Genomic DNA, 56,367 nt, shown 5'->3' with positions numbered 1-56,367 from the left:
TCCGGCAGCCACCCCGGCAAATCATCGGCCTATTTGTCTTCAGAAAAGTAAGGCGCGCCCTGCAGGGCCGTCAGCGGCAGATAGAAAGTTTTCACCGGCACCAGCGGCGGCTGTTTCACGGACGTCGCGCGTCCGGCCGCTATCTCCGCGGCTTCTTCTTCGCTGGGGCGCTTGGGCTCAGCCAGCGCGGGCCGTATGCAGGCCGAGCGTATTCTTTCCAGGGCTTTTTCCGGCAGCTCCTTGCGCGGGCCAAAGCGGCTGCCGTCGACATGCAGCACTTCACCATCTTTCAGCGTGGCAAGCTGGTTCAGCGGCGGGTTGCCAAACGCCGGGTTGTAGCCTACGCGCAGCGTGTTCGCGTCGCCGCGCCGGTACTGCACCACGCGCAGCTGTTTGGGCTGGCCGTTGGCATCCACTTCCGCGTCGGCGATATAAAAGTAGCGCACCTGCGCCGCCGGCATGGGCGGCAGCTTGTAGCTGGAAGACCAGCCGTTGTGGCCGTCCTTGAAGAGCCGGCGCAGGCTGGTGGGCAAGGCCTCATCGGTGCCCGTGGCAAACGCGACCGACACCGCGCGCGAGAGCGAATGGCCATGAAAGTCAAACTCCACGGGCCCTTTCTCAGGCAGCACCGCCCTGCCAAAGACGGGGAAGACGGAGCCGTTTTGCCGTACTTCCTGCAGGCGCACGCCGTTGCCTTCGGCCTTCCAGCGCCCGCCGGCCAGCATGTCGAGCGAGCCGCCCATGAAACTAAAACAAAACGTGTTGTCGTCCAGCAGCATCAGCTGCGCACGCGAATCGACCGAGCCTTGGGTGTAGCCACCGACATACGGCTGTTCAGCCGGGGTAACAGCCTGCGCGCCGGCCAGCGGCAGCAGGGTGAGGGCGAAGGTGGCAAGCATGGTGCCAAAAAGGGGCCGGGAGCTAGGGCGCATGGGTATCCAGAAGGTGAAGAAGGAAGTGACTGTATTGCAGCGGCAGCATGGTTGCGCCGGGCTCAATGCAAGCAGATGTCAGCACGCGGACCAAGGCACTAAGGCACAAAGCGCGAAGCCACAAACGCCAGCCCCGCCAGCCCGCCCCACAGCAGCGCCGTTACCAGCCGGTTGCGTTCGTTTTCATGGTGCGTCATGAAGAGGTGGCCCAGCAGCCAGGTGATGCCGTTAAAGCCAAACAGCAAACCCACCAGCGCGGCCGTGCCGGCGTACACGCCATGCATCCACAAGGGGATGGCCATGAAAAGGTAGCTCAGGCTGCGCGGCGAAAGAATCAGGTACAGGCCCAGGTAAAGCGAGATCTCAAAAATCGGAATCGCCACCAGCGCAGCCACCAGCCGCCACAGCAAGCCTTCGCTTTCGTCAGACGGGGAAGGCCTTTTGCGCAGGTAGCCAGGTTGGTTCATGGGGAGTGCCGGTAATGCTGTGCTGGTTTGACAGTGTGGACTATATGGCGGATCACGGTGCAGAGCCCCGCCTCAAACCTGCACCCGCCGGAACAGCTCAGGGTAGTCCAGCACGATGCCGTCTTCATCCACCGGCAGTTCCGCCTTGAAACCGCTGCCATCGAGGTTCTCGAAAAGGTACAGCCGGTCTTTCATGCGCGTGTAGGCCTGTGCTTGCGGCCGGACGGTAAGGTCTGGTCCGCAAACCCAGGCCATGCGAAACGTGCGTCGCTCTCCAATACCCATTGGTTCACGGCGAACCGGAAAGCTGTTGGTGAAGGGCGTCGGCCAGATGTCGATATCCATGCATCCGTCCAGATCGGCAAGGCTGCGGCCTTCGCCGTCTTGCCAGTTGCCCTTGCCGTCCGTGCGCAAACTCAAGGACCGGCTGGCGCCCCCTTTTGCCAAAGAGAAGTCGGCACTGCGAAGCTGCCAGTCGTCGCCCCAGTGGAGCCTGTACACCAGGCGAAAAGGCTCACTGTCTTCATCGATGGCAAGCACCACGCTGTCGGCCGTGTCGTGCGTCAAAAGCAGGTGCTCCAGCCCCACGCTGTCACAGGCGCTGTTCCACGTGGGCAGCCAGAAAATCGTTCGGGAGGTTTCGTTCCGCATCGCATGACTCCTTTCGAAGGAGATGCATTTTGCGCCAGCAGGCACAGAAATAACAGGGCTTCGGTGTGCGGCAGTTGCCTGGCGACGAGAGCAGTCAGTTTGATGCATTTCAGGCATTAAATATGCCCGCAGACCAATGAGGAACTGCGCAAGCAGCTATTGATTTAGTAGCAATCCGACGACGACAGCGAAGTACGGTTTTCACCAGCGGGGCCGCGGTCCGGCTTTGCCGGCCGCAAGGCGCCCGTCCCCTGCAAGGGGAGAGGGGGCTACACGCAGTGAGCCCCAACAGGGGTGTGCCATTTATTCAACAGGGGTGTGCCAGCTTGCGCAATTGCGCATGCGCCGCATCTTCCAGATCCAGCGGCTGCTGCTGCTTGGCTTTCAAATAGCGGTTGGTAAACACATCCAGGTAAGCCTCCAGCGTTTGCGCCGCATGCGTTTCACCGGCCAGCTCCAGGCACAGGGCCGCCACTTCAGACGTGCAGAAGTGCGTGTCGCGTTGCGAGCGGCGCAGCTTGTAGCGGGAGAGCTGTTCGCTCTGCAAACTCAGCACCGGCAGGTGGTTGAGGTAGGGGCTCTTGCGAAACATCTTGCGTGCCTCGGGCCAGGTCGCGTCCAGCAATACAAACAGCGGGCGCTTCGTATTCCTGTCACCCGATGAGTCGGCAGGCAACACATCAGCCACCACTCGCTCAGCCGCCACAAACTCGCCCGGAAACACCAGGTAGGGCTGCCACTGCGGGTCGGCCAGCAGCGCCAGCAGTGCAGGGTCTACTTCGGTGCGCGCCCATTCAAACGCAAACGTGTCCGCCACCACATCGGCAATCAGCCAGCCCGTGTTGCTGGGTTTCAGCGCCTCGATGTCGGCCATGATGAGGCACACACCCGCGCGCGTGGGCACAACAGGGCGCAGGGCGCACATGCAGTGGCTGGGCATCAGGCGGCAACCGGCGCAGCGCACATTGCGCGGGCCGCCGCGGGCCAGGAATGGTTTGGAGGCGCGCGCCAGCCGCGCGGTGCGCAGGCGGGAAACTGCGTGAGCGGCTGGGGAAGTGGAAGTCATAGGCAGAGTATCGCCAAATCGCGCCAGGCTACTCCAGCCTGCTTCAAGTAGCTTCAGGCCTTCTCAAGCTCTTGTTTCGCATGGGCTGCGCCCGGCCCGTTCGGTGCCAGCTCCAGGTAATTGCGAAAGGCCTTCTTCGCCTTGTCGCCGTCGCCTGCCCGCGCATGGGCATCGCCCAGGTTCAGGTAGGCAATCGCACGTGATGGGTCCATCTTCACGGTGTTCTCAAACCAGCGCGCCGCTTCCTTGAACTTGTCTTGCTTGAAATACACAAACCCCAGGTTGTTGGCAGCCAGTGCAAAGTCGGGGCGCAGCTTCAGTGCTTCGGTGAACTGGGCCTCGGCCTCGGCATACAGCTTTTCTTTATAGAGCTGCAGGCCGCGGTCATTGGCGCGCTGGGCCAGTTGCCGTGCCGAGCTGGGCACGGCCAGCGGTGTGGTGATTTTTTGCTCACCGCCCTGCAGGTCTTTGACCACCACGGTTGCCGTGGGCGGTGCCGTCACCGGTGTATCGCTGCCGGCTGTAGGTGCTGCAGCGGGTGGGCGCGTGGCGTCGAGTTTGCTGTTCAGTGCAATCGCGTCGCCAGACAGCTGGCTTGTCTGCGCGCTCAAAAACTCGGCCTCTACCGGCAGCGCAAATACAAAGTCGCCGCCTTCAGAGCCCGGCAGGCTGCCAAAGGCCGGCGTCTGCCGCGACACCGACGCCACGGCCGGCGCCACATACGCGGCCAGCTCCGTCGCGGTGATCAGGCCGTCACCGTTCAGGTCGGCCTTGCCGCCCATGGCTTGCAGCAGCGTCCAGGTAAAGACCGAATGCCCGTTCGGCCCGCCGTCGGCCACCAGCTGGTCGGCGCCACCGGCCGTCAGCATCTGCCGGCCCAGGCGCTTGGCGTTGTCACGCAAGAAGTTGCCGGAGCCCGCGCCGCGCGTCAGGCCCAGCCCGCTGTAGCAGGCGTCCATTACAAACAGCACATGCTTGGCCGTCAGGCTTTCGGCAATGTTCTGCAGCTCCGTCATCGGCACCGCGTCCGTCGCGATCTTGTTCGGGTCCGAATCTGCCGGAATGATGTAGCCCAGGTCGCGGCCCGAGCTCAGCTGCCGTGTGGCGCCGTGCCCGGCAAAGAACACGAACAGCCGGTCGTTTTTCTTCATGCCGCTGTGAGCCAGCTTGTCGTTAAAGGCGGCCAATATGCCGGTGCGTGTGGCCTCACGGTTTTCCAAAGAAATCACATGGTCGGCAGCAAAGGCAAAACGCTGAATCAATGTTTCGCGAATGGCACGTGCGTCACGCACCGCGTACTGCAGCTTGGGCCAGCTGGCGTAGTCGTCAATGCCAATCACAATGGCCCACGAGTCGCTGTAGCCCGGGTTGGCCGCCTGCGGGGCGGGCGCCACGCCAGAGCCCTTGGCCACGGTAAAGCCGCTGCCGTCCCAGCTCGCAAACTGGTAGCCGTCGGCCACCAGGCGCTCCAGAATGGCCGGCAGTGCCTTCACCGTGCGTTCATGAATGTCATGAAACAGCACAATGCCGCGGCCCTCTTTTTCGACCGACTTCAGCACGCGTTCCACAATCGAGCTGGGCACTGGGTCGGCCCAGTCGAGCGAGTCAATATTCCACATGACAGAGCGCAGGTGCGCGGCCGACAGCACGTCCAGCCCTTCGTCATTGCGCGCGCCATACGGAAAGCGAAAGAGCGGCGAACGCCGTGCATCCACCGCTTTCAGCAATTCATCGGTGCCCAGCATTTCTGATCTGAGGCCCGCGCCATTGAGCTTGGAAAGCTGCGCATGCGTCATGCTGTGGTTGGCCAGCGTGTGGCCGGCTTCCAGCAGCTTGCGGCTGATGTCTGCGCGCGGCCCCAGTTTGGTTTTGCCGTCGGCGGCCACCGTGCCCAGGTTGCTGCCCACCTGAAAGAAGATGCCCGGCACGCTGTACTGCTTCAGGATGGCCGCGATCTCGTTCGTGTAAACGCCGTGCGGGCCGTCGTCAAACGTCAGCACGATGGTCTTGGGCGGCAGGCTGTAGCCAAACACCTCGCCCTCTTCTTCGTCTTTGCTTTTGCGCGTGGTGGGCTTGGGCAGCGCGTAAGGCATCACCACGCCAAAGTCTTTCAAAATCTGCTCGCGTGTGTAGCGCTTCTTCAGGCTGGCCACATAGTCTTCCCAGCGCTCGCGCTTCAAGTCAATCGCCCGCGGCTCAAAGCGGCCGAACACCAGGCGAATCTCTTTTTCGTAGTTGCGCTCAATTTCAACCAGCGCGTCCAGGTCTTCACCAATGCGCTTGTGCAGCTTGATGGCCGGCAATGACGAGTCTGCCGCCACACTGGCCTGCAGGCTGCGCAGCAGCTCCCGAAAAGCCAGCCGGTCAGCGTCAAAGAGGCCTTTGTCGCTTTCCACATAGTCCAGAATGCCCGCAATCGCATCAAAGCGCTGCGCACTGCCAGAAGCCACCAGCGCCGCCAGCTGCGCTTCAATCTCGGCTACCCGCGCACGGTTGTCATGAAACAGCCCTTGACCCACCTGGTTGGCCATGGCCCGCTCACCCGCACCCAGTTTCTTCTCATCAGCAAACAGCACGATGATTTTTCGGTAGCTGGCCAGCAGGTCCTGCATGCCTGTCAGGATTTTGCTGGTGTCGAGCGGAGCGGCAGCCAGAGCCGTCGCCGGCGGTGGTGCGTCTTTCTTGCTACGGTCAGAGTCAAGGGTAATGACGATGGCGGTGGCCACCACCAGTAACAGGGTTCCTCCGGCTGCGGCGAGGGCGATCTTGGTTTTATTGTTCATGGGTTGTTTTTATTCAGCCCGGGGCTGGGCATTTTCTGAATCTACCATTTGGTGCGCCCAACTAGCCCTTGCGGAACCCCGATGGCTGAGCCAGGTAGACCACATGCGTGGGCTGCCACGCATTGGAGGCTTGGGAGCACGCGTCGAGCGTGCGACGCGCTGGGTTTGCTTTTTAAGGTCTAAGAAAGTCAGCTTAAATCGCTTACTTCTCTACCCCGCAAACAGGTCATTGAATAAATTCTCGATATCCTCATCAGTGGTCGCGATGACACCGTCGTATCCGACGTCACCGTCCTCAAACTCAAGATATGTGCTCAGATCTTCATCGCGATTAAATAGATCGTCTTCTTTTGCTAGTCCCAGTGCCGCGATGACATCAGCTTTGAGTGTGAATAAGAGGCCGGATTTTGCTTTGCAGTTATAAAAAGAGATGCCTCTACTGCTAAGGGATTTGAAATATGGATCGGTCGTCACATAAGTATCTGAAGATTGAAGCCATTTTTTAATTCCGCCTTCATAAGCCAAAAGCCATAGGTCTTCTTTTAACGCATCGCTATTTGCGTACTGGCGCCAAGTGATCTTCCTGATGGTTTTCTTTATTCCGCTATTTGCCTCCCAATCCAGCAGAATGAGTGCACAAATAGAGCTTTTTATTTCTGAGACTGCGGATAGTGCCTTAGAGCCGATAGCGAGTCCCAACTCTCTACACATCCACAAACTCCACGCGACTTCGCTGTGATGACCTAAGGCTGCGTGGTCTTCAATACTTCTATTGAGTACGCGAGATAGTCGCTCCTTATTAAGGGGGTAACCGTAATGCGAATAGGTTGCCAAAATGCCAGAAATGGTTTGAAGTGTATTCGGAGAGGCAAGTGCAATCCGGCAGATATGAGCTTCAAAGGACTCCCAATTTGCCTTCGTGATAATCACTGATGAAATACGCTTCAATGCATACTTCATGACATTCTCGTCGGAGTTTTTTCTTCCTAATTCGCTTGCAAAATCGAAGAAATAATGAATGTCAGATTTCTGCTTTTTCCCTTGTGTGGAAATTTCACAATTGCGAAGTTGATGGGTCCAAAAATCCTCTGCGATTGTTTCAACAGCGGCGATCTGTGTTTTTTCAAAATTTATCTGCAACCCAAATTGCCCTAGGGCTCGGGAAATCGACGAGAGTGCTTCGTCTGCTTCGGCGTGAGTATTGAAGAACAGATAGTAGTCATCTACATATCTAAACCCACTTGGCCACCGCTTAAGAGTCTTCTTTATCTCTGCATCAATAGTTGCTGCAATGGCCTCTGCGATTATGTGTGAGGTATCTGGACCGATAGGTAGTCCAATGGTCTGTTGTGATTGTCCCTGGCGAACAGCTCGATCAAGAATATTTCCAAAGTAAGCTGGCGTGTAGTTCGATTTATTTTTCTTGGCTAGCGGCTTCGTGTGCAGTGCCCATGGAATTGAGTGCGTGTAGATGGTTGGAAAAAATCTGGAAATATCCGTACGCAGCATGAACTTATATCCGGCAGACATCAGGATCTTGCGTTCGTATAAGTCATGCATTGACGGCACGCTTACTGCTCGATTGAATCTAGCGTCAAACTTTGGTTGCGTGACACTGAGTTTGCTCTTTTTATAGTGCCTATTCAAGGTTGTCCAATGTACGGATATGTCCGCGCATAGGAAACTTTGAGAGATTGGATTTGGTAGAGCGGTGAGTCTTCGCGAATGCCCTGATCTAGCGACACTAAATACTTCGGCTTGGCAGATTGGAGATATGGGGCTTAATGCACGCCACTCAGTCAATATGTTTTTGTAATTCTTAGCAAGAAGAAGCGTTTGGAAGGGGGGTGGTAGCTGGGAAGGAAAATAACCCTTCGCTAGAAGTTGCTCGATTTTATTCATGATGGATATCGATGCAGTGCTGATTCCTAAGTGCCGTTAAGGTTGGGCGAACGTCGGACGCCCCAACAGACGATCTATTTCTGCAACACCGGGCGCGCCAAGCCATGTCATAAATTCAGTCGGTGTCAGAGTTCCCGAGTGCACTCGCAACAAGCCCTCCATGAAAGCACTATGTTCCACCAGTGAGATGTCATACGATGCGCTCGCTTTTTTCCTAGAAGTTTCGTCGAATGCAGGTTTTCCAAGCGTTACTCGATGCATTTTGGGATCAAAGTCAGCAGCCTTTTGCAAGACTGCCCAAGCTTCTTCTTTTCTAATTAAGGGGGGCACCTTGCTGCAGGTTTTGCATTCGAGGAGTATCTGTTGCTCACCCAACTGAATAAGTATGTCGGGCACATTCTGTCTATTGCCATCATCCAACATCGTTACGATCCAACTAGTTTCCACTCGAAGAAATTCGACGATCGCTGTCTCATAGTCAACCCCCAGCTTGTGGTTGCATGCCTCCGTTATTTGATCAATTCTTAATTCCTTTGCGACACGGGCATGTGTCGTAGCGAGTCGACTAGGCCCGTGACCTGCGGCACTTGATGCAGCATCAAGTAGCGATTGCGCTCTAGGTTCACTCCGAAGTATTTGGGCGAGTAGGTCTTTCGCGGTTGCTAGAACATCGTGAAGTGTTGTGATTCCTTGTGCGACAAGGGCCATTGCTCGGTGGCGGCCAAAACCAGGCACCCCATGGCGCTCGGCAATACGTATTACGTCCAATAGCTCCGCAGGGGCGCCCCATCTCACACGACGGCCGAGCATTGCAATCTGGTTTCCTACCGCTTGGGGGCAGTTCAGGTCTGGAACGCTAGCCAGTTTGTGTAAGCCGTCTAATACCCAGGCAACATCAACTGCCAAGCGTCGGATGGAGCCCGATGGCAGCTTTGTTGCGTGGGCAATCTTTCGTTCGGCTAAGCCTTCAACATAGAGCACCACGGCATGTGCGCACTGCGATAGTTGCGTGTCTGCTCTTTCATAGGGGATCAGGATACTATTTGCGCCCCAAAAACCCGCAGAGTCATGGCTGGGTTTGCAGTACGGAAAGAACCGGCTAGGGCGCTCTGCGCGAAATTCGTCACTCGCGCAGGCTGCGTAGATCAATCCGGGAATCCATTTTTGAAAGTCGCTCTTGAGATCTGAACTCCGCTCTCGCAGCAAAGAAGCAAATTGAACCGCTGTGCTGGGTAAAAGGCCGGATAGCGCAGCACCACGACCGAGCGGCGTGATTAGCAAGGTATCGCCAACACTAGACAGAAGTTGATTGCCGACTAACCAATCTGCGGCGACCTTAGTGCTGGCTTCGAGTGCTGCTAGCTTGGTTGGATTTCGATCCAGTATCTGGTACCAATACAGCGTATTCTGAAAAAAAGCCATTACCGTCGAAAAATCGTTGGCCAAGCCAGATGCAATCAATGTCAGTACGGTTTTACGAAGACTTAGATCTACTAGTTGTGAATTTAGCGAGGAATTCTCTGGTCTTACAAGCAAATTTGCATAAGTGAGTTCCAATAAATTCTGCGGAAGAAGAACTGCAAACCCATCTTCGTGCATGCCGAGTCTTCCAGCTCGTCCTGACATATTTCGATAGTCAGACTTTGGAAGGTTTGATCCAGCTCTGTCGCCCCATTTAAACGTCAATTTTGGAAAAACAATCGACCTGAATGGGAAGTTGACACCAGCCGCTAATGTGGTTGTTGCAAAGCAAACCTCAAACTTCGAGGTCGAAAATCCAGTTTCTATTACCTGCCTTTCTTGCGGAGAAAGATCCGCAGTGTGAAAAGTGACGCCGCGCTCTGCGTTGCTCTTCAGTTGATCGGAGAACTCAGTAGGCTCAGAAAAGAAGTCCAGTTGTTCTGCAATCGCAATTCCTTCAACAACTCGAGGGCGGTCTTGTTCGAAGGCCGATGCGTAATTGGATGCCTCGTTCCTACTCTCGGTAAAAACAAGAACAGGGCCACGGTTAATCTTGAGTAATTGCTTTACAACATCAGTAACTTCATTCGAGGTTGAGGCGATTCCCGAGATTTCTTGCCCTTCCGAATGACCGAAAGTGGTGCGAAACGCTCTGCCGCCGTACCATATTTCTTGGTGGAGCGGTACGTCGCGATGGCTACTTTGGACTAGGCTACATTTCATCCAACCAGCAAGATCCTCCGGGTTTTCTACGGTTGCCGTGAGAGCAATAAATTGCTTAATACCTCGTTGACGAAGTGCGGAACACAGGGCTTCGATCTCAGGTCCGCGCCCGGGCTCCGCCAAAATTTGCAACTCGTCTGCAACTACCAGTGCGTTTCTTGGCTTTAACTGTCCCGCCAGAAAAAGTCCGAGAGCTTTCTCATAGGTTGCAATCATCAACTGAGCGTCAAGGTCGCCCTCGGCTCGATCACYGGTATTGAGACTTACCGAAGTTAGAGGCTCGTCGGAACCTTCACCAAATCGAGCGACAAAATCAAGATACTTTTGATCCGCCAATGCTTTGTGAGATACAAGGTATATCGTTCTCATGCCGCTTCTTAGCGCCGCCAACATTGCTATTTCACCCACCAGTGTTTTTCCGGATGAGGTTGGGGAGCTTACGACCAGACTGTGGCCGTCTGCTACCCCAGCTTCGATAGCTCGCTGTTGAATATCAGTGAGCTCGCTGATATTCCAGCCTCTAAGTTTTTCTCGTAGCCAAGGTGTTACACCCGGACCTTTCAGATCGAGGACTTTCATATCGGGGTTGGCGATTGGCGCATATTGGGACAGGGCTTCATACGTAAATGCGTAGTCGAAGTTTCAAATCTGCAACTTTGCCGAGCATGGGATGCTGGTGAGGCGCAGGTAGAAGCAAGAGAGGCCATGCAAAGCTTGATCAAGAAAAACATTTTGTGACAACCATCATGAACCCGAAGTCGCGACGCAGCTAGGGTGGTTTTGCGGGCAAGGTAGCGAGAAGGCACGTATTCAGGTGAATTTCATAGGTGAATATTCCCCAAAACTCCGCTTCGATGCGATTTCTCCGCTTTCCCCCTCATCCCTTGTCCTACGCGGCCGCCCGGGCGGCGGGCTTAGCTTGTCCTTTTAAGGAGAGACAAGATGAGCAAACAGCAGCAGGACTTCAAAACCTTGATGAAAGAGCGGCAGCACGTCGCGGCTGCGTATGTCAGCGGTGACGCAGCACCGCTGGGGCGTGTTGTGGCGCAGGAATCACCGGCCACCTTTATGAGCCCGGGCGGCGGGGTGGTGCGGGGCACGCAGGAAGTGTGGTCGCGCTACCAGCAGGATGCCGGCCGGTTTGAGCCAGGCAGCACGACCCAGCTGGAGATTCTTGACATGGCGGCGGGCGATACCGTTGCCTTCTGGACGGGCATTCAAAAAGCGCAGGCCCGTATGAAGGGTGAGCCTGAGCCCGTGGCGAACAAGCTGCGGGTGACGGAAGTGTTCAGGCGCGAAGGCGATGCCTGGAAGCTGGTGCACAGGCATGCGGACCCATTGGTTGAAGCTGCCAAGCGCCCAAGTTAGCGCTGAGATTTCTTTCTTCTCTCTCTGAAATTGGAGTGATCCTGGCCCGTGGTCGGGATGGTCGTTGCTGTCTGCAGCAAATGGCGCGGCATGCAACACTTGCGCTTTGCCGTTGAACTGTGGCTGCCGTGAAGCGGCCATGAGACCAATGCGTATCAACAGCCATCGATCAAACAAGCCAAGGAGACCGCATGCCCACGCCTGAAACCGTAGACCGCTTTGTTGCCCGCGTTGAACAAAACGCGCACACCGAAGCGATTGAAGAGTTCTACACGCCTGACGCCACCATGCAGGAGAACCAGCAGCCGCCGCGCCGTGGGCGCGACAAGCTGGTGGAAGGTGAAGCCAAAGTCATGGCGCGGGTGAAATCGGTCACGTCAACCTGCGTACGGCCGGTGTTTATCAGCGGTGACAAGGTCGTCATTCGCTGGGTGTTCAATTTTGTGTGGGCCGACGGCAGCACCATGCGCATGGAAGAGCTGGCTTACCAGCGCTGGGAAGGCGAGCGCATTGCCGAAGAAACATTCTTCTACGACCCGGCGCAGCGCACGCCGGTGCCGGCCAGGTAAGCAGGCCGGCCCGGCCGTGCGGGGTGCGATCAAGCTGTCTTGATTTCGATGCGCCGGGGCTGTGCGTGCTGCGCCTTGGGTATGCGCAGCTTCAGCACGCCGTTCGCCAGCTCGGCGCTGACTTTCTCGGTGTCTAGCTCCTTGCTGAGCGTGAACACGCGGTGAAAGCGGCCCAGCCCCACTTCGGTGTGGGTTGACTGCAAACCTTCGGGTGCAGACAGGGCCGACTCGGCGTCAATCGTCAGCGTGTCGGCCTCTACCTGCAGGTGCAGCTTGTCGCGCGGCACGCCGGGCAGGTCGGCATACAGCGTGATGCCGGTGCTGTCTTCCAGCACGTCGACGGGCGGCGTCAGCGCGCCATTGGCGTAGCGCGAGCTGTCTTTCTGCGCCACTTCGCCAGTCTGGCTGGTTTGCATGCTGCGGCCGGAGGCGCTGCCGTTGTTGGCGCTTCCATTACCGCTGCTGCGTGCGGCGCCGCTGTTGCCGCCGGTTTGTTGGGTGTTTGCGTAGTTCATGGCTTGCCTCCTTTCACTGGATGGTGATGCGGCGCGGCTGGGCCGATGCGCGCCGCTGGATGGTGATATGCACCAGGCCGTCCTTGAAGCTGGCGTTCACGGCGTCGGGGTCGGCGTCGTCGGGCAGGGTGAGCACGCGGCGGAAGCTGCCGGCAAAGCGCTCATTGATGTGCAGCGTCGATTGCGCGCCCGCTTCGGGTAGCCCGGTTTTGCGCTCGCCGGCAATGGTGAGCAGGCCGCGCTCCAGGCTGACGTCGAGCGACTTCGGGTCAATGCCCGGCGCAAAGGCATACACCTCTACGGTTTGCGGGGTGCCGCCAATGTTCAGGGCGGGAAAGCTGCTGCGGCCAAAGCCGCGAATACTGGGAGACAGATCGAAGGCCTGCTGCACGTCGCGCTGCAGGCGATCGAGTTCGGCGAACATGTCGCGCGGAAATAACGATCGGTACATGGCGAAAACCTCCATTCGGGTTGAACAACAGTGCGCCGGTAAACCGCCAAAAAAAGCGGCTTCCGGCGCCCGGGAAGAGGAAGTAGGAATTGCCCAAAAAATTTCAAGAGGGAATTTGCGCGCGTCAACTGCAGGCGCAGCGGGCCTGCAAAAGGGCGGCTCAGGCGGCAGCATTGCGGTCAGGCTTAAAACTTTTTTCGCAAGTCACCCACGCGTGAGCCGCACAGCACAACGCCCCGGTGCACGTGAATGCACCGGGGCGTCTGGCTGGCGTTTTTACGGCCTGCTCAGCGCTTGGCAATCAGGCGGTAACCCAGCAGCAGCACGATGGAGCCGAGCACGGCGGCGATGAAGCCGGCCGTTTCGCCTTGCTGGTACCAGCCCATGGCCGCGCCCAGGTAGGTGGCGAGGAATGAGCCCGCAATACCGATGAGCACGGTGATGATGAAGCCGCCAGGGTCGCGGCCGGGCATCAGGAACTTGGCAACAAAGCCGATGATGAAGCCGATGATGATGGTCCAGATAATTGACATAGCGTCTTCCTAAAAAAAAGGGGAAACCCAGGGCGCGGGCAAGAGCCTGCGATGAGTAGCTTACTTGGCGGCTTACTTGGTCGGTACTACGGCCTTGGCCATTTCCAGGTGGGCTTCCACCTTGGGCAGCATCTTGCCGGCCAGCGCCTTCAGGTCGGCGTCTTTGGCGTCCTTCTGGATCTTGGTCAGCAGCTTGATGGTGGCTTCATGGTCGCCCACGCCCGCGCGCTTGGCGTATTCCGTGTCAAACAGGTTGCCCGACAAGGCCTTGAGTGCGGTGGCCTTGGTTTTGGCCATCACGCCGGGGCCGTCGGGCAGGGTCACACCTTTGGCGCGGGCCAGTGCCTGCACTTCGGCCAGCGCGCTGTTGTGGTCGTCAATCATTTGCTGCGCAAATTTTTTGATCTCGGCGTTCTGTGATTTCTCTAGCGCCATCTTGCCGCTTTCGATCTCGGCGATGTTGGCCTGGGCCAGGTCGTCCAGCATGCCCTTGTCGGCACGGGCCAGCTTGCCGGCGTCGGCCGCTGTTGGGGTGCCTGCGGCGGTGCTGGTCTGGGCCGTGGCGGGCAGGGCCGCCAGTGCCAGGGCAGAAGCGGCCACAGCGGCCAGCGCCACGCTGCTGAGCTTGAATTTCGATCGGTTCAATCGGTTCAACATGAGGGCCTCCTTTGAAGGGGTGGTTGTTGATGGTTGATTCGGTATGGGGGAACAGACGCCGCGAAGATAGGAATTAGCAAACCAGCAAGCCGCGGCAGATAGCGTTGTACTTTCGCTGCTGTGGCGGCCATGCGTTGCAGGAGGCTGGGCAGGCTCTGTGTAGGAATTTGCTTGCGAGTGGTGTCCGGTTGCCGCGCACGGGCGCCGCCCTTTTGTTCAACAAATGCCGCGTGGTGCGATACGATGGCCGTCTGGACAATTTGTCTGAAATTCGAATCGCCTGACTCGCCGGAGGCCGCGCACCATGAAAAAACCCAGCAACACGCCCAGCAACAAACATCTGCTCGCCGAGCTGAAAAACATTGCCGAAGGGCTGGGCAAAACGTTTGCGCCGTTTTGCGAAGTGGTGGTGCATGACCTGACGCATCCGAAGAACGCCATCCTGGCGATTGAAAACAACCTGAGCGGCCGCCGCCTGGGCCAGCCCGCCACCGAGTTGGGCCTGGCGCGCATCCAGGACCCGGACTACCCCGCGGTGATCGCCAACTACGCCAACCAGTTTGCCGACGGCCGCAAGGTCAAGAGCACGTCGGTGGGCATTCGCAATGAAGAAGGCGAATACGTGGCGGCGATCTGCCTGAACGTGGACCTGACACTGTTCAACGGCTTCCAGGCGGCGATGTCGCAGTTCACCGCCATTGAAAGCAGCGCCGTCACCGAAACACTGGACGCCGCCAATGCTGACCGCATACAGCAATGCATTGACGAATTTGCCGCAGCCCGCGCCACGACCTCACGCTCGCTCAAGCCCGCAGACCGCAAGCAGCTGGTGCAAGACCTCAAGAAAGCCGGCTACCTGGAAATCCGCCGCGGCGCCGAGATTGCCGCCGCGCACATGGGCGTTTCGCGCGCCACGGTGTACAGCGACGCAAAGTAAGTAAAAAGTAAAGCAGGGAAGGTGGGCGGGGTGTCTGGGAAATCAGACATTGTGTCCGGCTGAAAGGGCTCGTACCCTTGGTTTTTGGGGAAGAAACCAGGTGCTGCTATATAGTCATCAACGACTATATGGCCGCGAGACGCGCCTGCGCCTGGAAAACAGCCGCAGTGAGCCGAAAAAATTGTTACCGAGGAGTGAGGGAACCATGACAGACAACACCACGCCACCCGAGGGCGGATCCGGTTTTTTTGGAAAACTCCGGGACGTCTTGTTTGAGCCTGAACCCACGCCCGGCGCGCCTGTCTCTGCGGACAAATCGGCCATCAAGGCGCCGGCCCCCGTGCCATCGGCCGCTGCCAATGTGGTGGCTGCCAAAGCCAAAAATCCGATGGTGGACCGCATGATGGAAGTCGTGATGGAAAAAACCACGGCCTATACGGCGCTGGTAGAGGCCGTCACGCCGCTGGAGGCCTTCATTCCTGACGAGGCGTCGCGCTACAAGGCCGCATTCGGCATTGTGGGCAAGACGCGGACGGTGGACCAGATCGTCCAGTCCATCGACATGCAGCATCTTCCCGCGCTTGAAGCGGAATCCCAGCGCTTTCATGGCCAGGCCAAAAGCCAGCAGGACCTGCAGATCAATGCGCGAATCCGGGAGATAGATTCCCTGCGTGCTTCGGTCGCCAAGGTAGACGAAGAGCGCGCACGCCTGCAGGAAAGGCTGGGGCAGATCCAGCAGGAAGTGGAGACCGCCCACAAAAAAATCGCCGGGTTCGAAAGAGAAATCGCGGCCAAGCGCGCGGAGATCGTTGAAGTCAACATCCGGTTTGAAAGCGCGCTGGCCGTGGTCAAGGCCCAGCTGGTGGAAGCCAGGGCAAAAGTCGTGCGCTACCTCGGCGCCTGAAGCGCTGAACATTCCCGATCCGTATACGCAGAATCAAAGGACAGAACTGTGAACCTCATTCCACAGAATTTCAAACCCAAATCGTTCTGGGAGCGCCCGGAAGGCGTGACCGGCCAGATCGTGGGTGTCAGCCTGATCGCCGGCGCCGGTTTCCTGCTTTACCAGGCGCTGCCCTACATCATCACGCTGCTGCAAAACACCATCTATGCCGCATTGCTCGGCGTTGTGGCGGTGGTGCTCGGCTTCATCATCACCGACAAGCGTTTCTGGCGCCTCGGCAAGTACATGTACATGAGCCTGATGCGCAAGATCACGCAAGTGTTCGTGGAGATCGATCCCATCGGCATCATGAAAAATTATGTGGAAGAGCTGCAGGACAAGCTCGCCAACATGAACACCCGTATCGCCAAGCTTTCCGGGATGATTCGCCAGTGCAAGGAAGAGATCGCCAACAACAACAAGTCGCGCGATGGGTCCCTGCGGCTGATGAGCGAGGCAAAAAAGCAGAACAAGACGATGGACGCAGCGCTGGCTTCGCGTGAAGTGGGTCGCATGAACGACGCCAACCTGACCTATCAGGACCTGCTGGCCAAACTGGAGCTGCTGTACCGCGTGCTCGCCAAGTACCAGGAGGTGTCGAACTTCCTCATCAAGGACATGCAAAGCGAGATCAAGGTCAAGGAGCGCAAGAAGGAAATGATGGACAACGCCCATTCGGCCATCAAGTCCGCGCAAGCCATCATCAACGGCGACCCTGACACGCGCGCCATGTTCGACATGGCCAACGAATACCTGGCGGCCGACTATGCGATGAAGATCGGCGAGATCGAGGATTTCGCCCGCATGTCCGATAGTTTCATGCGCTCCGTCGACCTGCAAAATGGTGTGTACGAAGGCGATGCGATGCAGATGCTGGCCGAATGGGAAAAGAATGCCGAGTCGCTGGTGCTGGGTGACTCCAAGCGCCTCCTGATCGAGAACAACCCGTCGCCCGGCCTGCCGGTGAACATTGCCAACAGCCCGCAGGGTGTACCCGTTGAGGCGCGCGCCGACGGGGTGGACTGGTTCCAGAAAAATTCAACCAACAAATAACAAGCTTCAACCAGAAACCGGACTAAAGCCATGGCCCTCAAACCTATTCCCCGATTGATCCTGATTGTTGCCGTCGTCGGCGGCGCCGTGTATGGCGGCATGAAATACCTCGAGTCGCGCGCCCCTGCAAACCTGGTCAGCAATCCCAACGTCCGGCTTAATGACCCCCCGGCTGAAGCGCCACGGCCCAAAGCAGCGACTGTTGCACCTGCCGCTGCCGCTGCGAGCGGCGGGACGACCTTCCAGAGCATCGTGGACAAGGGCACAGTGCGCGTCAGCGTGCAGTCGCCGGCCAAGCCCTTTTATTACGTTGAAAACGGCAAGCCGCAGGGGTTTAACTACGAATTCCTGAAGGTGCTGTTCGCCCAAAGCGAATTCACACCCAAGGGCGGACAAATCAACATCGACACCGACCACATCGTGGACACCTACCCCGACGTGCCGGCTGCGCTGCTCAAGAACGACAACCGGGGCAATTCAACGGTGGACATTGCCATCGACGGCCTCACCTTTACCGACGAAGACCTGCCGGGCGTGGTGTATTCCATTCCGTATGTCGAAGACTTCGGCTACGCCCTCATTACACCCAAGGTGTCCTCTATCCGGAGCGTTGAAGACCTCAACGGCCTGACCGTCGGCATCCTCAAGGGTGACCCGGACGTCAAGGCGTATGCCTCGCGCCAGTTCCCGAAGGCGCGTCTGATCGAGCTGAGCGACGAATCTGTCAATGGCGAGCGCAACTGGATCAACAACTTCATCAAAAAGGGCCAGGTAGATGCGGTGATTTACGACTACCCCTTCGGAGTGGCCGAAATCCGTGGGACGGACCTGCAGTTCGCGGTGTCCAAGCTCCCGGGTTCCAACATCAAGTACAAGATAGGTGTGCGCAAGGCAGACAGCCAGCTGCTTGAAAACATCAACATCGCCATTCGCAAGGCCAAAGTGCTGCCCGAGTACGGCGAACTGGTGAAGAAATATTTCACGAGCACCAATCTGGCCAAGGTCAAGAACGCCGACAAGACTGAAACCGTCTATGTGGTGAAAGCGGGCGACACACTCTCGAAAATCGCCGCCGCCACGTTGGGAAGCAACATGCGCTTTGGCGAGATTGAATCGCGCAACAACCTGCCCAACCCGAACCTGATTCACGTCGGCCAGAAGCTGGTGATTCCCAAGGGCTGAAGCACACGTTGAATCCCAATGCTGCAACCGGTATGGCTTGTGGCTGAATCGCGGCGCATGGCGCCGCTTTTTTTTGGCCGTACGCTTTTCGCTGCGTCGATACGCTGTGGCAGCAGAGGCGATCAAGCCTTTGAGGCGGTCCAGGGCCAACGCGAGCTTGAGGCAAAACCCTTACAAAAGAACTCTTACAAATCCCACAGCCCCCAACGCCCACGCGGACGCTATTGGGATGATGATGTTGTACGAGTAACCCGAGGAGGACGACATGAAATTCACCCTGATCAAAACCACCGTGGCCCTGGCGGCAATGGCCGCGCTGGGCGGCTGCGCAAGCGGTGTGGGCGTGCAGCCCAACATCAAACCAGCCTGGCTGGGCGGCATCACCACCGGCGTGTACGACGGCGGCAACGACGACTTGCTGACCGCCGGCCTGGGCAAGAGCGGCCTCGCCGCAACGGCGCCGCTGCCCGTCGACCCGCTGAACCCGAGCGCGGCCGAGCTGCGCCGTATCGCCATCTACAACAACTACCGCGCCATCCTCGACATTTCCCCCGGCGGCGGCTACGGCACGCTGTACGGCCCCAATGTGGATGCCAAAGGCAACATCACCGCCAGTGAAGGCAAGATTGCCGGTACCGAATACATCGCCTATTCAGACGACGGCAGCGGCCGGCAGAACGTCACGATGATGGTGCAGGTGCCGGCCAGCTTCAACCCGGCGAGCCCATGCATCGTCACCGGCACCTCGAGCGGTTCGCGCGGCATTTACGGTGCGATTGGGTCGTCTGGCGAGTGGGGCCTGAAAAACGGCTGCGCCGTGGCCTACACCGACAAGGGCACCGGCAGCGGCATGCACGACCTGCAGAACAACACGGTGCATCTGCAAAACGGCCTGCGCGCCGATGCAGTGGCGGCCGGCGCGGCCTCCAACTTCACCGCCAACCTGACGCAGGCTGAGCGCACAGCCTTCAATGCGGCCACGCCCAACCGCTTTGCCGTCAAGCACGCGCATTCGCAGCAGAACTCTGAAAAAGACTGGGGCCGCTACACGCTGCAGGCGGTGGAGTTTGCCTACTTCGTGCTGAACGAGCGCTATGGCAAGCCCTCGTCCGACGGCGGTGGTCGCCTGAAGACGCTGAACCCGTCGAACACCATCGTGATCGCCTCCAGCGTGTCCAACGGCGCGGGTGCGGCGCTGGCCGCGGCCGAGCAGGACACGCAGGGGCTCATCAGCGGCGTGGCCGTGGGCGAGCCGCAGGTGCAGCTGGTGCCCGATGCGCGGCTGAGCGTGCGGCGCGGCAGCAGCACGCTGGCCGGCACCGGCAAGCCGCTGTATGACTACACCACGCTGGCCAACCTGCTGCAGCCTTGTGCTGCGCTGGCCTCGCCCGCCACCAACGTCTTCAACACCATCAACCCGGTCATTGCCGCGAGCCGCTGCAGTGCGCTCAAGGCCAACGGCATGGTCGCCGGCAACACGACGGCCGAGCAGGCGGGCAGCGCCATGGCCACGCTGGTGCAGGCGGGCTGGCAGCCCGAGGGCAACGACCTGCAGGCTTCGCACTATTCGTTTGCCACCCTGCCGGTGGCGCTGACGTACGCCAATGCTTACGGACGTGCCGGCGTGCAGGACAACCTCTGCGGCTATAGCTTTGCCGCCACGGCGCCTGCCGCTTCGCCCACACCCAACCTGCCGTTGCCTGCGCCGGCGGGCCCGCTGGCCACGTCATTCGGCACCGGCAACGGCATACCGCCCACGGTGGGCATCAACATCGTCAACAACGCCAGCCTGGGCGGCCCGATGCTGGATGCGGCTTCCATCTCTGCCGGCAACGTGCAGGACTACAACAGCGCCGGGGCCCTGTGCCTGCGCAACCTGGCCACGGGAAACACCCCCGACGCCCTGCGCGTGCGCGAAGGCATCCAGCAGGTGCTGCGCACCGCCAACCTGCAGGGCAAGCCCGCGCTGATCGTGCATGGCCGCTCTGACACGCTGGTGCCGGTGGCATTTACCTCGCGCCCCTACTTTGGCCTGAACAAGATGGTGGAGGGTTCGCGCAGCAAGCTCTCGTACATCGAAGTCACCAACGCCCAGCACTTTGATGCCTTCCTGGGGTTCCCGGGCTACGGCCAGCGGCTGGTGCCGCTGCACCGCTATTTCATCCAGGCCATGGACATGATGTATGCCCACCTCAAAACCGGCGTACCGCTGCCGGCCAGCCAGGTAGTGCGCACCGTGCCGCGCGGCCTGAGCGGCACCACGCCCAACCCGATCGCGCCCGCCAATGTGCCGCCCATCAAGCTGCAGGCGGACGCGCCCGACCGGATCACGTTCTCCAGCAGTGTGGTGACGGTGGCTGATTGAGTGATGAAGGCGTACAGGCAAACAGGGACCGACATGCGTTTGGGTGCTTGGCCTACGCTGCGTTCCCGGCAGCCCGGTATCTTGGTAACTGGCTGACGTGACACGACGAACGTTGGCCCGGGATCCCCCTCGCGATGACCTCGCAAGGGTCTCGCCAGGGTTTCCTGGACCTTCCCGTCGAATTCATCAGGAGTCATCATGAACAAGGATCAAGTCAAAGGCGCAGCCAAAGACGCAGCTGGCAAGGCACAGGAAGCTGCCGGCAAGCTCGTGGGAAGCAAGGACCAGCAAGCCAAGGGCCTGGCCAAGCAGGTGGAAGGCTCTGTGCAGAAAAATTATGGTGATGCCAAGGAAGTCGTGAAAGACGCGACCAAGGGCAACAAAGGCTTCTGAGGCTTCTGAGCCAGCATGCCCGGCTTGCCGGGCAGCCAGAACAGCGGCGCATTGGCGCCGCTTTTTTATGGGCGTTTGTTTTTAGCCCTGCCACGGCGGCGCAGGCAGACCCGGCCAGTCACCTAGCCGGGATGCCCGTCCGCACGCGCACGGGTCAGGATTGGCCAGTAGCCCACGGCATACAGCGCGAAGCCGGCGGACCACAGTGCGGCCGAAACCAGCACGGCGTGCAGCGTTTCGGCCGGCGCGATGACCGGCACGAACACGCGCACCAGCGCCGAAGCGAGGACGAGCACATAGCAGGTGACTTCCGTGCGGCCCGCCTGGAGCGGCCGGCCGGTATGGCCGAGCGCGGTGCGCGTCATCATGCCGATGATGAGCCCGCCGATGGCGCCCACCGTCAGTGCGTGAGTTGCCGCTGAGGGCGTGACCCAGCCAGCTGCGGCCAGGACGCGCAGCACCAGGTGCACCGGAATCCAGAAGTAGGCAGCATGCAGCACCCAGACCAGCGGCGTGTGCGTGGTCTTCCACGGTTGCCACAGTGCCCAGCGCGCAAGGTGTGTGGCCGTACAAACACCGGCAAGCGCCGCCAGCGGCGCGCCCTGCAGCTGCAGCGCATCGGCCAGCAGCAGCGCCAGCACCGAGCCCAGCGCGGCTTTCTCGAGCCAGGGGCGGCGGGTGGCGTTGGCGCCCGGCACACCGTTGTTGGTGAACATGGGGATCACGCGGCCACCCATCACGGCCATGATGAAGAGCATGACGTCAAGGGCGGCCTGAATGCCGACCCAGCCGGGCAACTGCATGAGCCCGAGCTGTGCAAGGTGCACCGCGAGCACGGCCACCGCCATCAGCAACAGCAAGCCGATGAAAAAGTAGTTGCGGCGATTGCGCGCGGCGATGAAGGGTATGGCCAGCGCGACGGCCGCGGCCAGCGGAAACGCGACGTTGACCGCCGCCGCAGCCCAGCCGAAGGGCGTGAGCACAAGCACCCGCCCGGCCACCCAGAGCGCCGCCAGCGCGGCCAGCGGCAGGCCGGTGGGCGTAGGGCGGTTGGACCAGTTGCGCCCGGCCGTGAACAGGAAGCCCACCACCACAGCCAGCGTGAAGCCGAACAGCATTTCGTGCGCATGCCACATCGGCCCCTTTAGGTAGGGCTGGCCCAGCCAGCCGGCGAACTGCAGCGCCCACAGGCCAATCGACAGCGCAGCGAACACGCTCGCCAGCAGGTAGAAGGGCCGAAAGCCGGTTTGCCAGAGCGCGATGCCTTGCGTTTCCGCCGATGGAACAGGAGCGCTTTTGGGCGGGGTTTTGAATTGGATGGACTGTGTCATGCGGGAATATTCCGTGGGTAGCGTGGTGTGCGGCGCGCTGTTGCTGATGCGCTCTGCGACAACGGGGATTGCGCTCATGAGGCGCGCCCGGCCAGCGAAGCGGAAGCCGTCTGGCCGGTGAAGAAGCTGGCGAGCGACTGCCGGTTGCGAACGAGATCTGCCAGCGTGTATCGGTCGAGCACGCCGTAAAAGGCATCGACCGCCTCGCCAAGCACGCCGCGCAGTCGGCAGATGCGGGTGATGGCGCAATGGCCGCCCGCCGCTTCAAAGCATTCGGCGGGCACGTCCGTTCCTTCGGTTGCGCGCACCACCTCGCCCACAACGATCTGCTCCGGCGCTTTCGCCAGTGCCAGCCCGCCGCCCTTGCCGCGCACGTTGGCCAGCCAGCCGCTCTTGCCGAGGAAGTGCACGACCTTGGTCAGGTGGTGTTCGGACACGTCAAACGCGTCCGCAATTCCGGCGATGGTGGCGCGCCGCTCTGGCTGCGCCGCCAGGTAGATCAACACACGCAGGCTGTAGTCGGTGAAAGCCGTGAGTTTCATGGCGGCTTGCCGGGTCAGGGCCCCACCGTTGCGGGCACTGGGGTGATGCCGTCGTACTGCACGGCCGGACGGCGCAGCAGGCGCGCGGCATACCAGGCCAGGAAGCACGCGCCGATGGCGAACAGGATGTCGCCGGGCACGCGCATCCAGACCAGGGTTTCCATCACGCCCGAGTGGATGATCTCGGGCGAGCGGGCGTACCACAGGCCCTTGGTGACGCTGGCCCAGGCCTGGTAGATGCCGGCAGGCAGCAGCGACAGGAAGACCATCATCGCCAGGCCGATGTTCAGGCTCCAGAAGGCGGGCTTGAGCAGGTTGTCGGCATGCAGGTGGCGCGCATACAGGCCGCGCAGGCAGAACAGCATGAGGCCGATGCCCAGCATGCCGTAGACACCGAACAGCGCGGCATGGCCGTGGGCCGCCGTCATGTTCAGCCCTTGCACGTAGTACAGCGAGGCCGGCGGATTGATGGCAAAGCCCAGCAGGCCGGCGCCTACGGTGTTCCAGAAACCGACGGCCACAAAACACATCACTGGCCATTGGTAGGTGGCGAGCCACGGCATGGCCCTGGAGCGCCGGTAAGTCTGCAGGGCTTCCAGGCCGATCAGGGTCAACGGCACCACTTCGAGCGCGGAGAACACCGCGCCGACGGCGATAACCGAGATCGGCGTGCCGGTGAAATACAGGTGGTGCAGGGTGCCCAGGATGCCGCCGAACAGGAAGATGATGGTCTCGGCGATGATGGCGCGGTTGGCGCTTTCGGCGCGCACCAGGCCCAGCTTGGTGAAGATCAGCGCGACGACGGCGGTGGCGAACACTTCAAAGAAGCCTTCGACCCAAAGGTGGACCAGCCACCAGCGCCAGTACTCGATCATCGAATAGTGGGTGTGCTGGCCCCATGTGAGTGACGAGGCGTAGAAGCCGCCTATGCACATGGCCGACAGGAACACCATGGCGATCATGCCGCGCGTCTCCGAAGGTTTGACCAGTGCCGGCCACAGCGCGCGGCCCAGCAGGAACACCCAGAACAGCAGGCCCACGAACAGCAGCAGCTGCCAGACACGGCCCATGCTGGTGAACTCCAGGCCCTGGTTGCCGATCCAGAAGCTGAAGTCGACACCGCGATGCTGCAGCGTGCCCAGCCAGCCGGTAGCGGTGGAGCCGACCACGATGGCGATCAAGGCCCAGAACAGCACGTCGACACCGAGCTTTTGCAGTTTGGGCTCGCGGCCCGACAGCAGCGGCGCGATGTAAAGGCCCGTGGCCAGCCAGGCGGTGGCGATCCAGAAGATGCCGACTTGCGTGTGCACCGTGCGGCTGACCACATAGGGCAGCACCTGCGCAAGCGGCAGGCCGAAGAAGGATGACCCTTCAACCGCGTAATGCGCGGTGACCACGCCCATGCCGATTTGCAGCAGCATCAGGCCGATCACGGCAAAGAAGTACTTGCGCGTGGCCTTCATCGAAGGTGTGGCAACGACGCCCAGCAAAGGGTCGGCCTGGGGCGGCTGCGCCTCGGGCCCATGCCGCTGGCTTCCGTGCAGCCACAGCATGGCGGCGATGCAGGCCAGCAACAGGACGATGCTGACCATCGACCAGATGGCGGCCGAGTTGGTCATGGTGTTGCCCACCAGCGGCTCGTGCGGCCAGTTGCTGGTGTACGAAAGGTTTTCTTCTCCCGGGCGGTCGGTGACGGCGGCCCAGGAGGTCCAGAAGAAGAATGCCGTGAGCGCCTGGCGGTCGGCCGCGTCGGGCAGCGCGCCTTCGCTCATGGCGTACTGCTCGCGCAAGGCGTCCAGGCTGGCGTCGTGGCCGAACAGGCCTTCATAGTGGCGCGCCACCTCGCGGATGGCTTGCGCCCGCGCGGGTGTCACGGTGACGGCGCCGCTGGCCGCGTCGTAGGTGTTGCGGCGCATTTCTTCTTTGAGCGCCGCTGCGACTGCGCCGCGGTCTGAGGCCGTGAGCGCGGCGGGCGCCTTGCGGAGCTCCTGCGTGCGCAGGGCCTGCAGGGCCAAAGCTTCCCGGTGCAGCCAGTCGGCAGACCAGTCCGGCGCCACATAGGCGCCGTGGCCCCAGACACTGCCTTGCTGCTGGCCGCCGCTGGCCAGCCAGGCGCGCTGCCCTCTTTGCACCTGCTCGCCCGTGAAAATCACGTCGCCTGTGGTGCTGACGACGGCGTTGGGGATGGGCGGCGCGGTCAGGTAGATCTGCCAGCCGAGGTAGCCGAGCGCCCCGAAGGACAGGACGAATACGAAGCCGAGCCAGCGCCACAGCATGTTGTTGTTTTTCATCGGGTTTCCTTGGGAGGTCATGAGTGGGAATGAGCGGGAGTTAGCCGCCGCCACAGGCGCCGCAGCATTGCTTGCTTCCCTGCGCGGGTGCAAGCCGGGTGATGGCGACGCGCCAGGTGTCGGGCCCCTGCTCCAGGTAGTCCCAGGAGAATCTGCCGGGCAGGTCCATCATGAACCGGGCATGCAAGGGTTTCGGGTTGTGGTCGTTGATCAACTCCATGGCCTGGCCGGTGCCGAGTTGGTCGAACGTCGAGAAGACCAGCGGATGGCGCTCGCTGGGCGCAAGCTCGCGGAGATCGACCCTGGTGTGGGAAGCGGTGTGTGTCATGGGGACTCTTTCAAAGGAATCGCGAATGGTCTTCATAAGATGCATTCGAGATACACCTATGGTTAGCCATCGGTCCCTGGGCACTGTTGATCCAGATCAAACGGAGCCGCGGTAGGCAGTACTTTTCTGGTTTTGGCGCGGAAGCCGGCGTGGAGTGCGGGCGCGGCGATGCAGCGCCTCCAGGCGGCCGCTTATAAGCGCCGCATGAAGGCGTTCACATCAGGGTTTGCCGGGCAGCGAGAGTCGCGGCATGGTGCCGCTTTTCGCTTTTGTGTGTGGGCTTGTTTTAGCGGGCGCCTGAGCAGAACGCCTGCCGCTTGAACGTGGGGATTACTGGGGCAGCAGCGGGGCCGTGCCGCCCAGGCTGGCCGCATGGGCCTGGCAATAGAGCACCAGCTTTTCCACGTCCTGCGATTTGTCGAACACCTCGTCGGCGCCGAGCTCGCGGCAGTAGTGCAGGATGTTTTCCTGGTTGTGGCTGGTCAGCACCACGACCTTCTGGCGGGAGCTGCGGTGCTGGCAGTCTTTCAGCACGCCAAAGCCGGAGCCTTCGGCGAGAAAGAGGTCGACGATTGCAAGGTCCCAGTCATCGTGGTGGGAACCCAGCCACTGGCGGGCGCTGGACTCGGAATCGGCGTGGCCGACGAAACGCAGGGGTGCGATTTCTTCCATGGCCTCAACCAGTGTTTTGCGTATGTCCGGCTTGTCTTCGACAAGAAACGCGTTGATGACCATGGGTACCTCTGAAGTTAATCCATGAAGTTAGCCATCATCCTGCGCCGGGGCTGTGGTCGTGCATCACCGGGGGATGTAGGCTCAATCCCACTGTAGTTCAGCGGGCCCCCCAGAGCGGTAACGGTACGTAACGCTAACGACTTAATCGCCGAACGGTCACGTTGCGCAGATTAGTGGTGGTGGCCGTGCTCGCCGTGCACATGGCGGTGGGCAATTTCTTCTTCCGAAGCGGCGCGCACGTCGGTCACTTTCAGGGTGAAACGCAGGGCCTTGCCGGCCAGCGGATGGTTGCCGTCCAGCAGGACGGTGTCGCCCTTGATCTTGGTGACGTTGAAGACATGCTCGCGGCCGTCGTCGCCTCGGCCTTCGAGCTGGCCGCCTACCTTGACCCCGGGCGGAAACTGCGTGCGGGGAATGGTGCGCACCAGGCTTTCGTCGCGCAGGCCGAAGGCGTCCGCCGGTTCCAGCGCCAGCACGGTCTGGAAGCCTTTTTCCTGGCCGTCCAGCGCTTCTTCGATCTTGGGCAGGGTGTTGCCGTAGCCGCCGTGCAGGTAAACCATGGGTGCGCTGCTTTGCTCGACCAGCTTGCCCTGGGCGTCCGCCACCTTGTAGCTAAGGGTAACGGCGGTGTCTTTTCCGATTTTCATGGTGTTTTTCCAGATCTCTGGTGCGTGAAAAACGCTGATTCTCGCCGACCCGGGCCAAAATTGCCCGGACGGCCGGAACAGGAGGCTGTTGTACGGGGCAGGACGGCTGATGTTGAAAGCTGCCGGGGAGGCCCCAGATGCGGTTTTCTCCGTCCTTTCCGCCAGCTTTTGCCTGTTTTTTTGATCACGACGCCCAGCCATGAACCCCATCGACACCGAAACCATTGAACTGCTTCCGGCCACCGCCGTGCCGCGGCAGCTGTTTGTGCTGCTGCATGACGCGGGCGGCATGGCCGCCGACATGCTGGAGCTGGGCAACCTGCTGGGCGGCGCGTTTCCCGAGGCGGCGGTGCTGATTCCGGAAGGCCTTTCCGGCCCGCATGCCGATGCGGCAGGCGCTACCGCTGCGGGCAAAGATGACGCCGCTGCGCTGGCCGCGCGCGTGGAGGTTCTGGCGGCCTTTGTGCGTGCGCAGCAGCAGCGCTTTGAGATCCTGCAGTCGGACACCGCGCTGGCCGGCTTTGGCGCCGGTGCGAGCCTGGCGCTGGCGCTGAGCGACGCGCACGACGGCTTGGCCGGCCGCCTGCTGGCTTTCGGCGGCGGCTACCAGATCTGGCCGGCAAAAGCGCCCGCCCTGACCACCCTGCACCTGCTGCACGGGCAAAACGACGACGTGGTGCCGTTGGCACGTACGCGCGGCGACTTTGACCACCTGATGGAACTCGGCGCCGACGCCACACTGGACGTCGCCGCCAGGCTGGGCCACGAGTTGCACCCCGCGCTGATGGACCAGGCCGTGACGCGTCTGCAGACCTGTGTGCCGCTGCGGCACTGGAAAGCAGTCTGAATAAGCCCACCCCCGTCCAGGCTCACTGCGTGTAGCCCGTTCCCCCTCAAGGGGGCGGTGAACCGGTACACCCCTATCGGGCTCACTGCGTGTAGCCCTTTTCCCCTTGCAGGGGACGGTGCCTGTGGCCCGGCAAAGCCGGTTCCGCGGCACCCGCTGGCTTGGAATCGGGTGCGGTGGCTCAGGGAGGTATTTCTTAAAGAGATAGTGCCTAGAGCCAAACAGAGTAAGCGCCAATAGCTCCTAAATTAATAGCATGTGGTGCCGGGAGCCGGACCTTCGGGAGGCTCGGGACGATTGGATAAGCGCTGTGCAACTGCAGTGTGCTCTTAAGCCAGTATGAGCCGCGGAACCGGCTTTGCCGGGCCGCAGGCGGGCGGCCCCCCCGGGGGGCAGGGAGCTACACGCAGTGAGCGACCGTGGGGGCCCTATACCACCGGGCAAGTGCCGTCCGCGGCCCAGTCGGAAAAGCTGAGGTAGTAGGCTGATACCTCAGGCAAGCCGGCGTGCACGGCGGCCAGCGCAGCCAGGGCCGCGCGTCCGCCGGCATCGCAATGGGTTACCAGTGGCTTGCCGGCTGATAGTCCGGCGTCGGCCAGTTGCGCTTTCAAGGCGTCAGCGGATTTCAAGGTCCCGTCCTCATTGAGCAGCTGCTTGTGAGCCAGATGGTGTGCCTCTGGAAGATGGCCGCCGCGGGCGTTGGCACGCAGGTCTTCGCCGCGGTACTCGGCTTCAGTGCGTGCGTCCAGAATCTGTAGCGAACCGTCCAGGTGCTGCTTCAGCTCATCGCGTGTGATGAGCCCGGCGGCGGGCTTGTGGCCGACGGGCCGTTGATACCGGGTGGGCACGGGCTGCCGCCGGGTGAGCGAAGGCTCAAAACCAGGAAGCCCCAGCGCTGCGGGCCAGCCGCCGTCCAGAACCTGGACGCCAACACCATGCCACTGCAGGATGAACCAGGCCCGCGCGGCTTCGGTCATGCGCCCGTCGTCGTAAACCACCACTGGTTGCGAACCGTCGATGCCCAACGCGCCAATCGCCCGCGCCCAAACTTCTGTGCGGTCCAGCGCTCCTTCGGGGGACTTTGCCAGTGTTTCCCACTGCTTGATGTCGAGCAGCAAGGCGCCCGGCCAATGCCCCGCGTCATAAGCAGCTTCGCCACGGACATCGAGCACGTAAAGATGGGGCGACGCGAGTGCGCGCTCTGCGGTGATGACGATAGACATGAACGGCCTTTAGAAAAGTCGACGGCAACCCGGCAGGAAGCAGATGCCGCAAAGCAAGATCAGCTGCGAAGTGTCGCCCCACTCCGTCACGCACGGAACGCCTTTTTTCTTATTTTCTTATGCGCAAGATATGGCCGCCGAAGCGCCAGCATTCGCTATACAGCCACTTGCACTTAGGTGATTTGGGCATGTGCTATCCAGAAAATTCTGGCTGCATAACATCAAGACTTCTTATTCGTTGTGTTGTGAAAGTGCGTCCGCTAATCTGCATCCACTGTTTGACAAGAGGATGTTTTCATGACCCGCCACCGGACCCCGCAACCTGCCGTTTCTGACAACGCATTCATCAGCGGCACCTGTTGCGACCGCCACAACGCAGCAGCCCTGTCTGCTGCCCGGGACTCCTTTCAATCAGCTCAGCTGCGCCTCGCAGCGCACCGGGCCTGAACCACTTTCAGGCGGGTACCGCCAGGCATTGCAACGCGAATTTCGGCTCCTGTGGGGTGGGGCAGTGCTGGTACCGGCCTTTTTTACAACGGAAAAATCATGACACTTGATCGCAGACATTTTCTTCATGGCCTGGGTGCCGGCGGGCTGGCCGCCGTGACGGGCGCTGTGGGCGCGCAAACGACAGCACCGCCTGCCGTGATCCGCTTTGGCGTGGCGCAACCCGCCATCGGCAACCCGCCCGGGTTTTACGGCAGCTCGGTTTCCATCGCGCATGCCAAAGGCTGGATCGAAGAAGAGTTCAAAAAAGACAACATCAAAATCGAGTGGTACTTTTTCAAAGGCGCGGGTCCGGCCGTCAATGAGGCATTGACGAACAACCAGCTGGACTTCGCCTTCCAGGGCGACCTGCCTTCCATCGTGGGCAAGGCCGCCGGGCTGAAGACGCGGCTGATTCTGGCCACCGGCGTGCGCTCCAATATTTACCTGGCGGCGCCGCCCGATTCATCCATCCGCTCCGTCAAGGATCTGCGTGGCAAACGTGTGGCGATCTTCAAGGGCACGAATGCGCAGCTGCCCATCAACCGGTTGCTCGAGGCCAATGGGCTCAATGAAAAAGACGTCAAGTTGATCAACCTCGACACGGCGACGTCCAAAGCGGCGCTGGTCACCAAGGACATCGATGCGGCCTTCGGCGGGCTGGACCTGATCCAGCTGCGCATCAACGGCACCGCAAAAATCGTGTATTCCAGCAAAGGCGATTCGCCCATCTTCACGCGCCAGGGCCATGTGCTGGTGACCGATGAATTTGCCGATAAATTTCCCGACCTCACCACACGTGTGACCAAAGCGGTCGTGCGTACGGCGCGCTGGGCCTCGGACGACCTCAATCGCGACGAGGTGTTTCGTATCTGGGCGCGCACGGGCTTTCCCTACGAGGTGTGGAAAGAGGACTACGACGGTGAACCACTGCGCATCCGTTTCAACCCGCAGTTCGACCCTTTCCTGACCGGCCGTTACCGCGATGCGGTGGAGCAGGCCTACAAATTCAAGCTGACCCGCACCCGGTTTGATTCAGACAAATGGATAGACCGCCGCTTCCTGAACGCTGCCCTGCGCGAACTGAAGCTTGAAAACTACTGGCCCGTATTTGAGGCGAATGGAAAGATCCTGGGGGCTTAAGACCATGAGCAATACCGACAATTCAAGCAATACCACCGCGACAAAGCGGCAGATCCGCCTCAACGCTTTCCTGATGGCCACCGGCCACCATGTCGCCGCGTGGCGGCACCCGGGCGTACCCGCCGATTCGGCGCTGAACTTTGAGCGCTACAAGCAGCTGGCGCAGACGGCGGAGGCCGCGAAGTTTGACGCGGTGTTCCTGGCCGACAGCGTGGGCATACGCGACGCGGCCACCTCGCGCACGCTGCACCGCACTGCGCGGGTGGCCGGCTTCGAGCCGCTCACGCTGCTGTCGGCATTGTCGGCCGTGACCAAAAACCTGGGCCTGATCGCGACGGTCTCCACCACTTACAACGAGCCCTACACGGTGGCGCGCAAGTTTGCTTCACTCGACCACCTGAGTGCCGGCCGCGCAGGCTGGAACGTGGTGACGTCTTCCAACGAGGCGGAGGCACTGAACTTCAACCTCGACAAGCACCCCGAGCATGCGCTGCGCTACGAACGCGCCGGCGAATTTGTTGACGTGGTGACGGGCCTGTGGGACAGCTGGGAGGACGATGCCTTCTTGCGCAACAAGGAAAGCGGAGAGTATTTCGACGCCGCCAAGCTGCATGTGCTGAACCACAAGGGCAAGCATTTCCAGGTGCGCGGCCCGCTCAATGTGGCGCGTTCACCGCAAGGTTATCCGGTGGTGGTGCAGGCGGGTTCTTCCGAGCCGGGCCAGGAACTGGCCGCGCAAACAGCCGAAGTCATCTTCACGGCGCAGCAGTCGCTGGCCGGCGCGCAGGCTTTTTACGCAGGCCTGAAAGCGCGGCTGGTCAAATACGGCCGCCAGCCGGATGACCTGAAAATTTTGCCAGGCGTGTTTGCGGTGGTTGGCGAAAGCGAAGCGCATGCGAAGGAAAAATTCGAACAGCTGCAGGAACTGATTCATCCCGACGTGGGGGTTTCGCTGCTGTCTACCGTGATTGGCGGCATAGACCTGTCAGGCTACCCGGTCGACGGCCCGCTGCCCGACAACCTGCCCGAGCCCAACGGCCCCAAGAGCCGCTTCAGGCTGGTGACCGAACTTGCGAGGACCGAAAAGCTCACGATCCGCCAGCTTTACCAGCGCATCGGCACGGCGCGCGGCCACTGGTCCATTTATGGCACGGCCTCGCAGATTGCCGACCAGCTGCAGGAGTGGTTTGAAAACGGCGCCGCTGATGGTTTCAATGTGATGCCACCTTACCTCCCGGGCGGCCTGGAGGATTTTGCGCACCATGTGGTGCCCGAATTGCAGCGGCGCGGCCTGTTCCGTACGGAGTACGAGGGCCGCACGCTGCGCGAAAACCTGGGCCTGCCGCGCCCGCCCAACCGCTACACGCAGGACGCGGCCACGCGGGCTGTGGCCTGAGTTTTCAAAGAAAAAGCGCAGGGCACACCATGAGTTCTACTTTTGTTCCGGCCAGGCGTCACTGGCTGCATGCCGCGGCGGGTGCCGCCCTTGCCGCAGCTTCGTTGGGTGTGCGCGCACAGAAGCTGGAAGTGATCCGCTTCGGCGTGTCGGCCGCACCGGTGGGTAACCCGCCGGTGTCTGCAGGCAATGCCGGCTCCATCGCCCACTGGAAAGGCTGGCTCGACGAGGAATTTAAGAAAGACGGTGTGCGCATTGAATGGTTTTTCTTTCGCGGTGCCGGCCCAGCCGTCAATGAAGCGCTGACCAACCACCAGCTCGACTTTGCTTTCCAGGGCGACCTGCCCGGGATCCTGGCACGCGCCAGCGGCTTGAAGACACGCCTGTTGATGTCCTCGGGCAGCCGCAACAACCTGTATGTGGCGGTGCCGCCTGACTCCCCTCTGGCGACGGTTGCACAGTTGCGCGGCAAGCGCGTGGCCTTGTTCAAGGGCACCAGCGGCCAGTTGCCGACCAATCGCCTGCTGGAGAAAAATGGCCTCAGCGAAAAAGACCTCAAGGCTTACAACCTTGACTACGCCAGCATGCAGACGGCGCTGGCCACGCGCGACATCGACGCAGCCTTCGGCGGCATTGAGCTGCTCAAGCTGCGTGAGCAGGGTGTGGCGAAAATCCTGTACACCAGCCGCGACGACTCGCCCGTTTTCACACGGCAAAACCACGTGCTGGTGACCGAAGACTTCGAGAAAGCCCGTCCGGAAGCGGTGCAGCGTGTGGTGAACGTGCTGGTGAAAAGCGCGCGCTGGGGTTCCGACGAAAGCAATCGCGAAGACGTGCTGCGCCAGTGGAGCAAGGCCGGCACGCCCTATGAAGCCTGGCGGGAAGACCTGCTGGGTCAGCCGCTGAAGGTGCGGCTGGCGCCGGAATTTGATCCGCTGCTGGTCTGGCTCTACAAGGACGCCTCGCGCCAGCTGGTCAAGTTCAGGCTCGCGCGCCGCGAGGTGGATGTCGACGGCTGGATAGAACGCAAGTACCTGAGCCGTGCGCTCAGGGAACAGAAGCTTGAAAACTTCTGGCCGCGCCTGGACCCCCGCGGCCAGCAGACCGTGTTGTGACGCCGCAAGCCATGCCCCATCACATCTCCCCCACATTGCGACTGGCTTCGGCCGGGAACGCGTCCGCAACCACAGCGACCGGACCCGCGCTGCCTGCATCCCCGCGCCAGCCTCCGGCCGGGAAGGGTTCTGGCGTTGCTCTGGCAAGGCGCGGCCACTGGCGGCGTGCCCTGCTGGCCTGGCCGGTGCCACTGGCCGTGCTGCTGCTATGGTGGCTGGCGGCCCGTTATGAATGGGTGGCGCCGCAGGTGTTGCCGGCGCCGGGCGTGGTCGCGGCCACCTTCGCCGACCTGTTCAACAGCGGCGAGCTGATGGACAACCTGCGCATCAGCCTGTGGCGCGTGCTGGCCGGCTTTGGCGTGGGGGCCGTGGGCGGCCTGATGCTGGGCGTGGGCATGGGTTTGTCGCCCACCTTCAAGGACTATGTGTACCCGCTGTTCAAGGCCTTCAGCCAGGTGCCGGTGCTGGGCTGGCTGCCGCTGCTCATGCTGCTGGTGGGCATTGACGAGGCGCTCAAGGTGATCCTGATCTCCAAAGCCGCGCTGGTGCCGATTGCGCTGAACACCTACAAGGGCATCCAGAACGTACCGGCCCAATATGTGGAGGTGGCGCAGGTCTTCAAGTTCAGCCGCCGGCAGATGCTCTTCAAGGTGGTGTTTCCGGCCGCGCTCGCGCCGATCTGGAACGGCATCCGCTACGGCCTCACGCACGCCTGGCTGGCGCTGGTGGTGGTTGAGCTGCTGGCCTCTTCCGAAGGCCTGGGTTTCATGATCGTCTATGGCCGTCAGCTGTTCCAGCTCGACGTGGTGATGGCTGCCGTGGTGGTGGTGGGCATCGTCGGTTTTGTGCTCGACAAGCTGCTGGTGCTGATTGAAGCGCGCCTGCTGCGCTGGCGGCGTGTGGGGCTTTAAACCAAGCGTAAAGACCGGTATGCCAGAAGCACTCTCCTCTTCCCCTCCTTCTTCCTCTTCTTCCTCTTCTTCCCGTCCTCCAGGCGTGGGGCCTGCGGTGCCGCGCCGTCGCGCCGTTCCTCGCTTCTCCGTGCCGCGCGGCTTGCGTGGCTGGGTATTGCCGCTGTCTCTGCTGGCCCTGTGGTGGGCGGCCGTGCGCTTCGGCTGGTCGCACTCACCGCTTCTGGTGCCGGTCGAAAAAGTCTGGGCCACGGCGGTGGACCAGGCCGTTACCGGCCAGCTGTGGGACGCACTGCGCGCAAGCCTCTGGCGCGACCTGGCCGGCTTCGCCATCGGCGCCAGCGCGGGGCTGGCGTTTGGTACGGCGCTGGGGTTGTCGCGGCTGTTTGAAAACATGGTGGGACCGAGTTTTCACACGCTCAAGCAGATATCGCTGTTCGCCTGGATACCGTTGATCTCGGTGTGGTTCGGGCTGGGCGATGCGGCCAAGGTCGCTTTTTTGTCGCTGGCGGCGTTCTTCCCGGTGGTCCTCAACACCTTTGAAGGCATACGCAGCGTGCCGCGTGACTTCATCGAGGTGGCGCGCGTGTTTGAGTTCTCGCGCTGGCAGCTGCTGCGGCGTGTGGTTCTGCCGTCGGCTTCGCCTTCGATTTTTGCCGGCATCCACCTGGGCCTGATTTACGCCTGGCTCGCCACGCTGGGCGCCGAGTACCTGCTGGTGGCCGGCAAGGGCATCGGCAACACCATGATCGACGGACGTGAGCATTTCTGGATGGACCTGGTGCTGTTCGGTGTGATTGTGGTCGGCCTGGTGGGCTTCACGCTCAACTGGATTGCCAGCCGCATTGAGGCGCGCCTGCTGGCGTGGCGCGGCCGGTCGGTGGCCCAGTTTCAGTAATGGATTAACGAGGATCAAGCATGGCCCACGCGGGAACCCTGGCTCTGAGAAATCTGAGCAAACACTATGAGGTCGAGGGCGAGAAGCTCGAAGTTCTCAACGACATCACGCTGACCATTGCGCCTGGTGAGTTCGTCAGCATCGTGGGCTCCAGCGGCTGCGGGAAGTCCACGCTGCTGCGCCTGGTGATTGGACTGGAAGACGACTACCAGGGTGAAATCCTGCTCGACGGTCAGCGCATCGTCGGCACCAGCCTGAACCGGGGCATCGTGTTTCAGGAGCACCGCCTCTTTCCCTGGCTCACCGTGGAGCAAAACATCGCCCTGGGGCTGCAGAACTCGGACCTGACTGAGGGCCAGAAGCGCATGACGGTGCGCGAACATGTGGAACTGGTGGGTCTGAAGGGGTTTGAGAAGGCCCACCCCTACCAGCTCTCGGGCGGCATGTCGCAGCGCGTGGCAATTGCACGCGCGCTGGTCAACCGGCCGGAAATCCTGCTGCTTGACGAACCCTTTGGCGCGCTCGATGCCCTGACGCGGGCGCATCTGCAGCAGGAGCTTCACCGCATCTGGCAGCGTGAGGGCATCACCATGGTGTTGGTCACGCACGATGTGGAAGAAGCCATCTATTTAGGCGACAAGGTTGTGGTGATGGAGCCGCGCCCAGGCCGCATCCGCCGCATCGTGCCGGTGCCGCTGGTGCATCCGCGCGACCGCGCCGGCTTCGGTTTCGCCACCGTCAAGGAGAGCGTGCTCAGGGAGTTTGCGGGTCACCCCGCAGCCGACCTGATTGAACGCCCCTTGCGCGAAGGCCCCGGCAGTTCCGGCGGCCTGCCGCCCGGCATTGCCTTCGCTTTCTGAGAGTCGCCTGTGCACTGCGCACCAACACTTTCCCTGAAACAACCGCCCGCTGCATTGATGCAGCGCGAGCGATGTTGATGGCCGCACCCGGCCGTTTCTTCTTCCTTTTTAACCATTCATAAAACTCATGAACACACCATTCTTCCCAGGTGTGCGGGGCGCACTGCGTGCGCTCGGGCACATCACCTTGTCTTTGTCATCCCTGATGCTGGTCTGCGGCGCGGCCCGCGCCGACGTGGTCACCGACTGGTATGCCACGGCCTCCGCCGTGACTGCCGCCAACAACCCGGGCGGCGTGTTTGTGCCGCGCAGTCTGGCCATCGTGCACCTGGCCATTCACGATGCCGTCAATGCCGTAGATCGGCGCTACGAGCCCTATGCGGTGGACACGCGTGCGCCGGCCGGCACCTCGATTGATGCCGCCGCTGCAGGCGCCGCGCATGGCGCGCTGGTCGCGTTGTACCCGGTGCAAAAGGCTTTTCTCGACAACGCGCTGAAAGCCTCGCTGGCCAAAGTTCCGGACGGGCCGGGCAAGGCAGAGGGCGCCGAATTCGGCCGCGGCATCGGTGAAAAACTGGTGGCACTGCGCAAGGACGACGGCTCGGCTACAGAGGCTGCTTACACGCCGCTGGGCACGCCCGGTGCATGGAAAGCCACGCCGCCGGTGCCCGGCGCGCTGACCATTGCACGCTGGCCCAAGGTGAAGCCGGTGTTCCTGAAGTCGGGCGACCAGTTCAAGGCGCCGCCGCCGCTGGATTACAAGAGCGCGGCCTATGCGCGGGAAGTCAACGAGGTCAAACGCCTGGGCGGCGTTAACAGCACCGCGCGCACCGCCGACCAGACGGCGCTGGCGATATTCTGGGTCGCACCGACCTGGCATCCCTACCTCTCGGTGGTCAAGCAGGAAGCCGAGCGCAAAAACTTCAGCGTGCACGACAACGCGCGGCTGTATGCGCTGATCAACGGCATCAGCCTGGACACCTACATCGTCGGCTACGGCGTCAAGCTGGTTTACCACCAGCAGCGCCCGATTACCGCGATCCGCGAGGCGGCCAGCCTCGGCAATCCGGGCATACAGGCCGCGCCCGACTGGCTGCCCCTGGTACAGACCCCGCAGCACCCCGACTATGTGTCGGGCCACGCGATCCAGGCCGGTGGTTATGAGCGGGTGCTGCAAAAGGTGTTCGGTGGCGACCAGCTATCGGCGCCCTCGTCGGCGGAATGGCCTGCAGGCACTGTGCGGCGCGTGTACACGCGCTGGTCACAGCTGACGCGCGAAGACAACGACGCGCGCATTTTCGGCGGCATCCATACCCGCTCGGCCACCAACGGCGGCGACGCATTGGGCTACCAGATCGGTGAGTACGTGGTTGCCAATGCGCTTCGGCCTGTGGCTCCCTGAGTTATCAAGAAACATCCCCAACGAAACGAGTACCTTCATGAAAACGACATTGCATACCGCAACGCTGATCCAGCTGGCGCTGGCTGTCCTGGCCGCGGCGGCTGCCTGGCCGTCGCGCGCCGACGTGGTGACCGACTGGAACCAGACCGCCATCAAGACCGTGCTGGAAAACCCGCCCGGTGGCCTCACCAGCATCCGCAACCTCGCGATTGTTCACCTGGCGGTGCACGACGCCGTGAATGCCGCGCAGCCCCGTTACCAGCCCTACCTGAAAGACCTGTCGGCGGTCCCGGGCGCATCGCCAGAGGCCGCCGCACTGGCTGCCGCGCATGGCGCGCTGGTGGGTTTGTACCCCGCGCAGAAGGCGACGCTGGATGCGGCTCTGGCCCGGGACCTCGGCAAAATTGCGGAAGGCACACCCAAGGCTCAAGGCGTGCAGCTCGGCCAGCAGTCGGCCCACTGGCACCTGGAGACCCGCAAAGCCGATGGTGTGGACGCCAAGGCCGAGTACGCGCCTGCGCAAGTCCCGCAGGCCTGGAAGCCGACCTTTCCGGCGTTCCTGCCGCCTTCGCTGCCGCATTTTGGCAAGGTGAAGACTTTCTTTGCCAAGGATGCGCTGCAGTTTGATCCGGGCGCACCGGTGCCGCCGTCAAGCCAGCAGTTTGTCGACGAGTTCAACGAGGTCAAGCGCCTGGGCGGCAAGAACAGCACGGAGCGCACGCCCGACCAGACCGCCGTGGCGGTTTTCTGGACGGCGCCCAGCTATGTGGTGTTCAGCGCGGTGGCGCGCCAGCTCAGCGAGGCGCGCAAGTTCGACCTGCACGACAACGCCAGGTTGTTTGCCCTGCTCAACGGCGCGACGGCCGATGCCTACATCTCGGGTTGGGCCGTCAAATACAAATACCCCACGGCGCGTCCGATCACCTTGATCCGCGAGGCCGACAAACTGGGCAACCCGGCGCTCAAGGCCGATGCAGCCTGGGAGCCGGTGCTGATCACGCCCAACCATCCCGACTACATCTCGGGCCACTCGATTTACGCGGGCGCGGCCGAGAAGGTGTTGCAGGGTGTGTTCGCCACCGACGCGATTCCCGTGGTCAGCGTGACCTACCCGGCCGGCGGCATTACGCGGCGCTACAGCAGGATTTCAGAGATCGCCGAAGAAAACGACAACGGCCGCGTCTGGGGTGGTATCCACACGCGCCAGACCGTGGGCCGCGGCGGCGCCGACCAGGGCCGCAAGCTCGGGGACTATGCCGTCAGGAACTGGCTGCTGGCCGGCAAGTCCTGATTCCGGAATATCTGTACCCAGTGCCCCGGCGGGCCCGCGCCCGCCGGCTGCTATTTCATTCACATCGCCTTCATGAAAACCCTTCTTGTTTCCCTGTTTGCCCGTCCCCGTGTCGCGGCGCTGTCCTGTCTGCTACTTCTGGCTTGCACGACTCCATGGGCCGCCCCATCCGCAGCCGAATTGCAGGCGGTGGAAAACCTGGCGGCACAGGTCGCCACCGAGCTGCACACGGTCTGCCCGATTGCCGACCCTGCCAGCCAGGCGGCGTTTGACCGTTGCCGCCAGGCGCTGTTCGGTGGGTCCCGGCTGCGGCAAAGCCTGCAAGCCGGGCTGCTCTGGGGCCGCCAGGCCAAAGACCCGGCCACGCCGCTCAAGGAGACTTCGCTGACCCAGTTCGCGCCCGAGGTGTGGGCCGGCCTGTATGCGCCGGTGTTCATGTTTGACGGCAACTACCAGGTCAGCTGGGTGGAGCGGGAGAAGCTCTACCTCGTGAGGCTGGGCGCGACCTTTCGCAACCGGCTGGCGCCAGGCCAGTTTCCCTACCCGTTCTGGCACGACGCGGCCAAGTGGGGCGCTTATGAGAATGCCAATGCGCTGCTGCTGTGGGTGACCCCCGAAACGACCCAGGTCAAGGTGGCCCAGTTCTCCTGGCAGGATGGCCCCTTGACGGGTATTCAGGTCACGCCGGTGACCCAGGGCAAGTTTGACGGGCAGTGGCTGTGGACGGACAGCCAGGGGCGGACGCAGCCCGCCGTGACTTTGTTTGACGGCCTCTTTTCGGCACAGAACCCTTACAAGCCCCAACTCGAAAAAGACTACCGGGCGCTGGCGGTGAGCCTGCGCGACGGGCAATGCCTGTCGTGCCATGTGCCCAGCAACCCCGACAAGATGAAACGCCTGGTGCTGCTGCAGACGCCGGCACATGCAGCGGGCGAGATTTCACGCGTCCTCAAAAGCGTGCGCAATGACCGCATGCCGCTGGACGAAGCCGGGGTCGAGAAGGCGCTGGACCCCCAACTCAAAAAGAATCTGCTGGAGCTGGGTGCTGTGTTCGAAAAAACTGTCGAATCGGCACGCCAGTGGGAATCGGCTTCTACCCGAAAATAACGCAGCGAAGGCGTATTTTTAGTAAAGAATCGGCTGCCAGCCCAATACCGACGTGCGCAAGCAGCTCCTAAATAGATAGCAATGGGGTGCGCGCCGGATACGGGACCTTCGACAGGCTAGGGGTAATCGAATATGCGCTGTGCAACGCGGCGGGCTCTTAAGTCAAGCAGGGGCCGCGGGACTGGCTTTGCCAGACCGCAGGCGCAGCGGCCCCCCCGGGGGGCAGGAAGCTACACGCAGTGAGCGACCGTGGGGGCTCTACAGACAAGCCCGCAAGGCCTTGCCCGCCAACTGCGGCTTGAGCAACTCCAGTTTGGCCATGAGCGGCGCATCGACGGCCGGGAGTCTGAGCAGCTGGCCGCGTATTTCAGGCTGCTCCTGTACCACCTTGGCGGTGCGTACGCCGCGCGTGGCGACCTTGGCCAGTTCGCGCTCCGCGTCTGCCTGGGAATTGAAATGGCCCAGCGAGAGGCCTGGCCCCAGCGAGGAGTTGAGCAAGGGCTCGAATGAGACCCCCATGCCGCGCAGCTCGCTGCGCTTTTTGGCCAGCGCGTCCTCGTTGGTGTATTTGCCCATGTAGACGATCCAGCGGCCCGGCTCCGAGCTGTTCTCAAGTGACCAGCTGCCGATGGGCAGGCCGGCCTCCAGTCCGGAGCGCAGGGCGATGGTCTGCTCGGGGGTGAAGAGGCCGGCCTGCAGGCATTCAGGGGCGGGCGGTGGCGCTGCAGCGGTGGTGCTGGGGCTTTCCAGCTGGCCGGCATCGGTGGCGCTCAGAAGGCGCATCGCCTTGGGCCGGATTTGCTGCGTCAGGCGCTGGGGTTCGGCCTGCACGAGGGGGGCAAAACCGTAGTCGGCCAGCAGGCCTTGCGTCCAGGCAAAGTAGCCCGCGTTGGCCAGGACCAGCGCCAGCACCAGCAGCCTCAGCATGGGCGCGCGTCCTTCGCAGGCTGCGCCGCCACGGGCCGTACGCTGACTTCGGAGCTGGTGATTTGTTTCATGCCAGCCGCAGTATGCACCAGCAGGGCGCCGTTTTCGCCCACGCCGTGGGCCGTGCCTTCCATGCCGTTCTGGCCGTCGGACAGCTGCACGGCCCGGCCTGCCAGGACGTCGCGCGCCGCAAAACGCGCCTGGAAAGGCGCAAAGCCAAAGCGCTCAAATGCCTGCATTGCCTGCACCAGCGGCGGCACGATGCGCAGCAAGGTGGCGGGTGCGTCCAGCGCCGGCAGCAGCGTCTGCAAGCCGCCCGGCGGAATGCCGGGCATGGCGGGTGCGGCAGCGGCAACGGGGATTTCCACCGCGCGGATGTTGATGCCAATGCCGACCACCACGTAACGGATGCCTTCCCAGCTGGCGGTTTCCACCAGGATGCCGGCCAGCTTGCGGTCGCCTTCGGGGGTGGACAGCCAGAGGTCATTGGGCCATTTCAGGCCGATGCGGGGTTTGGCGGCCTGGCCGGAGGCGTTGCCGGCGAACGGCTCGAGGCTTTCGGCCACGCTGATGCCGGCCACCAGGGAGAGGCCGGACCAGTCGGCGGGCGCAAGCGGCAGGCCCAGCGAAAACGTGAGGCTGTCGCCGCGGCGGCTTTGCCACTGGCGGCCCAGCCGGCCGCGCCCGGCGGTTTGCTGTTCGGCCACCAGCAGCAGGGGTTCGGGCCGGGGGGCGATGCCGGGGCTGCCGCCGCTACCGGAAGGGCTGCCGCGAAAACGCCGCATCAGCTCGGTGTTGCTCGAATCAATCTCGGGCAGGACCTCTACCGTGAACCCCGGCAAGGACGGCGCCAGGGCCTCCCAGAGAGCTTCGGCGGGCCAGCGGATGGGGGATGTAAGGGGAGTGCTCATGAGAAGGTTGCAGCCGGTTGCGCCGGCGGCATGGCCTGTGAAGCGGGTTGAGCGCCTGCTCAGTCCTTCTTTTTCTTTTTGGGTTTCTTGCCGGCCTTTTTATCGCCTGCCTTTTTGTCGGCCTTGGCTTCAGCCTTTTTGTCGGCTTTTTTGTCGGACTTCTTTTTGCCCTTGTTCTTTTTCTTGCCTTCGTCGTCCTTGGGCGCCAGCAGGGTGCCGCGGCAGTTTTTGGCGCCGCACCAGCAGGGGTATTCGGCCAGAAGTTTCTTGGTGTAAGGCGCGTCGATGATCAGGCCGTAGTCATAGAACAGCTCTTCGCCGGCCTTGATATTGCGCAGCGCCTTGATGAAGACGCGGCCGCCCTCTTCGTCAGCTTCGCAGTTGGGCTTGCAGCTGTGGTTGATCCAGCGCGAGGAATTGCCGCCATGCTTGGCGTCGATCACATGCTCTTCGTCGATATGGAAATAGAACGTGTGGTTGGGGTCCTTCGGGTCGTGCGGGTGGCGGCGCAGCGCCTCTTTCCAGTTGATGATTTCGCCGACGTATTCGATCAGCGTTTCACCTTCGGCCAGGTCCTGTACGGCGAACACACCCTTGCCGTGGACGCCGGAACGCCGCGTCTGGATGCGGCGCCCGTCGGCAGCCGGAGCCGCGGGTTTGGAAGGAGATGCGGGGACTGCGGAAGCCTGGGTTTTTGACACGACGGATTTTTTTGGTATGGTTAATTCATGCATGTGCGCGTGCGTGCGCATGCGTGCGCACCCGCGCGCGTACATGCGCGAGAGCCGCTATTGTAGTGATGCGCCCAAGGAGCCCCCCGTGTTCAACCGCAGAAACCTGATGCAGACCGCTGCTGCCCTTGCCTTGCCGACCGTGGCGGGGCTAGGCCTGCCGGCGTGGGCCAAAGGCGGGGAAAGCCCCTTGCCCAAGGCCGGCAGCACCCTGCCTTTGCCTGCCGTCACGCTGCTGGACGGCAGCGCCTGGAAGCCTGCCGAGGTGGCCGGAAAGACGCTTGTGGTGTACTGGTGGGCCAGCTGGTGCCCTTTTTGTGCGGTGCAGTCGCCCCATATAGAGGCTTTGTGGCGGGCCCAGAAGGCCAACGGGCTGGAGGTGCTGGCCCTGTCGATTGACAAGCAGCCGGCAGCCGCCGCTACTTATATGAAGACCAAGGGCTACAGCTTTCCCGCCGGGATGCTGACCCCCGAGGTCGCCAGATCCCTGCCCAAGCCGGTGGGCCTGCCCGTGGTGGTGGTGCTCAAGGTGGCGGCGAACGGACGCGAAGGCAAAGTCGTATTTGCCGAAAGCGGGGAAATGTTCCCCGAAGATGTAGAAGGTTTGAAGAAGTACTTATGAAAACTCTGGTGATTGCAGAAAAACCCTCGGTCGCACAAGACATTGTGCGGGCGATCACGCCTACGGCCGGCAAGTTTGAAAAGCACGACGAGTACTTTGAAAGCGACGAGTGGCTGGTCACGTCGGCCGTGGGCCACCTGGTCGAGATCCAGGCGCCGGAAGAGTTTGACGTCAAGCGCGGCAAGTGGAGCTTTGCCAACCTGCCGGTCATTCCGCCCTACTTTGACCTTAAGCCCATGGACAAGACGAAGACGCGTCTCAACGCGATCGTCAAGCTGACCAAACGCAAGGACGTGGGCGCCCTTGTCAATGCCTGCGACGCGGGCCGCGAAGGCGAGCTGATCTTCCGGCTGATCCAGCAATACGCCAACAGCAAGCACCCGGTGAAACGGCTGTGGCTGCAGTCCATGACGCCGGCGGCCATCCGTGACGGCTTTGAGAGCCTGCGTACCGAAAAGCAGATGCAGGGCCTGGCCGATGCTGCGCGCTCACGCTCGGAAGCCGACTGGATGGTCGGCATCAACGGCACGCGCGCCATGACAGCCTTCAACTCGCGCGACGGCGGTTTCTTTTTGACCACCGTGGGCCGGGTGCAGACGCCGACGCTGTCGGTGGTGGTGGAGCGCGAGGAAAAAATCCGCAAGTTCGTGAGCCGCGACTACTGGGAAATCCACGCGACCTTCCTGGCCGAGGCCGGCGAATACCCCGCCAAGTGGTTTGACCCGAAGTGGAAAAAAGCCGCCGCCAATGCCGACAACACGGAGCCCGATGCCGAACTGAAGGCCGACCGGGTGTGGTCCGAGCGCGAAGCCATGGCCATTGCCGAAGCCGTGCGCGGCAAGTCCGCCACGGTGACAGAAGAAAGCAAGCCCACCACGCAGGCCGCCGGCCTGCTGTTTGATTTGACCTCTTTGCAGCGCGAGGCCAACGGCAAGTTCGGCTTTTCAGCCAAGACGACGCTGTCGATTGCGCAAAGCCTGTATGAACGCCACAAGGCCCTGACCTACCCGCGTACCGACTCGCGTGCGCTGCCCGAAGACTATTTGCCGGTGGTCAAAAAGACCTTTGAAATGCTGGAAAGCAGCGGCATGAAGCACCTGGCGCCGCACGCGGCGACGGCGCTGAAGGGCAATTACATCAAGCCCAGCAAGCGCATTTTCGACAATGCCAAGGTGAGCGATCACTTCGCCATTATTCCAACGCTGCAAGCGCCTAGCGGCTTGAGCGAGGCCGAGCAAAAGCTGTATGACCTGGTGGTGCGCCGCTTCATGGCGGTGTTTTTCCCGAGCGCCGAATACCTGGTCACCACGCGTATTTCCCAGTCGGTCGGCCACAGCTTCAAGACCGAGGGCAAGGTGCTGGTCAAGCCGGGCTGGCTGGCGATTTACGGCAAGGAAGCCGCCGATGAAGTGGCCGACGCCAAGGATGGCGACAAGGGCCAGAGCCTGGTGCCGGTCAAGCCGGGTGAAATGGTGCGCGCCGAAGTGGTCGAAGCCAAGGGCCTGAAGACCCGACCGCCCGCCCGCTATTCAGAAGCAACTCTTCTGGGCGCGATGGAAGGCGCCGGCAAGACGATTGACGACGACGAGTTGCGCGAAGCCATGCAGGAAAAAGGCCTCGGTACGCCGGCGACCCGCGCCGCCACGATTGAAGGCCTGATTGCCGAAAAATACATGCTGCGCGAAGGCCGCGAGCTGATCCCGACGGCCAAGGCCTTCCAGCTCATGACGCTGCTGCGCGGACTGGATGTGCAGGAGCTTTCAAAGGCCGAACTCACCGGCGAGTGGGAGTTCAAGCTGGCGCAGATGGAGCACGGCAAGCTGAGCCGCGAAACCTTCATGGCCGAAATTGCCACCATGACCGAGCGCATGGTGGCCAAGGCCAAGGGCTACGACAAGGACACGATTCCCGGCGACTACGCCACGCTCTCGGCGCCCTGCCCCAACTGCGGCGGCGTCATGAAGGAAAACTACCGGCGCTACACCTGTACCGGCAAGAACGGCGACAACGGCTGTGGTTTCAGCTTTGGCAAAACGCCGGCGGGCCGCACCTTTGAAGTGGCTGAGGTTGAGCAGTTCCTGCGCGACAAAAAGATCGGCCCGCTGGACGGCTTCCGTTCCAAGGCTGGATGGCCTTTCACCGCGGAGATGGTGATCAAGTTCGACGAAGAGACGAAGAACTACAAGCTCGAATTCGACTTCGGTGACGACAAGAATGCCGAGACCGGCGAGATCGTCGACTTTGGCGACCAGCAGTCGCTGGGCCCCTGCCCGCGTTGCGCCGCGCGCGTGTTCGAGCTCGGCAAGAACTACGTCTGCGAAAAGTCGGTGCCCACGCTGGCGCAACCGACGCCCAGCTGCACCTTCAAGACCGGCCAGGTGATTTTGCAGCAGCCGATTGAGCGCGAGCAGATGCATAAGCTGCTGGAAACCGGCAAGACCGATCTGCTCGACAAGTTTGTTTCCATGCGCACGCGCCGCCCCTTCAAGGCCATGCTGGCCTGGGACAAGGAGGCCGACAAGGTGAACTTCGAGTTCGCGCCGTCCAAGTTCCCGCCGCGCAAGCCGGCGGCCGCCAAGACCGGCACGGTGAAGACGCCTTTCGGCAAGACCGTTGCCGCGAAAACGGCGAAAGCGCCTGCAGCCAAAAAAGTCGCGGCCAAGAAAACGCCCGCCGCCAAAACCGCCAAGCCCAAAACGCCGAGGGTCGCCAAGCCGGGGGCCGGCCTCAAGCCCAGCGATGCACTGGCCGCGGTGATCGGCGCCGAGCCGGTGGCACGCACCCAGGTCATCAAAAAGCTCTGGGACTACATCAAGGCCGAAGGCCTGCAGGATGCGGCCAACAAGCGCGCCATCAACGCCGACACGAAGCTGCTGCCGGTGTTCGGCAAGCCGCAGGTGACGATGTTTGAGCTGGCCGGGATTGTGGGCAAGCACCTGAGCGCGGAATAAGCGGGCAGGCGCGGGCGTAACTGCTATTGTTTTAATAGCTGCTGGCGCCCGTTTTGATTGCCTTGCAGGCCATTTTTATACTCAAATGAGGCGGATGCGCCCTCTCCCGGGGGCTGTTTCAGCAGCGCAGGTCGGGCTGCTCAGTGCAACTGCAGCGCGGGCCAGCCGCGCTCAGTCCCAATCGCTGCCAGCGTCGCATCGGCATTCACAGTCACCGGGTGTTTCACGGCTTCCAGCAGCGGCAGGTCGTTGATGGAATCGCTGTAGGCGGTGGTTTTGCAATCCTTGAAGCGCAGGCCGCGTGCGGTGAGCCAGGCATGCAGGCGCTCGACCTTGCCTTCGCGCATGTTCAGCACGCCGGTGGTGCTGCCGGTGAAACGGCTACCCTGCATCTCGGGCTCGGTGGCAATCAGGTGCTCGATGTCAAAGTAGATGGCCGTGAGCTCGGTGATGAAGCGGTTGGTGGCCGTCGTCATGACCACCAGGTCACCGGCTTCCAGGTGCTTGTCGACCAGTGCGATCGCAGCCGGCGTGATGCGCGGCACGACCCATTTGGCCAAAAACTCCTGCCGCATCGGCTCCCACTCCTGGGCTGTGCGCCCAGCCAGGGTGCCCACATAAAAATCGGCAAACTCCTTCAGGCCCACGGTGCCTGCCCTGTAGCGCGCCGCCATGTCGGCATTGCGCGCGGTGAACTCGGTCTTGCCCAGGTAGCCCTTTTCAATCAGGAACTCGCACCACAGCACATCGCTGTCACCGTTGAGCACGGTGTGGTCCAGATCAAAAAGGGTGAGCTTCATGCTCAGGATTGACGGAGATGCCAGGCCTTTGGCCGGGTGAATGTCTGGATGCCGTAGGTGGACAGTGTCAGGCCCACACCCGAATCACCGTAGCCGCTCCAGGGCAGGCGCGGGCTGACACGGTCGCAGCAGTTCCAGTAAACGCTGCCGGCGTTGACCTGGGACAGCAGCGTCCTGGCGCGCTTTTCATCGGGTGTGAAGACGCCGGCGGTCAGGCCGTAGCGTGTGTCGTTCATGAGTTTGACGGCCTCTGCGTCGCCCGATACCTTCTGGATGCCGATGACCGGCCCGAAGCTTTCCTCGCGCATCAGCTCCATGCTGTGGTTGACGTTGCTGAACACCGTGGGTTCATACCAGGTGCCGGGTCCAGCGCCGCGCTTGCCACCCGCCAGCAGGGTCGCCCCTTTGGCTTTGGCATCGGCAACCTGGGCATCCAACACCTCTAGCTGCGGCGCGCGGGTGATGGCCCCGATATAGGTGTCTTCGCTCATCGGGTCGCCGGTCTTGAAGGTCTTCACGGTGTCTACAAAGGCGGTGACGAACGCGTCATAAATTTTCTCATGCACGTAGATGCGCTCAACCGAGCAGCAGCTCTGGCCGGTGTTGTACATCGCGCCGTCGGCCAGTGATTCGGCGGCGTTCTTCACGTTGGCGTCTTCGGTCACGTAAGTCGGGTCCTTGCCGCCCAGCTCCAGTTGCAGCTTGACCATGCGCGGGCCGATGGCTTTTGCGATCTTTGCACCGGTGGCGTAGGAGCCGGTGAAAAAGAGGCCGTCCACCGGCTGCTCCATCAGGGCCGCACCGACTGCGCCGCCGCCGATCAGCAGCACAAACACGTCTTGCGGAACACCGGCTGCATGCAGCAGGCGCGCGATGGCCTGGCCCGTCATGGCCGCATATTCGGAGGGCTTGTAAAGCACGGCATTGCCTGTCAGGAGCGCGGGAATGAACACATTGCCGCCGACAAACCAGGGGTAGTTCCAGGCCGAAATATTGGCGACCACGCCCAGCGGGGTGTGCTCGATCTGCTCGGTCATGCCGCCATCGGCAAACACGGTCTGCGTGGCCGTGGAGGCATCAAGCTCTGCCAGGAAAAAATCAATACGACCCAGCAGGCCGTTGAGTTCATTGCGTGACATCTTGATCGGCTTGCCGGTCTCTCGCGTCATGATGGCCGCCAGGGTGTCGAGCTCTGCAACGATGCCGGCACGAAAGCGCGTGATGCAGGCCTTGCGCTCGGCCACCGGCACGGCGGCCCACGCAGCCTGCGCGGTGCGCGCCTGCTTTGCCTTGGCAGCAACTGAAGCCGCGTCGTCCGCAGGCAGTTCGGTGATCATCTCACCTGTGGCGGGGTTATGAATGGCGAGTTTGGTCATGTTTATTGGCTTTGCTTTTGGCCGCCGCTACGGCGGTGAGGAAATCATCGAGTACGGCGGCGTCGTCAATCGTGTCGGAGCCGGGTTTATGGAATTCGGGATGCCACTGGGTGGCGGCGATATAGCTCTTGGTTTTGTCCTTGCGGCGTATCGCTTCCACGATGCCGTCGTCCACGCTGAAAGCCTCGGCTTCAAACTCGGGCGACAAATCCTTGATGCCCTGGTGGTGGATGCTGTTGACGCGCACGCGCTCCACGCCGGGGTACATGGCGGAAAGCCTGGAGCCCTGCACGATGTTCACGCTGTGGAAGTTCTGGTCGTAAGTGACGGCGTCGCGGTGAACGAAGGAGTCAGGCACCTGCGTATTGATGTCCTGGTAGAGCGTGCCGCCGAATGCAACATTGAGCAATTGCAGGCCGCGGCAAACGCCAAACACCGGTTTGCCGGCTCTTTCAAACGCGGCTACCAGTGCCTTGTCGTATTCGTCACGCACACGGTCGCCCGACCATTTTTCTTCCAGCGGCTCCTCGCCGTAACTGCCGGGCCAGACGTCGGCGCCGCCGTGCAGCACCAGGCCGTCCAGCCACTGGGCATAGTGCTCATAGGTCACGTCGCCGCGCTGTGTGCTGCCCGTCGGGCAAGGCACCATGACGACCATGGCGCCGGAAGACATCACCCAGTGGGCAATCGACTGCTCGACATATTGCAGCGTCTTGCCGGTGAAGAAGGAACGAGTCGGATCGGCATGCGAAAAGCAGGCCGAGAGGCCGATCTTGAGACGACTGGCGGCGATCATAGGGCTGCCTCGAATAGTCGTTGAAAGTCTTCTGCCTTGCAGGGCCGTGGATTCGTCTGGTGGCAGATATCGGCGGTGGCGATTTCGACCAGGCGCGGCAGGTGTTCGCGCTTGACGCCGTGCGCCGACAACGGGCCGGTGATGCCGACGCTCTCCTTGAGCTGCTTGAGCCAGGATACAAAAGCCTTGCCACCGCCGGCTACGCCGCACACGTGGGCCAGCTCGTCAAATTTGGCGGGCGCCGATTCGTAGTTCCATGCCAGCACGGTGTCGATCATCAGCGCATTGGCCAGGCCGTGGTGCAGGTCGCACACTGCGCCCAGCGCATGCGCGCAAGAGTGCACGGCGCCCAGGTCTTTCTGGAAGGCAATGGCGCCCATCATGGAGGCCATCATCATGTCGCTGCGCGCCTGCAGGTTGGAAGGTTCCTTCACGGCCTTGAGCAGCGCATGCGCCGCGATGCGCGTGCCTTCGAGTGCAATGCCGTCGCACAGCGGGTGATAGGCCGGTGAAAGATAACTTTCGATGTTGTGCGTGAGCGCGTCCATGCCGGTGGCGGCCGTTACATGCGGTGGTAGCCCCAGCGTGAGTTCAGGGTCGGCAAACACCACTTTCGCCAGAATTTTTGGACTGAACACCACGCGCTTGAGGTGCGTGTCGTTTTCGCTCACAACCGAGGAGCGGCCGACCTCGGAGCCGGTACCCGAGGTGGTGGGCAGGGCCACAAAATAAGGCAACTCATTGACGATGGGCCGTACCTGTGGGTGGTCCCAGACGTATTCAAGGATGTCGCCCTCATGTGTGGCGGCAATACCGACCACCTTGGCGACGTCCAGCGCAGCGCCGCCGCCAAATCCGATCACGCAGTCGGCCTTGTGGGCCTTGTAGGCTGCGGCACCGTCCATGACCTGGCTGCAGGTCGGGTTGCCGAAGACGCCCGAGAACACGGCCACGTCCAGGCCGGCCAGGTGGGTCCTGAATTCGGCCAGAACGGGCAAGGCGCCCAGCGCTTTGTCGGTCACGATGAGCGGGCGTTTGCAGCCGGCTTCTTTCAGGGTGTCGGCGACGAGCTTGCGCGCGCCTGCGCCGAACTTGATGGTGGTGGGGAAGGAAAAACCGGTGATGCTCATAGTGGTGCGACCTGGAAGTACATGTGTTGTTTGCCGTAAGAGACATTGTTGACCCGAATCGCGTCGGGCTCAATGCCGAAGGATTTAAACCCGCATTTCTCGTAGAGCGCCGTCGCCTCGCGGTTGCCGGCGGTGACCGTCAGCACCACGAGCCCCACGCCGCCGGCGCGTGCCTCGTCCAGCACCTTGCCGACCAGCGCCCGACCTATGCCATGCCCCTGGTATTCGGGCGCGACGTACATCGCGACCAGCGTGGCCTTGTGACGGTTCTTCAGCCGCGTCTCCCGGTTCAGCCCCGCCACGCCGGACATCGCTCCGTCCACAAAGGCGGCCCACATGACGGTATCGCCCGCAGGTGAAAGGCGCTTTTCGGTGTCGGCCAGCATGCGCAGGTTTTCTTCCTCGAAGCTGGAGGTGAAGGCGTCCGCATGCTCGCGCAGGCCGCGCAGGCGGAATTCGCGGTAAACGGCGGCGTCGGGCACGGTGAGCCTGCGGATGAGGAGGTCAGATGATTTCAAAATAGCGTTTCATTTCCCAGTCGGTGACGGCGTCCAGCCATTGGCGCCATTCCCACTCGCGCGTTGCCGCGAAGTGATCCACGAAAGTATCGCCCAGCCAGTCGCGCGCGATGTCCGATTTCTGGAAAATACGTGTGGTTTCGATCAGGGTGCGCGGTGCGCGGGCAATGTGTTCGGCTCCCTGGTTGGTGCCGGTGATCGGCGCGCCCAGCTTGAGGCCTTTTTCGACGCCGTCCAGTCCCGCAGCGATGACGGCAGCCATCGCCAGGTAAGGGTTCACGTCGGCGCCAGGGCAACGGGTTTCCAGCCGGGTGGCCTTGGCGCTGCCCGCGATCACGCGGAAACTTGCAGTGCGGTTGTCCATGCCCCAGGTCGGCTTCACGGGGGCCCAGAAGCCGTCGACCAGGCGCTTGTAGCTGTTGATGGTGGGCCAGATCATGGGGCCGAACTCCATCATGCAGGCGACCTGGCCGGCGACGTAGCTCTCGAACAGCTTGCTCATCTTGCGCGGGTGCTTTGCGTCGAAGAACAGGTTGGTCTTGCCGTCCGACAAACTCTGGTGGATGTGGCCGCTGCAGCCCGGCAGCTGCTGGTGGGGCTTGGCCATGAAGCTGGGCATGATGCCAAAACGCGAGCCGATCTCCTTGGCGCCGGTCTTGAACAGGATGGCGCGGTCGGCCTGCTCCAGTGCCTCGCTGAAGCCAATGGCTACTTCATACACGCCCGGCCCGGTTTCGGTGTGCAGGCCTTCGATCGGGATGCCGAAGGCCAGCATCTCGTCCATGATGGCGTTGAAGAAATCCTGGTTCTCGTTCATGCGCAGCAGCGAATAGCCGAACATGCCGGGCGTGAGTTTTTCAGCCCCTACGCCGTTTTTCGCGGCCCAGCTGTGCGGCGTTTCCAGGAAGTTGAACCATTCGAACTCCATGCCGGTCATGGGCATGAAGCCCATTTTTTCGGCGCGCTTGAGCACGCGCTTGAGCGTCTGGCGTGGGCACACGGCGTGTGGCGTGCCGTCGGCATTCACGAATTCACCCAGCACAAAGGGCACGTTGTTGTCCCAGGGCACGTGGCGTGTGGTGGTCAGGTCCAGCCGTGCCAGCGCATCCGGAAAGCCGTGCTGCCACCCTGTCACCGAGGTATTGTCGTAGCAGTTGTCCATCATGTCCCAGCCCAGCACCACGTCGCAAAACCCGAAGCCCCCGGCGGGGTAGGGTTCGGCCGCACCGAAGAATTTGTCTTTGTGCAGGTATTTGCCGCGCAGCACGCCGTCGATGTCGCTGACAGCAACCTTCATCTTGTTGGCGCCCGACTTGCGCAGCATCTCAAGAGCCGGGTGGGGTGCGGAGGGTTTGGAGGTCTTTTTGGGCATGGTGGTGGGCGCCTGGTGGGGTTAAGGGTGGGCGCTTGCCCGGCCTTTTTCGGCCAGGCCAATCGCAAATTCTTCTTCCGGCGAGAGGATCAACCGGTGCCGGCCCATCACCGCGAAGTAGGTGATGCCGATGGCAAACCACAGCGCCACCCACAGCACGCCCACGCGGTAGATCGGGTCACTGAGCTGAAAGTAGATGGTGACCAGGGCGATGAGCAGGGTCAATACGGCACCCGTGACACCGAGCGGGCTCCGGTAGGGCCGCTCCATATGCGGCAGCTTGCTGCGCAGCCGGATGAACGACAGCGCCTGCATGACGTAAGAGAACATGGCGCCGAAGACCGCCATGTTGAGCAGGGTGCCGCCGATCACGGCAGAGCCTTTGTCGACACCCAGCGTGAACCACAGCACGAACATGACCACCAGCGCCACCACCGAGCCGACGATCATGGCGATGTGCGGTGTCTTGCGGCTGCCGTGCGTGACCGACAGCGCCGAAGGAAAGTACCCGGCACGGCTTAACGAATAGATCTGCCGGCCCTTGGCAAAGATGATGGTGTGAAAGCTCGCCACCAGGCCCAGCACGGCCACCAGCGCCAGTATCTTGGCGATGCCACCACCGTAAATTGCCTTGAAGCCATCGAGCAGGGGCTCTGCCGAGGTGCTGAGCGCATGCGAGCCGATGCCCGCGACAGACGGGTTGAGCCAGAGGATCATGAAGGCGGAGAGGATGAGCGTGAAGATGCCGGCGATGATGCCGCGCGGCATGTCGCGGCGTGGGTCCACGGACTCTTCGGCCGCCAGCGGCAGCTGCTCGATCGCCAGGAACAGCCACACGGCGAACGGCAGCGCGGCCAGTACGCCGCCCAGGCCGAGCGGCAGGAAGGGGCCGCGGCCTTCAGGCAGCACGGCGCCACCGGCGCCCACATTCATGGCCCAGCGCGCGAAGTCGATGCGCGGAAAAGCGCTGACCCAAAATGCCACCAGGCAAGCCAGCGCCAGCAAAGTGACCGCCAGTGTGATCTTGAATGACAGCTCGACACCGATGATGTTCAGGCCGATGAAGATGATGTAAAAACCTATCCACCATAAAGGCTGCCAGGCCGGTGGTGTGCCGAAGATGCTGCCCATGTAGCTGCCGATGAAGAACACGATGACGGCCGGCGTCAGCACGTATTCCACGTTTTCGGCCAGCCCCGTCAGGAAGCCGCCCCAGGGCCCCATGGCGGTGCGTGCGAAAGAGTATGCGCCACCAGTGTGGGGCAATGCGGGTGACATCTCGGCCAGCGAAAAGGTCAGGCCCAGGTACATCACGGAGATGATGATGGTGGCCAGCAGCATGCTGCCCCAGCCGTTGGCCAGACCCAGGTTCCAGCCGGCGAAGTGGCCGGAGATCACGGCGCCAACGCCGAGTGCCCAGAGCGACCAGACGCCGGCATAGCGGCGCAGCCCCCTCTTTTCAAAATAGCTGCCGTCGACTTTCGCGTATTGCACGCTGGAACGTTCTGACATGGTGGCTCCCTTATAGGTTGCAAGGTTGAGGGCCCGGTGGGGCTGTCTTGCATCGTAGGGCGAGCGTAGGTGCGCTGAAATCCCATTTCGGCAAGTAACGCAGTGAGATTGAGCTTAAGGAGATGGCGAGTAAGTCGAAGTGTTTCAAAGCGTTGCTTGCACACGGCACGAATCCTGCAAGAATGCGGCCATGGTCCACACGCCCGACACTCTCCAGACAGCCCTGCTGTCCCGCGCGTCGTTCGCCGACGCAGACGAGCAGGCGGCGGCACTCACGGGCTGGAACCAGAGCTACCTCCAGCTGTCTCGCGGCGCGTTTGGCGGGGAAGTGCGCCAGCTGGAATTCGCGGGCCTTCGCCTCTTCGTGGAAAGCCTGCGGGAGTCGGTGTACCAGACCGGACGGATACGCGATGGTGCCCTGGCCTTGGGGCTGCCACTTCAGGTCGAAGGCCCCAGCGTTTTTTGCGGCGCGCCCAGTGACGCTGGTGCATTGCATGTGTTTTCGGGGGCGTCGGGTTTTGAGTTCCGCTCTTCCCGGCGCCACGTGATGCTGGGGCTGGAGCTTGACGAAGCGGCCTGGCGCCGCTGCGGCGAGCATGACCCGGCGCTGCAGGCCCGGCTCGGTGCGCAGGCAGGGTTGCGCCGGCTGGATGGCGCGGCGCAGGCGGGGCTCAGGCAGTGCCTCACCGGTGTGCTGGATACGGTGGAGGCGGCCCCCGCGCTGCTGCAGTCGCCCGCCGTGCAGGCGGCGATGCTTGACACCGTGATGGAGCAACTCGGCCGCGTGCTTGCGCCGGCGGATACCGTGGATTCGGCCGGCACCCATGCGCACTGGACGCTGACGCGGCGCGCCCGTGAGCTGGTGCATACGCAGCTCGATCAGCCGCCTACGGTCCTGGCCCTGTGTGAACAGCTCGGCGTGAGCCGCCGAACCTTGCAAAATGGTTTTCAAACGGCGCTGGGCATCAGCCCATTGGCTTACTTGCGCGCCGTGCGTTTGAACGCGGCCAGACAGGCATTGAAGACCGCGACGTCCGTGACGGCGGCTGCAACGCACCTGGGGTTTTGGCATTTTGGTCATTTCGCACACGACTACCAGCAAATGTTTGGCGAACTTCCTTCCGAAGCGTTTCGCCGATACCACTAGGCCCCCACGGTCGCTCACTTCGTGTAACTCCCTGCCCCCCGAGGGGGCCGCTGCGCCTGCGGCCTGGCAAAGCCAGTTCCGCGGCCCCGACTGGATTTAAGAGTTCGGGGGGTTCAACCAGCGGGGGCCGAGGGTCCGGCTTTGCCGGCCCTAGGCGCCGCCCCCTTGAGGGGGAGCAGGCTACACGCAGTGAGACTGGATAGGGGGGAGCCCATTATTCAGGCCGCAGGCGCGGCGGACGTGATGCCCATGTCCTGCAAGGCGCCCGCCACAGCCAACACGGCCTGTTCGATCTCATTCGGGCCGATCGCACCGATGCAGCCCACCCGGAAAGTTTCTACCTGCGTGAGCTTGCCCGGGTATAGGACAAAACCGCGATCTCGTGCAGCGGCATAGAACTTCTTGAAGTCGTAGCGGCTGTCGGCCGGCGCGTGGAAGGTCACGATGATGGGCGCCTGGATCGCCGGGTCCAGGAAGGGCCTGAAGCCGAGTTTGGCCATGCCCGCGATCAGCGTGCGGTAGTTGCTTTCATAGCGAGCAAGGCGCGCCGGCTGGCCGCCTTCTTCCTCAAACTGGGCAATGGCTTCGGCCAGCGCCACCACCACATGGGTGGGCGGCGTGAAGCGCCACTGCGTGGTTTTCTCCATGTAGGCGTACTGGTCGTGCAAATCCATGGCCAGCGACTGGCTGCGGCCGGCACAGCCGTCCAGCACGGCCTTGCGGATGAAGACAAAACCCATGCCGGGCACGCCTTCGAGGCACTTGCCGCTGGCGGCCACCAGTGCGTCGAAGTGGATCTTGCGCGCGTCGATTTCGATGGCGGCAAAAGAGCTCATCGCATCCACCAGCAGGCCCTTGCCGTGGGTTTTGCAGACATCGGCCACTTCCTTCAGCGGGTTGAGCACGCCCGCGCCTGTCTCGCAGTGGATCAGCATGACGTGGGTGATGCTGGTGTCGGCTTCCAGCATGGCGTCCAGTGCGGCGGGAGAGACCTGTGCAGCTTCGTCGAAGGGCATGACGGTGCAGCGCCGTCCCATCAGCGTGGTGAGCCTGGCTGCTCGTTTGCAGTAGGCTCCGTTGTCCATCACCAGCACGTGGCCGTCGCGCGGCACCACGGTGGCCACCGCCGCTTCCACGCTGAAGGTGCCGCTGCCCTGAAGCGGAACGACGACGTGCGAGTCCTGCCCATGGATGATGGCCAGCAGGCTTTTGCGCACACTCGCCGTGACGGCGTTGAAATCGCTGTCCCAGGAGCCCCAGTCTTTCAGCATCGCGAGCTTGGTGCGCAGGGTGGTGGTCAGCGGCCCGGGGGTGAGGAGGATTTTGTCTCTGTCCATTTGTTATGCCTGTGGTCTTCGTTGCGGGCGATTCAATTCAGTCGGGCCGGGTATCCCTGCAGGAATATGGGCAGGTCCATGCCTGGGGGGCGCGCCGGAACCTGGTAGATCATGTCGGCCACGTAGCCCCGGTGGTAGGTCTTGTGGTTGACAACGTGCAGCAGCATGTCTCCCCGTGTCATGGCGCTCGCGTCGCCATCGATGAACTTGAAATGCACGATCTCGTCGAGTGCATCGGCGCTCAGGGTGTCCGCGTATTCGATGTACCAGGTGTCGATTTGTCCCTGAGCCGTGCACAGCGCTTCCAGTGTGGGCGTGGCCTCTGTGTTGCGGGAGCTGAAGCCATGCGGCCGCCCCTGCAGGTGCGCCTGCCAGATGAGATCCACCACATAGGCGTGGTTCAGCGTACGAAGCATGTTGCCAAAACCAGTCGCGCGCGGCGCCAGGAGTTCAGCTGCGGGAAGCTGCTTTAATGCGCCGAACAGGCGATCGTTGGCCCACGCGTTGTAACGCGTGAGCATGCGGATGTTGCGTTGGGCTGTCATGAAGCGCCTAGCGCGAGCTGGTTCGCCACGCCTGCGTACGGCGGTTGACCCACCAGGCCAGCGCCATGAAAAGCAGGGTTGCAATCGTTGATGCCATACCGATCAGGACGGCCATGGCTGCGGCAGCGCCCATTTCGCCGGCTTCATCCAGGTTCAGGATGGCGATCGACGCAACTTTGGTTTCAGGC

Annotated in this window: 52 protein-coding genes (1 of these 52 only partly in view); 21 read left to right on the top strand and 31 right to left on the bottom strand. The window is 61.9% G+C overall.

The features are described from left to right. Positions 1-29: 29 nt before the first annotated feature. The 7 genes from AC1D11_RS18465 to AC1D11_RS18435 all read right to left on the bottom strand — a co-directional run bounded on the left by AC1D11_RS18465 (position 30) and on the right by AC1D11_RS18435 (position 10,564). On the bottom strand, positions 30-932 hold the full coding sequence (locus AC1D11_RS18465; RefSeq protein ID WP_477649477.1) for a hypothetical protein: 903 nt from the start codon (positions 930-932) through the stop codon (positions 30-32). A gap of 98 nt (positions 933-1,030) precedes the next feature. Next, positions 1,031-1,399, bottom strand: a complete 369-nt coding sequence (locus AC1D11_RS18460) for a hypothetical protein (RefSeq protein ID WP_477649476.1) — start codon at positions 1,397-1,399, stop codon at positions 1,031-1,033. A 72-nt stretch (positions 1,400-1,471) separates the two neighbouring features. Further along, positions 1,472-2,050, bottom strand: coding sequence for a putative glycolipid-binding domain-containing protein (locus tag AC1D11_RS18455; RefSeq protein WP_477649475.1), 579 nt, complete (start codon positions 2,048-2,050; stop codon positions 1,472-1,474). Between the two features lie 307 nt (positions 2,051-2,357). After that, positions 2,358-3,116 carry a tRNA-uridine aminocarboxypropyltransferase gene (locus tag AC1D11_RS18450; protein ID WP_477649474.1) on the bottom strand — a complete coding sequence of 253 codons (759 nt, stop codon included), beginning with the start codon at positions 3,114-3,116 and terminating at the stop codon, positions 2,358-2,360. Positions 3,117-3,169: 53 nt separating this feature from the next. Beyond that, positions 3,170-5,899 (bottom strand): polysaccharide deacetylase family protein, encoded by a 2,730-nt coding sequence (locus AC1D11_RS18445; protein WP_477651475.1) that lies wholly within the window; start codon positions 5,897-5,899, stop codon positions 3,170-3,172. A 210-nt stretch (positions 5,900-6,109) separates the two neighbouring features. Beyond that, complete coding sequence (locus tag AC1D11_RS18440; RefSeq protein ID WP_477651474.1) at positions 6,110-7,801, bottom strand: RNA-directed DNA polymerase; 1,692 nt, start codon at positions 7,799-7,801, stop codon at positions 6,110-6,112. Positions 7,802-7,837: 36 nt separating this feature from the next. After that, positions 7,838-10,564: a DEAD/DEAH box helicase gene (locus AC1D11_RS18435; RefSeq protein WP_477651473.1), complete on the bottom strand. Its 2,727-nt coding sequence runs from the start codon at positions 10,562-10,564 to the stop codon at positions 7,838-7,840. Positions 10,565-10,927: 363 nt separating this feature from the next. On the opposite strand from AC1D11_RS18435, the gene AC1D11_RS18430 reads away from it, so the two are divergent. Continuing rightward, a complete protein-coding gene (locus tag AC1D11_RS18430) occupies positions 10,928-11,353 on the top strand; it encodes a YybH family protein (protein ID WP_477648752.1) in 426 nt (141 codons plus the stop codon). A 191-nt stretch (positions 11,354-11,544) separates the two neighbouring features. Further along, a complete protein-coding gene (locus AC1D11_RS18425; RefSeq protein ID WP_477648753.1) occupies positions 11,545-11,922 on the top strand; it encodes a nuclear transport factor 2 family protein in 378 nt (125 codons plus the stop codon). Positions 11,923-11,951: 29 nt separating this feature from the next. Here the strand turns inward: AC1D11_RS18425 and AC1D11_RS18420 are convergent, their stop codons facing one another. From AC1D11_RS18420 to AC1D11_RS18405, 4 genes are all read right to left on the bottom strand, one after another. Beyond that, positions 11,952-12,338 (bottom strand): Hsp20/alpha crystallin family protein, encoded by a 387-nt coding sequence (locus tag AC1D11_RS18420; protein ID WP_477648800.1) that lies wholly within the window; start codon positions 12,336-12,338, stop codon positions 11,952-11,954. A 112-nt stretch (positions 12,339-12,450) separates the two neighbouring features. After that, complete coding sequence (locus tag AC1D11_RS18415; RefSeq protein WP_477648754.1) at positions 12,451-12,888, bottom strand: Hsp20/alpha crystallin family protein; 438 nt, start codon at positions 12,886-12,888, stop codon at positions 12,451-12,453. Positions 12,889-13,175: 287 nt separating this feature from the next. Further along, positions 13,176-13,421: a GlsB/YeaQ/YmgE family stress response membrane protein gene (locus AC1D11_RS18410; protein WP_457282025.1), complete on the bottom strand. Its 246-nt coding sequence runs from the start codon at positions 13,419-13,421 to the stop codon at positions 13,176-13,178. 72 nt (positions 13,422-13,493) lie between these two features. Next, entirely contained in the window at positions 13,494-14,078 is a 585-nt protein-coding gene (locus AC1D11_RS18405; RefSeq protein ID WP_477648755.1) for a DUF4142 domain-containing protein, read from the bottom strand. A gap of 304 nt (positions 14,079-14,382) precedes the next feature. Here AC1D11_RS18405 and AC1D11_RS18400 point away from each other — a divergent pair, with 304 nt between their 5' ends. The 6 genes from AC1D11_RS18400 (at position 14,383) to AC1D11_RS18375 (ending at position 20,951) form a co-directional block, all read left to right on the top strand. Next, positions 14,383-15,015, top strand: a complete 633-nt coding sequence (locus AC1D11_RS18400) for a helix-turn-helix transcriptional regulator (protein WP_477648756.1) — start codon at positions 14,383-14,385, stop codon at positions 15,013-15,015. A 205-nt stretch (positions 15,016-15,220) separates the two neighbouring features. After that, positions 15,221-15,919, top strand: coding sequence for a zinc ribbon domain-containing protein (locus tag AC1D11_RS18395; RefSeq protein WP_477648757.1), 699 nt, complete (start codon positions 15,221-15,223; stop codon positions 15,917-15,919). Between the two features lie 48 nt (positions 15,920-15,967). After that, on the top strand, positions 15,968-17,011 hold the full coding sequence (locus AC1D11_RS18390) for a hypothetical protein (protein ID WP_477648758.1): 1,044 nt from the start codon (positions 15,968-15,970) through the stop codon (positions 17,009-17,011). A gap of 30 nt (positions 17,012-17,041) precedes the next feature. After that, a complete protein-coding gene (locus AC1D11_RS18385) occupies positions 17,042-18,193 on the top strand; it encodes a transporter substrate-binding and LysM peptidoglycan-binding domain-containing protein (RefSeq protein WP_477648759.1) in 1,152 nt (383 codons plus the stop codon). Between the two features lie 265 nt (positions 18,194-18,458). Continuing rightward, positions 18,459-20,558, top strand: coding sequence for a D-(-)-3-hydroxybutyrate oligomer hydrolase (locus AC1D11_RS18380; RefSeq protein ID WP_477648760.1), 2,100 nt, complete (start codon positions 18,459-18,461; stop codon positions 20,556-20,558). Positions 20,559-20,756: 198 nt separating this feature from the next. After that, on the top strand, positions 20,757-20,951 hold the full coding sequence (locus AC1D11_RS18375) for a CsbD family protein (RefSeq protein WP_477648761.1): 195 nt from the start codon (positions 20,757-20,759) through the stop codon (positions 20,949-20,951). 122 nt (positions 20,952-21,073) lie between these two features. Here the strand turns inward: AC1D11_RS18375 and AC1D11_RS18370 are convergent, their stop codons facing one another. The 6 genes from AC1D11_RS18370 to AC1D11_RS18345 all read right to left on the bottom strand — a co-directional run bounded on the left by AC1D11_RS18370 (position 21,074) and on the right by AC1D11_RS18345 (position 26,825). Then, positions 21,074-22,282 (bottom strand): NnrS family protein, encoded by a 1,209-nt coding sequence (locus AC1D11_RS18370; protein WP_477648801.1) that lies wholly within the window; start codon positions 22,280-22,282, stop codon positions 21,074-21,076. Between the two features lie 74 nt (positions 22,283-22,356). Continuing rightward, entirely contained in the window at positions 22,357-22,824 is a 468-nt protein-coding gene (locus AC1D11_RS18365) for an RrF2 family transcriptional regulator (RefSeq protein WP_477648762.1), read from the bottom strand. A 14-nt stretch (positions 22,825-22,838) separates the two neighbouring features. Next, entirely contained in the window at positions 22,839-25,115 is a 2,277-nt protein-coding gene (locus tag AC1D11_RS18360; protein WP_477648763.1) for a nitric-oxide reductase large subunit, read from the bottom strand. A gap of 40 nt (positions 25,116-25,155) precedes the next feature. Beyond that, the gene (locus tag AC1D11_RS18355) at positions 25,156-25,443 is read right to left on the bottom strand and encodes a DUF2249 domain-containing protein (protein WP_477648764.1); all 288 of its coding nucleotides are present in this window, start codon (positions 25,441-25,443) and stop codon (positions 25,156-25,158) included. A gap of 330 nt (positions 25,444-25,773) precedes the next feature. After that, complete coding sequence (locus AC1D11_RS18350) at positions 25,774-26,178, bottom strand: response regulator (protein ID WP_457282037.1); 405 nt, start codon at positions 26,176-26,178, stop codon at positions 25,774-25,776. Between the two features lie 170 nt (positions 26,179-26,348). Then, the gene (locus AC1D11_RS18345) at positions 26,349-26,825 is read right to left on the bottom strand and encodes an FKBP-type peptidyl-prolyl cis-trans isomerase (RefSeq protein ID WP_477648765.1); all 477 of its coding nucleotides are present in this window, start codon (positions 26,823-26,825) and stop codon (positions 26,349-26,351) included. A gap of 199 nt (positions 26,826-27,024) precedes the next feature. Between AC1D11_RS18345 and ypfH the strand changes: the two genes are divergently transcribed. Continuing rightward, positions 27,025-27,672, top strand: a complete 648-nt coding sequence (ypfH, locus tag AC1D11_RS18340) for an esterase (RefSeq protein WP_477648766.1) — start codon at positions 27,025-27,027, stop codon at positions 27,670-27,672. Positions 27,673-28,100: 428 nt separating this feature from the next. Here ypfH and AC1D11_RS18335 read toward each other — a convergent pair whose 3' ends face one another. Continuing rightward, positions 28,101-28,895 carry a sulfurtransferase gene (locus AC1D11_RS18335; protein WP_477648767.1) on the bottom strand — a complete coding sequence of 265 codons (795 nt, stop codon included), beginning with the start codon at positions 28,893-28,895 and terminating at the stop codon, positions 28,101-28,103. Between the two features lie 546 nt (positions 28,896-29,441). On the opposite strand from AC1D11_RS18335, the gene AC1D11_RS18330 reads away from it, so the two are divergent. The 9 genes from AC1D11_RS18330 to AC1D11_RS18290 all read left to right on the top strand — a co-directional run bounded on the left by AC1D11_RS18330 (position 29,442) and on the right by AC1D11_RS18290 (position 39,504). Beyond that, positions 29,442-30,524, top strand: coding sequence for an ABC transporter substrate-binding protein (locus AC1D11_RS18330; RefSeq protein ID WP_477648768.1), 1,083 nt, complete (start codon positions 29,442-29,444; stop codon positions 30,522-30,524). 4 nt (positions 30,525-30,528) lie between these two features. After that, a complete protein-coding gene (locus tag AC1D11_RS18325; protein ID WP_477648769.1) occupies positions 30,529-31,920 on the top strand; it encodes an LLM class flavin-dependent oxidoreductase in 1,392 nt (463 codons plus the stop codon). A gap of 29 nt (positions 31,921-31,949) precedes the next feature. Next, on the top strand, positions 31,950-33,035 hold the full coding sequence (locus AC1D11_RS18320; RefSeq protein ID WP_477648770.1) for an ABC transporter substrate-binding protein: 1,086 nt from the start codon (positions 31,950-31,952) through the stop codon (positions 33,033-33,035). A gap of 41 nt (positions 33,036-33,076) precedes the next feature. Continuing rightward, complete coding sequence (locus AC1D11_RS18315) at positions 33,077-33,946, top strand: ABC transporter permease (protein ID WP_477648802.1); 870 nt, start codon at positions 33,077-33,079, stop codon at positions 33,944-33,946. Between the two features lie 19 nt (positions 33,947-33,965). Beyond that, positions 33,966-34,844, top strand: a complete 879-nt coding sequence (locus AC1D11_RS18310; RefSeq protein WP_477648771.1) for an ABC transporter permease — start codon at positions 33,966-33,968, stop codon at positions 34,842-34,844. 20 nt (positions 34,845-34,864) lie between these two features. Next, a complete protein-coding gene (locus AC1D11_RS18305; protein WP_477648772.1) occupies positions 34,865-35,704 on the top strand; it encodes an ABC transporter ATP-binding protein in 840 nt (279 codons plus the stop codon). A 127-nt stretch (positions 35,705-35,831) separates the two neighbouring features. Beyond that, entirely contained in the window at positions 35,832-37,106 is a 1,275-nt protein-coding gene (locus AC1D11_RS18300; RefSeq protein ID WP_477648773.1) for a vanadium-dependent haloperoxidase, read from the top strand. A 37-nt stretch (positions 37,107-37,143) separates the two neighbouring features. Next, positions 37,144-38,397 (top strand): vanadium-dependent haloperoxidase, encoded by a 1,254-nt coding sequence (locus AC1D11_RS18295; RefSeq protein WP_477648774.1) that lies wholly within the window; start codon positions 37,144-37,146, stop codon positions 38,395-38,397. 72 nt (positions 38,398-38,469) lie between these two features. Further along, a complete protein-coding gene (locus AC1D11_RS18290; protein ID WP_477648775.1) occupies positions 38,470-39,504 on the top strand; it encodes a hypothetical protein in 1,035 nt (344 codons plus the stop codon). 258 nt (positions 39,505-39,762) lie between these two features. On the opposite strand, the gene AC1D11_RS18285 is transcribed toward AC1D11_RS18290, so the two are convergent. From AC1D11_RS18285 to AC1D11_RS18275, 3 genes are read right to left on the bottom strand one after another with little or no spacing between them, the layout of a single operon-like run. Beyond that, a complete protein-coding gene (locus AC1D11_RS18285) occupies positions 39,763-40,431 on the bottom strand; it encodes an SPOR domain-containing protein (protein WP_477648776.1) in 669 nt (222 codons plus the stop codon). Next, positions 40,425-41,342, bottom strand: a complete 918-nt coding sequence (locus AC1D11_RS18280) for a biotin--[acetyl-CoA-carboxylase] ligase (RefSeq protein ID WP_477648777.1) — start codon at positions 41,340-41,342, stop codon at positions 40,425-40,427. The genes AC1D11_RS18285 and AC1D11_RS18280 overlap by 7 nt, the downstream gene beginning before the upstream one ends. Before the next feature lie 59 nt (positions 41,343-41,401). Beyond that, positions 41,402-42,076 carry an SET domain-containing protein gene (locus tag AC1D11_RS18275; protein WP_477648778.1) on the bottom strand — a complete coding sequence of 225 codons (675 nt, stop codon included), beginning with the start codon at positions 42,074-42,076 and terminating at the stop codon, positions 41,402-41,404. 85 nt (positions 42,077-42,161) lie between these two features. On the opposite strand from AC1D11_RS18275, the gene AC1D11_RS18270 reads away from it, so the two are divergent. Continuing rightward, complete coding sequence (locus AC1D11_RS18270; protein ID WP_477648779.1) at positions 42,162-42,695, top strand: TlpA family protein disulfide reductase; 534 nt, start codon at positions 42,162-42,164, stop codon at positions 42,693-42,695. After that, positions 42,692-45,646 carry a DNA topoisomerase III gene (locus AC1D11_RS18265; RefSeq protein WP_477651472.1) on the top strand — a complete coding sequence of 985 codons (2,955 nt, stop codon included), beginning with the start codon at positions 42,692-42,694 and terminating at the stop codon, positions 45,644-45,646. The genes AC1D11_RS18270 and AC1D11_RS18265 overlap by 4 nt, the downstream gene beginning before the upstream one ends. A gap of 140 nt (positions 45,647-45,786) precedes the next feature. Here the strand turns inward: AC1D11_RS18265 and AC1D11_RS18260 are convergent, their stop codons facing one another. Genes AC1D11_RS18260 through AC1D11_RS18230 form a run of 7 tightly spaced genes read right to left on the bottom strand, consistent with a single transcriptional unit; the run spans position 45,787 to position 53,150 of the window. Further along, positions 45,787-46,446, bottom strand: coding sequence for an HAD family hydrolase (locus tag AC1D11_RS18260; RefSeq protein WP_477648781.1), 660 nt, complete (start codon positions 46,444-46,446; stop codon positions 45,787-45,789). A gap of 2 nt (positions 46,447-46,448) precedes the next feature. Beyond that, positions 46,449-47,822 carry an aldehyde dehydrogenase family protein gene (locus AC1D11_RS18255; RefSeq protein ID WP_477648782.1) on the bottom strand — a complete coding sequence of 458 codons (1,374 nt, stop codon included), beginning with the start codon at positions 47,820-47,822 and terminating at the stop codon, positions 46,449-46,451. Beyond that, positions 47,800-48,618, bottom strand: a complete 819-nt coding sequence (locus AC1D11_RS18250; RefSeq protein ID WP_477648783.1) for a gamma-glutamyl-gamma-aminobutyrate hydrolase family protein — start codon at positions 48,616-48,618, stop codon at positions 47,800-47,802. The genes AC1D11_RS18255 and AC1D11_RS18250 overlap by 23 nt, the downstream gene beginning before the upstream one ends. Then, entirely contained in the window at positions 48,615-49,748 is a 1,134-nt protein-coding gene (locus AC1D11_RS18245) for an iron-containing alcohol dehydrogenase (RefSeq protein WP_477648784.1), read from the bottom strand. Before AC1D11_RS18245 ends, AC1D11_RS18250 begins: the two co-directional genes overlap by 4 nt. Then, on the bottom strand, positions 49,745-50,266 hold the full coding sequence (locus AC1D11_RS18240) for an N-acetyltransferase family protein (RefSeq protein ID WP_477648785.1): 522 nt from the start codon (positions 50,264-50,266) through the stop codon (positions 49,745-49,747). The genes AC1D11_RS18245 and AC1D11_RS18240 overlap by 4 nt, the downstream gene beginning before the upstream one ends. Then, positions 50,253-51,638, bottom strand: coding sequence for a glutamine synthetase family protein (locus AC1D11_RS18235; protein WP_477648786.1), 1,386 nt, complete (start codon positions 51,636-51,638; stop codon positions 50,253-50,255). The genes AC1D11_RS18240 and AC1D11_RS18235 overlap by 14 nt, the downstream gene beginning before the upstream one ends. Positions 51,639-51,659: 21 nt before the next feature. Further along, positions 51,660-53,150 (bottom strand): amino acid permease, encoded by a 1,491-nt coding sequence (locus AC1D11_RS18230; protein WP_477648787.1) that lies wholly within the window; start codon positions 53,148-53,150, stop codon positions 51,660-51,662. Between the two features lie 190 nt (positions 53,151-53,340). On the opposite strand from AC1D11_RS18230, the gene AC1D11_RS18225 reads away from it, so the two are divergent. Further along, positions 53,341-54,297 carry a helix-turn-helix domain-containing protein gene (locus tag AC1D11_RS18225; RefSeq protein ID WP_477648788.1) on the top strand — a complete coding sequence of 319 codons (957 nt, stop codon included), beginning with the start codon at positions 53,341-53,343 and terminating at the stop codon, positions 54,295-54,297. 218 nt (positions 54,298-54,515) lie between these two features. Here the strand turns inward: AC1D11_RS18225 and AC1D11_RS18220 are convergent, their stop codons facing one another. The 3 genes in view from AC1D11_RS18220 to AC1D11_RS18210 are tightly spaced (at most 32 nt apart) and all read right to left on the bottom strand, a layout consistent with a single transcriptional unit that may run on beyond the window. Continuing rightward, positions 54,516-55,634, bottom strand: coding sequence for a 2-aminoethylphosphonate--pyruvate transaminase (locus tag AC1D11_RS18220; RefSeq protein WP_477648789.1), 1,119 nt, complete (start codon positions 55,632-55,634; stop codon positions 54,516-54,518). 32 nt (positions 55,635-55,666) lie between these two features. Continuing rightward, a complete protein-coding gene (locus AC1D11_RS18215) occupies positions 55,667-56,179 on the bottom strand; it encodes a DinB family protein (RefSeq protein WP_477648790.1) in 513 nt (170 codons plus the stop codon). Between the two features lie 7 nt (positions 56,180-56,186). Then, positions 56,187-56,367, bottom strand: partial view of a putative 2-aminoethylphosphonate ABC transporter permease subunit gene (locus tag AC1D11_RS18210; RefSeq protein ID WP_477648791.1) — the 3' portion only. 1,535 nt of this gene lie beyond the right edge of the window; only the last 181 of its 1,716 coding nucleotides appear in the window; the start codon falls outside the window, past its right edge; the stop codon is at positions 56,187-56,189.

The organism is Polaromonas sp. P1_E11 (assembly GCF_056405995.1).
This window is presented reverse-complemented; position numbering and strand designations above follow the sequence as displayed.

Excerpts from the sequence above, each read along its gene's own strand:
- AC1D11_RS18465 (WP_477649477.1), bottom strand. The coding sequence starts at position 932 with ATGCGCCCTAGCTCCCGGCCCCTTTTTGGCACCATGCTTGCCACCTTC.
- AC1D11_RS18460 (WP_477649476.1), bottom strand. The coding sequence starts at position 1,399 with ATGAACCAACCTGGCTACCTGCGCAAAAGGCCTTCCCCGTCTGACGAA.
- AC1D11_RS18455 (WP_477649475.1), bottom strand. The coding sequence starts at position 2,050 with ATGCGGAACGAAACCTCCCGAACGATTTTCTGGCTGCCCACGTGGAAC.
- AC1D11_RS18450 (WP_477649474.1), bottom strand. The coding sequence starts at position 3,116 with ATGACTTCCACTTCCCCAGCCGCTCACGCAGTTTCCCGCCTGCGCACC.
- AC1D11_RS18445 (WP_477651475.1), bottom strand. The coding sequence starts at position 5,899 with ATGAACAATAAAACCAAGATCGCCCTCGCCGCAGCCGGAGGAACCCTG.
- AC1D11_RS18440 (WP_477651474.1), bottom strand. The coding sequence starts at position 7,801 with ATGAATAAAATCGAGCAACTTCTAGCGAAGGGTTATTTTCCTTCCCAG.
- AC1D11_RS18430 (WP_477648752.1), top strand. The coding sequence starts at position 10,928 with ATGAGCAAACAGCAGCAGGACTTCAAAACCTTGATGAAAGAGCGGCAG.
- AC1D11_RS18425 (WP_477648753.1), top strand. The coding sequence starts at position 11,545 with ATGCCCACGCCTGAAACCGTAGACCGCTTTGTTGCCCGCGTTGAACAA.
- AC1D11_RS18420 (WP_477648800.1), bottom strand. The coding sequence starts at position 12,338 with ATGCAAACCAGCCAGACTGGCGAAGTGGCGCAGAAAGACAGCTCGCGC.
- AC1D11_RS18415 (WP_477648754.1), bottom strand. The coding sequence starts at position 12,888 with ATGTACCGATCGTTATTTCCGCGCGACATGTTCGCCGAACTCGATCGC.
- AC1D11_RS18410 (WP_457282025.1), bottom strand. The coding sequence starts at position 13,421 with ATGTCAATTATCTGGACCATCATCATCGGCTTCATCATCGGCTTTGTT.
- AC1D11_RS18405 (WP_477648755.1), bottom strand. The coding sequence starts at position 14,078 with ATGTTGAACCGATTGAACCGATCGAAATTCAAGCTCAGCAGCGTGGCG.
- AC1D11_RS18400 (WP_477648756.1), top strand. The coding sequence starts at position 14,383 with ATGAAAAAACCCAGCAACACGCCCAGCAACAAACATCTGCTCGCCGAG.
- AC1D11_RS18395 (WP_477648757.1), top strand. The coding sequence starts at position 15,221 with ATGACAGACAACACCACGCCACCCGAGGGCGGATCCGGTTTTTTTGGA.
- AC1D11_RS18385 (WP_477648759.1), top strand. The coding sequence starts at position 17,042 with ATGGCCCTCAAACCTATTCCCCGATTGATCCTGATTGTTGCCGTCGTC.
- AC1D11_RS18380 (WP_477648760.1), top strand. The coding sequence starts at position 18,459 with ATGAAATTCACCCTGATCAAAACCACCGTGGCCCTGGCGGCAATGGCC.
- AC1D11_RS18375 (WP_477648761.1), top strand. The coding sequence starts at position 20,757 with ATGAACAAGGATCAAGTCAAAGGCGCAGCCAAAGACGCAGCTGGCAAG.
- AC1D11_RS18370 (WP_477648801.1), bottom strand. The coding sequence starts at position 22,282 with ATGACACAGTCCATCCAATTCAAAACCCCGCCCAAAAGCGCTCCTGTT.
- AC1D11_RS18365 (WP_477648762.1), bottom strand. The coding sequence starts at position 22,824 with ATGAAACTCACGGCTTTCACCGACTACAGCCTGCGTGTGTTGATCTAC.
- AC1D11_RS18360 (WP_477648763.1), bottom strand. The coding sequence starts at position 25,115 with ATGAAAAACAACAACATGCTGTGGCGCTGGCTCGGCTTCGTATTCGTC.
- AC1D11_RS18355 (WP_477648764.1), bottom strand. The coding sequence starts at position 25,443 with ATGACACACACCGCTTCCCACACCAGGGTCGATCTCCGCGAGCTTGCG.
- AC1D11_RS18350 (WP_457282037.1), bottom strand. The coding sequence starts at position 26,178 with ATGGTCATCAACGCGTTTCTTGTCGAAGACAAGCCGGACATACGCAAA.
- AC1D11_RS18345 (WP_477648765.1), bottom strand. The coding sequence starts at position 26,825 with ATGAAAATCGGAAAAGACACCGCCGTTACCCTTAGCTACAAGGTGGCG.
- ypfH (WP_477648766.1), top strand. The coding sequence starts at position 27,025 with ATGAACCCCATCGACACCGAAACCATTGAACTGCTTCCGGCCACCGCC.
- AC1D11_RS18335 (WP_477648767.1), bottom strand. The coding sequence starts at position 28,895 with ATGTCTATCGTCATCACCGCAGAGCGCGCACTCGCGTCGCCCCATCTT.
- AC1D11_RS18330 (WP_477648768.1), top strand. The coding sequence starts at position 29,442 with ATGACACTTGATCGCAGACATTTTCTTCATGGCCTGGGTGCCGGCGGG.
- AC1D11_RS18325 (WP_477648769.1), top strand. The coding sequence starts at position 30,529 with ATGAGCAATACCGACAATTCAAGCAATACCACCGCGACAAAGCGGCAG.
- AC1D11_RS18320 (WP_477648770.1), top strand. The coding sequence starts at position 31,950 with ATGAGTTCTACTTTTGTTCCGGCCAGGCGTCACTGGCTGCATGCCGCG.
- AC1D11_RS18310 (WP_477648771.1), top strand. The coding sequence starts at position 33,966 with ATGCCAGAAGCACTCTCCTCTTCCCCTCCTTCTTCCTCTTCTTCCTCT.
- AC1D11_RS18305 (WP_477648772.1), top strand. The coding sequence starts at position 34,865 with ATGGCCCACGCGGGAACCCTGGCTCTGAGAAATCTGAGCAAACACTAT.
- AC1D11_RS18300 (WP_477648773.1), top strand. The coding sequence starts at position 35,832 with ATGAACACACCATTCTTCCCAGGTGTGCGGGGCGCACTGCGTGCGCTC.
- AC1D11_RS18295 (WP_477648774.1), top strand. The coding sequence starts at position 37,144 with ATGAAAACGACATTGCATACCGCAACGCTGATCCAGCTGGCGCTGGCT.
- AC1D11_RS18290 (WP_477648775.1), top strand. The coding sequence starts at position 38,470 with ATGAAAACCCTTCTTGTTTCCCTGTTTGCCCGTCCCCGTGTCGCGGCG.
- AC1D11_RS18285 (WP_477648776.1), bottom strand. The coding sequence starts at position 40,431 with ATGCTGAGGCTGCTGGTGCTGGCGCTGGTCCTGGCCAACGCGGGCTAC.
- AC1D11_RS18280 (WP_477648777.1), bottom strand. The coding sequence starts at position 41,342 with ATGAGCACTCCCCTTACATCCCCCATCCGCTGGCCCGCCGAAGCTCTC.
- AC1D11_RS18275 (WP_477648778.1), bottom strand. The coding sequence starts at position 42,076 with ATGCATGAATTAACCATACCAAAAAAATCCGTCGTGTCAAAAACCCAG.
- AC1D11_RS18265 (WP_477651472.1), top strand. The coding sequence starts at position 42,692 with ATGAAAACTCTGGTGATTGCAGAAAAACCCTCGGTCGCACAAGACATT.
- AC1D11_RS18260 (WP_477648781.1), bottom strand. The coding sequence starts at position 46,446 with ATGAAGCTCACCCTTTTTGATCTGGACCACACCGTGCTCAACGGTGAC.
- AC1D11_RS18255 (WP_477648782.1), bottom strand. The coding sequence starts at position 47,822 with ATGACCAAACTCGCCATTCATAACCCCGCCACAGGTGAGATGATCACC.
- AC1D11_RS18250 (WP_477648783.1), bottom strand. The coding sequence starts at position 48,618 with ATGATCGCCGCCAGTCGTCTCAAGATCGGCCTCTCGGCCTGCTTTTCG.
- AC1D11_RS18245 (WP_477648784.1), bottom strand. The coding sequence starts at position 49,748 with ATGAGCATCACCGGTTTTTCCTTCCCCACCACCATCAAGTTCGGCGCA.
- AC1D11_RS18235 (WP_477648786.1), bottom strand. The coding sequence starts at position 51,638 with ATGCCCAAAAAGACCTCCAAACCCTCCGCACCCCACCCGGCTCTTGAG.
- AC1D11_RS18230 (WP_477648787.1), bottom strand. The coding sequence starts at position 53,150 with ATGTCAGAACGTTCCAGCGTGCAATACGCGAAAGTCGACGGCAGCTAT.
- AC1D11_RS18225 (WP_477648788.1), top strand. The coding sequence starts at position 53,341 with ATGGTCCACACGCCCGACACTCTCCAGACAGCCCTGCTGTCCCGCGCG.
- AC1D11_RS18220 (WP_477648789.1), bottom strand. The coding sequence starts at position 55,634 with ATGGACAGAGACAAAATCCTCCTCACCCCCGGGCCGCTGACCACCACC.
- AC1D11_RS18215 (WP_477648790.1), bottom strand. The coding sequence starts at position 56,179 with ATGACAGCCCAACGCAACATCCGCATGCTCACGCGTTACAACGCGTGG.